The sequence below is a fragment of the Lutispora sp. QWL-02 genome (assembly GCF_058315355.1).
The window spans coordinates 2,594,768-2,652,438 of the sequence record NZ_CM177762.1 but is presented as its reverse complement, the minus strand read 5'-3'; the positions used below and the strand labels follow the sequence as shown (position 1 = coordinate 2,652,438).

Below are 57,671 nucleotides of genomic sequence, written 5' to 3'. Positions count from 1 at the left end.
AGTTATGAGAAATTGCAATGGTCCGTCTAAACTGCCGGATGGTGGTTCAACCTTGTTTATTATAGTTTCAAATAATGGCGTCAGATCCTTCCCCTCATCATCCATATTGTATTTAGCAAATCCGGCTTTTGCAGAAGCATAGATGATAGGAAAATCAAGCTGGTCATCATCGGCTCCTAAATCAATAAACAAATCTATTATTTCATCAATAACCTCAGGTATTCTTGAATCCGGCCTATCGATCTTATTTATTACAACAATGGGCTTTAGAGCTAAAGCCAATGCCTTTTTCAGCACAAACCTGGTTTGGGGCATCGGGCCTTCGGATGCATCTACTATCAGAAGAACGCTGTCAACCATCTTTAGAACCCTCTCGACTTCACCCCCGAAATCTGCGTGTCCAGGGGTATCTACCACATTTATTTTAATGCCCTTATAATTAATGGCAGTATTTTTTGCCAGTATGGTTATACCTCTCTCCCTCTCCAGATCATTTGAATCCATTACCCTCTCCGCAACATTTTCATTGCTTCTAAAGGTGCCGCTTTGCCGCAACAGTCCGTCAACCAAAGTTGTCTTTCCATGGTCAACATGGGCAATTATGGCTATATTCCTTATGTCCTCTCTTACAAAATTATTCATGGTACACTTCCTTTATATTACGAATTGTTTCAACAATAAAACATTATACATTTACAGCTTAATAATTACAATATTAGCATCATTCTTTGATATTTATTCATGCCCCGACAAGCACTTTTAATTTTTTAGGCAGAATGCGAAATTCTGCTTCTATTATTCCCGGCTGTTCACCGTCTATCTCAATCAATGCCTTATGCTTTGAATTTACTTTTATATGCTTCCCTTTGTAATGCCTTACTTTGGGATGGCTCAAGTGTGTGCCGTTATATATTTTTGAGAAATTATATAAAAGTTGAAATTTATTTAGATTGCCAAGAATTATGATGTCGAAAAGTCCATCTGTCATATCCGCCATTGGAGCAATCTTCATTCCTCCGCCAAAATATTTTCCGTTTGCTATTATTACACTGTTTAGCTTTTCTTTTATATTCATCTCATCGATAGATATTTCAAAGCATTTATTCTTATATACTATTATCGTAGTCAGCGCGCCTAACATAAAGGATAAAAAACCTTTTAGCGCTTTTGAATTTCTGTTTACCCTGAATGTAGTTTCTCCACCTATGCCTACATCTGATACATTGAGAAAATATCTTTGACTTTTCTTTCCGCCATACTCTATGAAATCCACCGTGCCTACATCATATGCTTCGCTTTTCATATCCTTCAGAACCGCTATTATTGAGTCCACATCATTTTTTATGCCTATGGTTCTTATTGCATCACAGCCTGTCCCTCTTGAGAATATAGCTAAGGCTGCATTTTCATTGATCAGCCTTCCGCTTTCAAAGAAGCCATTGATGACCTCATTCATAGTCCCGTCTCCGCCTACAGATACTATAATCTCGCAGCCCCCTTTCAGGGCGTTTCGCGTCAACTCTACGGCATGCATCGGATATTCCGTGAGCACATAATCCAGGTCTATTCCGGAAGCTTTTATGGTTTTCTCCAAATTTGGCCATTGCCTGCCTGTAGATCCGTTTGCAGATACAGGATTTACTATAGCAAATATTTTCTTCATCAGATTACCCCCACAATTCTATTATATCCGAACTAAGAATTCTGTTAATGATGCATTAAGAAAAGCCTTGATATTTCAAGGCTGTTATAACCCTCTAATTCTAAGGAATTTTTCCGATTGTAGGAAAATTTTCTTATATCAGGACGTTCGGCGAGGCAGCATATGTTGCCTCGTTATATTTCCATTATGATAGGAAGAATCATCGGATTTCTCTTGGTTTTTTGATATATATATTCTTTAAGATTATCTTTAATATAGGTCTTTATTGTTCCCCATTCTGTTATCTTCTTTTCTTCGCATGATACCAGCGCTTCTTTGATCACAGACCTGGCCTGCTCCATCAAATCCTCAGATTCTCTCACATATACAAAGCCTCTTGATATTATATCAGGCCCTGCAACTACCAAGCCGGATTCTTTGCTCAATGTCACTACAACCACTATAAGGCCGTCTTGAGACAGATGCTTTCTGTCGCGAAGAACTATATTCCCCACATCCCCTACACCAAGGCCGTCTACCAGTACTCTTCCAGCCATTACTGTGCCGGTAATTTTGCCTGTATCTTTAGTAAATTCCATCACTGTGCCGTTATCAGCTATAAATATGTTCTCTTTAGCAACTCCCATCTTTTCTGCTATCTGGGCATGCTGAATGAGATGTCTGTATTCCCCATGTACAGGTACAAAAAACTTAGGCTTTATAAGTGCTTGAAGCAGCTTCAATTCTTCTTGGTATGCGTGCCCTGATACATGGACATCTGCCAGGGCTTCATAAATAACATCTGCACCTTTTTTAAACAATTGATTGATTACTCGGGAAACCAATTTCTCATTGCCAGGAATAGGAGTTGCAGATATTATTACAGTGTCACCGGGAACAATGTCAACCTTTCTATGATCCGATGAAGCCATCCTTGTCAATGCAGACATAGCTTCACCCTGGCTTCCTGTAGTGATTATAGTTATTCTATTAGCCGGATACTTATCTATATGATCAATATCTAAAAGAACATTTTCAGGAATATCCAAGTATCCTAATTCTGTAGCAACATTTATTACATTTACCATGCTTCTGCCCGATATTGCAACCTTTCTGCCCGATTGAATGGATGCATTGACCACCTGCTGTATTCGATGTATATTGGATGCGAATGTTGCCACAAGTATCCTTTGCTTAGCATTGCTGAACAGTTCGGTAAAGTTATGACCCACAGTACTCTCTGACATGGAATAGCCTTCTCTTTCAACATTGGTGCTGTCGGCCAACATTACCAATACGCCTTTCTTGCCCAATTCTGCAAAGCGGTGAAGATCTATCAGTTCTCCGTCTACGGGCTGATAATCTATTTTGAAATCACCTGTATGAACTATAGTGCCTACAGGAGTGTGTACTGCCAGCCCGACCGAATCTGCTATGCTGTGGTTTGTCTTGATAAACTCAACTTCCAAATCCCCAAGCTTTACTACATCCCTTGGCTTTATTATATTCATACTCACATCAGATAAAGTAGTGTGCTCTTTAAGCTTGTTCTCAACAAGACCTAAAGTGAGCTTTGTGCCGTACAAAGGAACGTTTATCTGACGCAGTACATATGGCAATGCGCCTATGTGGTCTTCATGTCCGTGCGTGAGCATTATACCTTTCACTTTATCTTTATTCTTTAATAAATAGCTTATATCGGGGATCACCAAATCTATTCCGAGCATCCCCTCATCGGGAAACATAAGGCCGCAGTCTATAACTATTATTGTATTCTTGTACTCTACAACAAGCATATTTTTCCCAATTTCCTGCAAGCCGCCCAATGGTATTAATTTTAGTTTTGCTTTCGTGTTAGCCAAAAAACATACTTCCTTTCTTTTATTCGCATTAATATTATTTGCTTATTATACTTTTTTATAAGGCATAAGAAAGCATAGATCTCCTTAGTCTAACTTAACCTTAAATGTATTTTCAAAGACTTAGCCCTCTGCTAAAATCTTTATTAAAGCCTTTTTGACCATCAATGAAAAAAGTATTGCAATAACTTACAATACTCTAATCCCTGCATTCACGGCAGTATCCGAAAAACTTTAAGTTATGATTGATTATTGAAAAGTCGTACTTGCTTTCTACCTCATGCTCAAGCTGCTCGAGCAGGTCTTCTTCCACTTCCACAACTTTTCCGCAATTGATGCATATCAGATGATGATGCTGATGATCTTCGTCATGGTATAATTCATATCTGCTTCTTCCGTCATCAAAATTATGCTTATATACCATCCCTGCTTCATCTAATATCTGCATAGTTCTATATACTGTTGCAAGCCCTATGTCAGGGCAATTATTTTTTACCATCTCATATATCTCTTCAGCACTCAGGTGCTTGCCTTCATTAGCGATAATTACATCCAAAATAGATTTTCTTTGAGGGGTAAACTTAAAACCTTTTTCTTTTATCTTTTTCCTAAGCATTTCATATTCATAGCCCAAAACCAACATCTTCCTTCACATCATATAGTTTTATTCTATTATCAATTGAAAATATTGTCAATGGTTAATAAGCTCTTAGGCATCTAAATAATTTCTAATATAGTTTGATTTTTTAGAAAGTTATGCTATCATCTAATTGTATACTATCATGATTTAGGAGGGATTTTATTGTTGAATCTTTCAAAAAGAGCCGATTTGATGCCTGCGTCACCAATAAGAAAACTGGTGCCTTTCGCTCAAGAAGCAAAAAAAAGAGGGGTTAAAGTTTACCATCTCAATATTGGGCAGCCTGATATCAAAACCCCTGAATTATTCTTCCAGGCTATTAAAAATTTTGATGCACCTGTATTAGAATATGCTCTATCCCAGGGAAATCTTGATCTAATTGATTCATTCAGGAAATATTATAAAAAATGGAATATTGATTTTGCACAAGATGAAATTATAATCACTAACGGCGGCAGTGAAGCTATAATAATGTCAATGATGGCCATTGGAGATCCAGGGGATGAAGTATTGGTTCCGGAGCCATTCTATGCAAACTACAATGGATTTGCCTGCGAAGCAGGTATGGAGGTTAAACCCATTACGACCAAGGCAGAGGAGGGCTTCCATCTTCCAAGCAAAGCCTATATAAAGAGCCTTATCAAGCCTAATACGAGAGCTATAATGATCTCAAATCCGGGTAACCCCACAGGAGCCGTTTATACTAAAGAAGAATTGGTTATGCTTGGTGAAATCGCCTTAGAGCATGACATTTTCTTAATCGGTGATGAGGTCTACAGGGAATTTATCTATGATGGCCTAAAATTCACAAGCTTAATGGATATAGCAGGGATCGAAGACAGAGTGATAATCTGCGATAGCATATCCAAAAGGTATAGTGCTTGCGGTGCAAGAATCGGCTGCGTATGTTCAAAAAATAAGAACTTCATGAAAACCATAATGAAGTTTGCCCAAGCCAGATTATGTGCTCCGACCATTGAAATGATAGGCGCAACAGCTTTAGTTGATACAGCAAAGGAATATTTTGCAGAAGTTAATCTTGAATACCAGAAGAGAAGAAACATAGTTTACGATGCATTAAAAAACATACCAGGAGTTGTATGTGAAAAGCCTATGGGTGCTTTCTATGTGGTAGCTAAGCTTCCGATAGATAATGCAGAAGATTTTGCTAAATGGATGCTTACTGATTTTAATGTTAACAATGCTACTACAATGGTTGCTCCTGCTGAAGGCTTCTATGCCACCCCAGGACTCGGAAAAGATGAAGTGAGATTAGCATATATTTTAAAGGAAGAAGACTTAAAAGTTGCAATGGATATTCTGGCTAAGGGTATTGAAGCTTACAATAAGAGATAAAGTTTAAGAAGTCGGGATTTCCCGACTTCTTTTAGTTTGACTCGTCTTTTATAAGTTCTTCATATGCTTTTATTACTTCGTTTAATTCATCCTCATCTTCTATACCAACGAGAATATCCTCTCCGTTTTCATCTTGTTCCATTCTAAGCACATATACTTCGTCTACTTCATCGGATTCGGGGTCAATATCTGCGTCTGAAGGCAGTAAAATAGCATACTCATTTTCATCCAACTCCAATGTGGCAATTACTTCAAACTCAGTTTCGTTGCCATCCTCATCATAAAGAACAATGAAGTCCATATCATCGCTCATTGTGTCACCTTCTTTCATAAACTTATTGTTATTCTATACTACAGTCTATTCTATGTCAACAGGAACAAAATATTGTCTTTCAAACATTCATGAGTTTTTTTGAGCATCCATATAACCTTGCAGTATAAATATTGCAGCAATTTTATCTATAACCTTTTTTCTGTTTTTTCTGCTGACATCGGCTTCAAGCAGGGTTCTTTGAGCTGCTGCAGTAGTAAGTCTTTCATCCCATAGTATTATTTCAATTCCCGGGAAAAAATCTTTAATTATCTCACCAAACTCTATAGACTTTCTGCATCTTTCTCCCATAGTATTATTCATGTTTTTTGGCAATCCTATTATAATTTTGCCGACATTTTTTCCCTCTATTATATCTTTCAGCTGTTTCATATCCTCATTGAGAGATTTTCGACGGATTGTGCAAATGCCATGAGCCATCCATCCTAATTCATCGCTTACTGCTACGCCTATGGTAGCGTCGCCAACATCCAATCCCATGAGTCGCATATCTATCACCTCGAGCCTATATTATCTTTATGCAGAATTCTTTGCAATATCTGCTGCAATAGCCGCATAGAATGCATTTTTCCGGATTTACTACAGCCCGTTTTCCATTTAAGCTTAATGCGCCTTGTTTGCATGCAGATACGCAGGAACCACATCCCTCACACCAAAAATCTATCAGCAATTTTCTCTCTTTTTTGCCTATAGATGCTCTAATATAGCCTGGGATAGTTTTCCCCTCAAAAAGCATAGTATTAAATATCACTTCTTCAACGCTCTGCATCCCTACCGCTACTGAATGTATATTTGGATTTTCCAGCACAAAACCGATGGATTCTTCTACCATATTAAGCAAATTACCGCCGCCCAAAGGCTTCATTGAATATATCCCTTTGCCCATAGAATTAGCTTTTGCGATGGCATCTTTCATATCTGATATACTGCCGTCAATAATCCCAAGGCCGGCTTTATTATAGATGGGATGTATTATTTGTATATCATCATATTTTAATGCAGCCCTCACCCCTGCGACATGATGAGTTGATATGCCCAACGCTCTTATATAACCTTTTTCTTTTGCCCTTAGCAGATATTCTATAGCTTCACTATGACCTCTCAATGTATGTTCACTTTCCTGTTCGTGAAGGGAAAAAATATCGATGTAATCCGTGTCTAATTCTCTCAATGCTTTTTTCAGGCTTTTTTCTCCGCCCTCGTAAGAATAAGCATAGGATTTGGTTGAAATAATAAACTTATCTCTTTTGCCTTTTATTGCTTGCTTTATATAAGAGTAATTTTCATATAATTCCGCTGTATCCAAAAAATTGACTCCACGGTCATAGGCTTCTTCTATAACCCTTACTCCGTCCGTCAGACTGAGATTTGATTGAAGAGAGCTTATTGTTAAGCTTCCAAAACATAGTTTAGATACTATAATGTCCGTATTGCCTAAATTTACATATTCCATACTTTCTCCACCTATTTCATAATCCATCCATCAACAAAAAGACTGGAAGAAGTCACGATGCTGCTCCTCCAGCCCATATTGAATACCATTGATTATGCCTTATTTATCTTTAACGTATGCCTTTACCAGCTCTTCTAAAAGCTCATCTCTTTCCATTTTCCTTATAAGACTTCTAGCATTATTGTGACTCGTTATATACGTGGGGTCTCCGGAAAGTATATATCCAACAATCTGATTTATTGGATTGTACCCTTTTTCAAGCAAAGCTTTATAAACACTTATAAGTATTTCAGAAGGCACATATTCTTTCTCTTTGTCTACTTTAAATTTCATCGTTTCTTCAATGTTAGAGTACATTATGACACCACCTTCCGTAATTTACTATCTTAATGATAATATAGTAACGAGCACATTTCAATGTTTTTTATTGTATTTGCTTTGCAATTATTACAGGCAGTGCATCCTTTATTTCGCCAATCTTGCCGTTATCCTTTATACCGCCTTGAGCCATATCAGGTCTGCCGCCGCCGCTGCCATTTCCTATTTTAGTTACTTCCTTTATTATATTTCCTGCATGTATACCCTTTGATACCGCAGCTTTTGATGCCATAGCCAAAATAGTTGTTTTATCGGTGCTTTTTGAATAGAGAATTACCAGTCCATTATCCAGCTTTTCCTTAATCTTATCTCCAAGAGCCCTCATGTCTTCAAGGCTGGATAAATGCGCATCAATCACAACATATCTTACATTTTTAACTTCATTTGCTTGGGCTAAATACTCATCTAAATCCGCTTCTGCAATTTTGCTCTTTAATGACTGTATTTCTTTTTCCATGCTTTTCGCATCTTTAATCATATGTTCTATTTTTCTCAGCAGATCATCTTCATTTGTTTTTAATTTTGAACATGCATTGATTATAAGGTTTTCTTTATCTAAAAGATACTCATATAAGACTTCTCCTGTAATCGCTTCAATCCTTCTTACGCCGGCAGCGATTCCTCCTTCACTTACTATTTTAAACATTCCTATTTGGCTTGTATTGTTCATGTGGGTTCCTCCGCATAGCTCTATGCTGTAATCCCCCATTTTCACAACCCTTACAATATTGCCATACTTCTCTCCAAACAGAGCCATGGCACCCATATTCTTGGCTTCTTCTATCGTTGTCTCGGTTATGGTTATTTCCATCCCCTTCCATATGTTGACGTTTACTTCTCTTTCCACCTTTTTAATCTCATCTTCAGTCATGGCCTTAAAATGAGAGAAATCAAACCTTAACCTATCCTTCTCCACTAGGGAGCCCGCTTGCTCTACATGGGATCCCAGTATGTTTCTAAGGGCTTTATGAAGTAAGTGTGTCACTGAATGATTTCTTGCTGTAGCCAATCTTTGCTTCTTATCTACCACAGCGATGCATTTGTCACCTACAGAAACCTCGCCTTCTAAAACTATACAACTGTGCGCATATCTCCCTCCGACTACTTTTTTACAGTCTACAACTTGGAGTTTGAAGCTTTCTCCTTCAATAAAACCGGAATCTGCTAATTGGCCTCCGCTCTCTGCATAAAAAGGTGTCTCAGGCAATATAACGCTTATATTATCTCCTTTTTTACTTTTATTAACTATGATATTATCTGCAATAATTGCTTTAATAATACTGTGAACTGTCAATTTATCATATCCTACAAAATCCGTTTTTACATCATTATCCAATTTAGAATATATATCTTCTTTCCAGCCTTCTGCTTCATTATCGCCTCTGGCTGTCCTGGCCCTCTCTCTTTGAAGCTCCATTTCATTGGCAAAGGAACGTTCGTCAACCTTCAGTCCCTGTTCTTCCAAAATGTCCTTTGTTAAGTCCAAAGGAAATCCGTAGGTGTCATAAAGCTTGAATGCAGCTTCCCCTGAAAGTGTGTCGCTGTCGCCCATAAGATCGATGTATTCCTGTAATTTTTCCAGTCCTTGCTCCAAGGTTTCCTCAAATCTCTCTTCTTCTATGTCAATTATATTTTCAATATATTCTTCTTTTTCTTTTAGCTCAGGATATGCATTATGATACAGCTCAATCACTTTTTTTGAAACCTTGCTCAGAAAGGCTCCTTTAAGCCCCAAAAGCTTGCCATGTCTTGCACCTCTTCTGAGAAGCCGCCTTAAAACGTATCCTCTGCCTTCATTGCTCGGCAGCACTCCATCAGAAATCATGAAAGTAACGCTTCTGATATGATCAGTTATAACCCTTATAGATACATCAGTCTTTTCATCCATTCCGTATTCTACTCCAGCCAAGCTGCATATATATTCCAATGTATATTTTATTGTATCTACTTCAAAAATATTATCGACTTCTTGCATGATAGCAGACATTCTTTCTAAGCCCATGCCTGTATCAATATTGGGGTTAGCTAATCTGTTATAATTGCCTTCCTCATCTTTATCGAACTGGGTAAAGACCAGATTCCAGAACTCAATATATCTGTCACAATCGCATCCGAATTTGCAGGTAGGTTTGCCGCAGCTATATCTTTCTCCACGATCAAAATAAATCTCAGAACAGGGTCCGCAAGGTCCTAATCCAATTTCCCAGAAATTATCCTCCTTACCCATTCTTACAATCTTTTCAGGTGCTACCCCTATTTTTTTGTTCCAGATTTCAAAGGCTTCATTGTCATCCTGGTAAATAGTAACCCAAAGCCTATCTTCCGGCAGCTCCAGCCATTTTGTACAAAACTCCCATGCCCAAGCAATCGCGTCTTCTTTAAAATAATCGCCAAAAGAAAAATTCCCCAGCATTTCGAAGAAAGTTCCATGCCGAGCCGTTTTCCCTACCCTCTCAATGTCAGGAGTTCTTATGCATTTTTGGCAGGTCGTAACTCTTTTATTGGGAGGTGTTTCCTGACCGGTAAAAAAGGGTTTTAATGGTGCCATACCTGAATTTATCAATAGAAGACTCTTATCCTTTTCAGGAATCAGAGATGCGCTTTTAAGCCTTAGGTGGGCTTTCGTTTCAAAAAAACTAAGAAATTTCTCTCTTATTTCATTTAAGCCTAGTTTTTCCATAGTTATCCTCCTCTTAAAGTAAATGTAGGTAATAAGAAAGGCTTCCTTGGGAAGCATTTTAACTATAAGGGGAGCCTTTCCTTAAATTCATACTTTTCTATGAATTATAAAAATCTTCATCCCTAATGGGATGAAGCCAATTCCACGGGACTTCATTATATTCCTTTTCAGCATAATATATAATTATTAATACCAAAAATTATATATTACTGTACAAATTTTGTCAACTTCCTGGTATTATATGCAGTTTCTTAAATAATATTTTTCAAAAAATGCCGCATGCACAGCTTTATTACTGCAGCAACGGGCACGGCTATTATTAAGCCTGTAACGCCGAAAATTTTACCGCCTACAAGCAAAGCCATGATCACATATATAGGATGTATACCAACGCTTTCGCCTATTACTTTAGGTGTTATAATGCCGCTTTCAATTTGCTGTACCAACAGGTAAGCTCCTGCTGCATATAGTGCTTTTGTCGGTGAATCTAAAAAAGCAAATACTATAGTTGGTATCATACCTATTATTGGGCCAAAATATGGTATGATGTTAGAGATGCTTGCAAATATTCCCAGAGTCAAAGAGTACTTGACCCTGATTAAAACCAATGCTATGGTTGTCAGCACTCCTACAACTGATGAAATAAATATCTGTCCTCTTATATATTTGCCGAAAACATTATCAATATCTTTAAATAGCTGAAGAACTTTATTCCTCTTTGATTTCGGCAATATTAGTATGAGCTGATTCTTAAAGTATTCAGAGTCCTTAAGCATGTAAAAAGTAAGTACAGGCACTATAATGAAATTGAATGCTTTTGAAAAAAAATTTATTATTGAATCAGCAGCATTTTGTAAAAAAGATAGAATCATATTCTGAACAAGCAGCATATTATCATCAATTATATCTTTAAGTCCTTGAGGCAAATCACTATTGATATATCCGTCCTGAAACTTTTTATACAGATTTTTGAGCTGCTGTGCGTATATAGGTATGCTTTCCACCAAAACAGAAATATCTTTAAATAGCTTTGGGATTATAAATAAGCCGAAGAATATAACTAATGATAAAAATATGGTATATACTAAAATAACACTATTAAGCCTTTTGAGGCCTTTCTTCTGAAAAAAATGCACTATCGGATTAAGAAGATAGGCAAGCAGTGCCGATATAAGAAATGGGCTAAGAATATTGGATAAAAATGCCCTATATTTATAAGCAAGCAATAAAATAATAAATACAATCAAATATTTGATCAACTTATATAAAACTTTTTTATTGTTTATATGATTTATCATATATATCAACCCATTAAATTTATTAGATAAGCTTATTCATATTAAGCAAGCCTCTGCCTTGTTCCTGCACTATATCGTTATAGAAAAGAATTACTGCGTTTGAATCAATCTTATAGCCGGACCCTGCCGCAATGAGTTTTCTGCCTGTGAAAATATCGTCTATATAGCCTTCGGAAAATTCAAAGCATGTAAATGATCCTGTCTCCATATCCAACAATGCATCTCTGATAATACCTATAAGCTCATTATCTCTATTTAAGACTATTTTATTTGAAAAGCCATGTTTATATGATAAACCAAAATATAAACTATTATTATAATCAAAGTCATGAGGCACATAACTGCTTTTGACATATAATCCATCTTTGTTTACAGATAATAAATCATTATATAAAATTAAGGAGAATTCTTTCTTGAGAGTTTTTTTTCTCCAGACAAAACCTAGTATTTTATTGCTATCTTTTTTTAATATGACATCATACACTAAAGAAAACATTTCTTTAGATTTATTGTTAAAAATAGGCTTTTCTAATATTTCACTGCATCTGATCAATGATAAAACCCCCAAATATTTTGCTTATCATTATCATTTGTAGCCGATAAAAAAAAATGATTGAAATATAATGTAAGAAAGGCTTCCATTGGAAGCCTCAGACTGTATAACGGTCTTTATTAATTTTGCTCATATTTATTATACATTTCCCGTAAACTGCTCGCCTGCATCCCTTGCTCTTCGGCAAATTTTTTGAAAACATCCGCGACTTTTTCGTCTTCTATTCTCTTAGAATACATTTCAAAATCACGAACCAGCTCCATAGTATTCATCCAGGCTCTCTGCAAGCAATCTCTTGTGTTCATTTTATCATCAGACATGAATACACCTCCAAAAGCTTTTTAACGCTATAAATAATATTTGCTTATTAAGGTTATTTTATACTTTTGGAGTTATTATTTCAGTATTACTCCTCCGCCTATCAAATAATCATCCTGATAAAATACCACAGCTTGACCTGGTGTTATAGCTCTTTGAGCTTCGTCAAAAATCAATTTTATACGGTTTTCTGTAATAGGTATAGCCCAAGCATCGCTTTCTTTTGCGCTGTATCTTATTTTTGCTTTGACTCTCATTGGGTTTTGAAGTTGATCAAAAGGAATGAAATTTGTGTTTATTGCTATAAGTTCATTTTTAAAAACTTCATTTTCTTCGCCCAGTATCACTTGGTTCTTCTCGGCTATAATATCTACAACAAACATTGGTTTTCCAAGAGCTATACCAAGCCCCTTCCTCTGGCCAACAGTGTAATGCACTATTCCTTTATGTGTTCCTAATATATTGCCTTTTATATCTAAGAATTTGCCCGGTTTAATATGCTGCCCTCGTTTTTGTTCCAGAAACTTCCCATAGTCATTATCTTCTACAAAGCAAATCTCTTGGCTGTCAGGTTTATCGGCCACTTCTAAGTCCAGCTCTGCAGCAATCCTTCTCGTTTCTTCTTTTGTATAACCGCCTAAAGGCATAAGGATGTGTTCCAGCTGATTTTGAAGCAGGTTGTATAGTACATAAGTTTGATCTTTTGCAGCCGTTGCTGATTTTTTTATCAAACATCTGCCCAGATTCTCATCATGCGTGATTCTTGCATAATGGCCTGTTGCCACATATTTAGCTTCTAAGGCTTCAGCTTTTTTTAACAATGCATCAAATTTCACATATTTATTGCAGGCTATACATGGGTTGGGAGTTCTTCCTTTGAAATACTCATCAATAAAATAATTAACTACTTTTTGCTCAAATATCTCAGTGAAATTCATTACATAGAAAGGGATGCCAAGCTTGCTGCATACCCGCCTGGCATCGTCTACAGCGGAAAGAGAACAGCAGTTGTCTCTTCCGCTGTCCTTTTCAAAATCATCATTATTTCTAAGCTTCATCGTTACTCCAACAACATCATAACCCTGTTCTTTCAAAAGGTAAGCAGCCACAGAGCTATCAACGCCGCCGCTCATCCCGATAATTACCCTTTCCTTCATCTATTGCACCTACTATATTGTTTTCTATCGCTATTTATTATTTCTCTTTTTATAATCCTCTATAGCAGCTTTAACTGCTTCTTCTGCCAACACAGAGCAATGTATCTTCTGAGGCGGCAAACCGTCCAAAGCCTCAACCACAGCCTTATTAGTGAGTTGGAGCGCTTCATCTATGGTTTTGCCTTTTATCATTTCTGTGGCTATGCTGCTTGTAGCAATAGCCGCGCCGCATCCAAAGGTTTTAAATTTGACGTCTTCAATAACATCGTCCTCTATTTTCAGGTATATCTTCATTATATCCCCGCATTTTGCATTGCCTACTTCTCCTATGCCGTCAGCATTATCTATTTCACCTACGTTTCTAGGTGTAGTAAAATGATCCATTACTTTTTCACTGTACATTATTATTTTCCTCCCTTTACTTTTTCATACAACGGAGACATGCTTCTGAGCCTCTGTACTATCTCAGGCAAAACTTCCAAAACATAATCTATATCCTCTTCCGTATTATCATCGCCTAAAGTCAGTCTTAGAGATCCATGGGCTATTTCATGAGGCAAGCCTATAGCTAGGAGCACATGAGACGGATCCAATGAACCGGATGTGCATGCAGAACCGCTTGAGCCTGCAATCCCCTTCATATCAAGATTCAGAAGCAAAGATTCTCCCTCAATGTATTGAAAGCAGAAATTTGCATTGTTGGACAGCCTCTTTTCCGGATGACCATTCAATCTTGTATAAGGTATTTTTTTCATAACCCCATCTATGAGCTTTTTTCTCATCTTTAGCAGTTCCTCATTATGGCTGTCAATATTCTCTGTTGCTAATTCTATCGCTTTACCGAGCCCTACAATTCCCGGCACATTCTCTGTTCCTGCACGTCTACCTCTTTCCTGTCCTCCGCCTAAAATCAGGTTCAATATCTTGGTCCCTTTTCTAATATATAGTGCTCCTATACCTTTAGGGCCATAAAATTTGTGGCCGGAAAGGGACAGCATATCAATATTATGAGCTTTTACATCTATTTTAACATTTCCAACTGCTTGAACTGCATCAGTGTGAAAATATATTTTTCTCTCCTTTGCAATCTTTCCAATCTCCTCTATGGGTTGTACGGTGCCTATTTCATTATTAGCATACATTATTGATATGAGAATAGTCTCATCAGTTATTGACGCTTTTAAATCTTCAAGGCTTACCATTCCGTAACTGTCCACTGGAAGATAGGTTACTTTATATCCTTCTTTTTCTAATTGCTCACAGGTATGCAAAACTGCATGATGCTCTATGGCAGTTGTTATTATATGATTGCCTTTATTTTTGTTGGCATATGCGACACCTTTCAATGCCCAATTATCTGCTTCAGTACCTCCGGCAGTAAAAAATATCTCTTCAGGCAAGGCGCCTAAGGCCTTGGCAACTCTCATTCTAGCTTGATCAACAAGTTTTTTGGCATCTCTTCCAAAGCTGTGAACACTGGAGGGGTTACCATAATTGGTTGTAAATACAGGCAGCATTTCTTCCAAAACTTCTTGCTTGGTCCCTGTTGTTGCTGAATGATCAAGATATATTCTTTTATTCATCTTCATTTCTCCTCTTTATATTTGTATTGTTATTAAGCCTATGATAGTCATCGACCATATCCTGAAGATTTATCGAGTCAATAACGTTGTTGATGCCCTCTGTAATCTTCTCATATAATAGTCTTGTAGCACAGTAATCTGCTTTGCTGCATTCAGGTTCACCTTCCAATACACATTCCGCGGGGGCCAGTGAACCTTCCAGAATTCTTATAATTTCTCCTACTTTTATTCCTGACGGCTCCTTAGCTAATTCATAACCCCCTTGGGCTCCTCGGGTACTGGTAACAAGACCGCTTTTTCTTAGAGGTGATATCAATTGTTCAAGGTATGTATCCGAAAGTGATTGTTTATTCGCTATATCTTTCAGAGGCATTGCACCTTTTCCATAGTTTAATGCTAATTCAAGCATCATTTTTAGACCATATCTGCCTCTAGTTGACAGTATCAAAACATCAACCTCCTTTTTGAATTCCTACTAATAAACTAGGATTTCTTATTTAAATTTATCACTTTCTCTAAAAGCTGTCAATTATTTTTTTACATATTATTTGTAATTTCCAATAATATATTAAGGCGCAGCCTAAGACCTATAGCCTTTAGCTGCGCCAATCTATATTAAATTGCCGATACAAATGTGTATCAGCAATACTTGATGTATAATAATCAATAAAAGGTTAGAAAGTTCTAACCTTTTATTGATTTGTTTAATCTTATAAGCAGTTTATCAATATTTATTCTTCTCATTTGAGCAGCCTGCTCAATCGTTAACCTTGACAATCCCCCTCAGCCGCATCCAAGTCTATCAATTTGATAAAATCTGAAGACTTTTCGAGATTTGGGATATTGTTTTATTATATCGGCTATAACTGAGTTTTTTGTGATCATATCTCTATGCATGGTATTCTATTAATCGCAATAGGGGTTTTCATCATTTATTTGAGGAGGATTAAAGTTTGGAATATCTACAAGCTCAAAAGTATCACAGAATTCTTCTTCTGAGCACTCATCAGTGATTTCACAGGTTCCAAATACAGGTATGCATAATTGAACCTCAGCATCAAATTTAATAGCAACAAAAATTCCTATATTTGTTATGAGGCTACCACCTGTAAACTCATTGTTTTCTTCATCTATAATCGCTTCGCTTAAGCATTGCAGTTCAAAGGCCTCTTGATCGACAAAATGAAGCAATCTATTGAATATCTCCTCTGTTGCTCCCGGATATATTCTTCTTACGCTGAAGTTAAAGCACAATTCTCCGTTTGGTCCTTTTGATAATGCTGTTCCGGCCGGCACGCATTTTACCCTGAGCCTGATAATATTTCCTTTGAGATCCTTAGCAAATACTTGGCAGCAGCACTTTCCCGAAAACCTGAGCCTTTTCTCCGAATTTGTGGAAGCATTCTTGATTTGAGGATTTATAATCGTACAATTTCTTAGTATTAATGTGGGTTCAATGCTTCCTTTAAAGTTCTCATGGCATTCATCGACTTCAAACTCAATGCCTTCCACACATTCTCTTAAAACGAATTCATCAAATACCTTCTTAACTTTTACACATTCTCTGAATACCGTGGTTTCCCCCATGGTTATTGAACCAGTGCATTCTACCTGAGGCAATGGCATATATGAACACCTTCCTTACATGATTATATCTTTCATAGTACATAATATGTAAAGTTATCTTTTTTGTGTAAAGAATTTGGTTTTAATAAACAACATAAAACTATAACCAAAGCCATATAATTTTGTAGGCTATTAAAAAAGGTGGTAGTAGGATGTTCAACGCTTATGCTTATAGAGTTATTTTAGAAGCTAAAGGGAATAAATTTTTAATTTACTACGATAACTCAGCAATATATTGCAAAGCATTAGATTTTGATGGAAATACAAAAGAAACCATATTAATAGACAGCGTATATGATAGCTTTTTCTGCGCTAAATCTCAGGAGGATGATATATATTTGCTGTGTCAGGGGCGAAACAAGACTTTCTTGCTTTTAACCTTCGACGGTGAAGGATGGAATATGGAAGAGCTATCTCTCCGCAAAGACTTTGGGAGCATTATTCCTATGGGACTATTCGCATTGACTGACGGTATACATATCATATACGCAAAGAAATTACCACTTGATTTCTATTATGACTTGTTTCAATTAAGAAGGACAAAGGATGGCTGGGAAAAAAACTTCATATCTGAGATATACATCAAAGCAATGGAATTTTCAATAGATGTTAAATCAACAGGCTTTGATATGCTTCATCTGGTATCAACATTATGCGATGGCGAAATCTCATCCTTAAATTATTGCAACTATAATGCAAAAAGCGGAAAATGGATTAAAACTCCTATAATCAATCTAAACCGCAATAACATATATATAAAGATGCTGATCTATGAAAATAACCTGAATTTGTTTTGCTATAGCTTGGATAATAATATGCTTAACTTATTTTATTTCACTAAGCAGTTGAGAAGAGAACCTATCTTTTTGCTCGTTGATATTATTAAGCTAAATGTTGTATCAAAAGATTCATACATGGTCATGGAGCTTAATGAAGATATATTAAAAATTTGCTATGCTGATAGTGAATATTATTATGAAAACAACTATAATGTATTTTTAAAACAATGGGAAAAGTATGATCAAATACCTTTAAACCAGCTTCCTAACTTATATATTGTCAAAGAAATAAAGGATAATTTGGATTTTGGCATAGATTATAGAGAGGCAATATGTTCAATAGATGATAAGCTTGAAGTTTTATATCCTTGCAATGAATCCATGATTATAGAAGAATACAAATCAAATGATAATATAGTTTCCTCTGGCAAAGCTTCTATGATACTGGATCAAATGGATCTGCTGACAGAAAAGGTAGAAATCTTGAATAGAAAAATAAATAAATTAGAAGAAAAAAATATTTATAAAGAAGCAATGCCTAGAAAAGAAAGAATGAATGAAGCTTCCCATAAATACAACACCCCCACTCTCAAGCAAAGCAACTTCAGAGAAAATTTTATGAAATCAAGCCCCACATCAATAAAGCTTAATCACTCTCCTTTGCTATCTGGGGTTGAATCTGAAAAGCCAATAATTATAGAGGAAAGCAAAGAAAAAAATGAGGTATCCGGCGAAGAATACCCCAATAAACCAAAAGGTTTTATAAAAGCACTCACTGAATGGTTCAAATGATCCATTGAGTCTATTTATTTTTTAAATTTGCAAGATGCTTCTTAATATCCTTTTCATAGCCATTATCTGAAGGGGAGTAATATGTAATACCCAATAAATCGTCAGGCATATACTGCTGCTCCACATAATTTTGTTCGAAATTATGCGGATATTTATATCCTATGCCATATCCATGCTTTTCTGCATCTTTAAAAGCAGCATTCCTTAGATGATATGGGACAAGCCCTGTATTCTTACTTTCAACATCTTCTAAAGCTCTATCAATGGCCAAATAGGATGCGTTGCTCTTTGGTGCGGTCGCTACATAAATTGCAGCTTGAGCCAATATTATCCTTCCCTCCGGCATGCCTATCATCTTTACTGCCTCTGCTGCATTCATTGCAACAGTAATTGCCATCGGGTCAGCATTTCCCACATCTTCTGATGCACAGATAATAATTCTCCTGGCAATAAACATGGGATCTTCGCCGGCATATATCATTTTAGCCAGGTAATGTATTGCCGCATCAGGATCGGAACCCCTCATGCTTTTAATAAAAGCAGATATGGTATCGTAATGATTATCGCCCGTTTTATCATAATTCAATGCTTTTTTTTGAATACATTCAGAAATTATATCCTTGTCAAGGACTATCTCATCCTGAGAATTTTTCTCAGTAGAAATTACGGCCAATTCTAAAGCATTTAGAGCCTGGCGGGCATCTCCGTTTGATAAAGCAGCCAGAAGCTTCAAAGCCTCATCGGTTATTGACGCATTAAAGGCTCCCAATCCTTTTTCCTTGTCCTTTAGACATCTAATGATGATTTTTCCTATCTCTTCTTCCGACAATGGATTAAGCTTAAAAACAATAGACCGCGATATTAAAGCATTATTTACTTCAAAATACGGATTTTCTGTAGTTGCACCTATTAATATCAAAGTCCCATCTTCAACGAAGGGCAAAAGGGCATCCTGCTGAGCTTTGTTAAAACGATGTATCTCATCAATAAATACTATTGTTTTTTGCCCGTTCAAGGCTCTTCGGCTTTTAGCTTCATCCACAGCTCTTTTTATCTCTTGAATCCCCGAAGACACAGCATTTATTTGCTCAAAATATGCTTTTGTAGTATTTGAAATTATCCTTGCCAGAGTAGTTTTGCCGCTTCCTGTCGGGCCCCATAATATTATTGAAGTGAGCTTATCTGCTTCTATTGCTCTATATAAAAGTTTTCCGGGGGATATTATATCTCGTTGCCCTACAAATTCATCCAAGGATTCAGGCCGCATTCGCACAGCCAAAGGACCTTCTTTCTTTAGGTCTTCCTTAAACTTGATATCGAACATACTTATTTGATCTTTTTTCATTAGAAATACCAACCTTTCGGACACGCAATAATAAGGGTCAATTACTGTTCTGCCTAAAACTTGACCTGTACATTATGTCTTTCAGTTTCATCTGCCTGAAAATAGGGTTCATCCTTAAAATTGAAGATATTTGCAATCAAGCTATTGGGAAATATTTGCTTAAAATTATTATATAGCATCGCAGTATCATTATAAAACTGTCTTGCATATCCTATTTTATCCTCTACATTGGCCAATTCAGCCTGGAGGTGAACAAAATTCTGGTTTGCCTTCAGGTCTGGATAGCTTTCAGCAAGTGCAAACAGCTTGCTCAAGGCGCCTCCTATCTGGTTGTTTGCATTCATGGCATCTTCCGGAGTTTGAGCATTGACATATGTATTCCTTGCCTTTATGACATTTTCTAAGGTTTCTTTTTCGTGGGAAGCGTAGCCCTTTACCGTTTCTACAAGATTTGGTATCAGATCAAATCTCCTCTTAAGCTGAACATCGATTTGAGACCAGGAATTTTTTACCCTGTTTCTTCTTGTTATAAGCCCATTATAGACAGACATGACTCCACCCAATATAACTGCTAAAATTATGAGTACAATCCATTTCATATTTATTCCTCCTTAAATATCTTTTAAAAGGCGCCTGTTCCGCCACCGCCGCCTCCGCCTCCACCACCTCCGGAGAACCCTCCGCCACCGCCGCCGGATGATGAGATCTGTGAGACAGCTTGCTTATATGTAGATTCCGTTGCTCTCGTAACCGTGCTTGTTACAGTATTCAGAGCGTCAAAATGATTGAATCCGCGGCCATAATATCCATAATACATATAGGTAAGTCCCTTGTTATCGAAATCTTCTTCTTTGAATATAACCTTTAGCTGTTTTATTACTTCCTTTGCCACTCCTAAAGATATTGCATAAACTAAATAGTGCTCCCAAAGTATTACCGATGGCAGCTCAGCTTTATCCAGCATGCTGAAATGGGTGAGAAACCTCTTGAACGCTTTCCACATTTGAAACTGAAGCACACCGTATTTGGATCTTCTTTTTACAGTTATTGAGTATATCATAAGCGTCAAAGAAGTTAATAATAAAGCCGCAAAGCCCGGTATATTTTTATGAGCTATTATCGTATATATTGCCAGAGCAAAGCCCAATAATGAAGCAATTATCCCCAGCGCCATACCTTGAACTGATGTTTTATCAAAGAAATTAAAAGCCTCTGCTTCTTGTTTGATATGCTCAAACCAAGCATCATAATCAGATTTGAAATTCTGGGCTCCGGTTTCACTCTTTGCATAGTTCTCGATATCAGCTAAGGATACCCTATTGCTGCTTCCTATATTATGGAATATCCAATCGATAAAAAAGGCCTCATGCTTTGAAAGTCCGGATGCATCTGTGCTTTCATTTAATATAAAAGCATAATTTATATCATCTGATTTGCTCAATATGCCCTTTTTCTTTGTTGCTTCCATGCTCAGGCTTATATATTTTCTTCTCACTAAATCCATGAGTGTAGCGGTTATATCTCGAGGATTTATTCTCCCAAAATTCCATAATACAGACATTACCGCGGGAGAATAATCAGCGGGCAGCTCCCTGTAATAAGTGCCTTCAAATGCAGTTTTATACTCTTTATCATACTTATAATATATATAAGCTATGAGCAAGATTTCAATAGCCGCATATAAAAATGTAAAGGAAATAAGCGCCCTGGCTATTTTCCTTTTTGAATTTGCTTCATCCGCCCATCTTTTTTCTTGGCTCATGATCTCATTCAATGCATTTTTATCTATAACATTGTGTGAGGCTTCTATCAATGATACCGGGAACAATATTCTTGCTTCAACAAAATTGTGAGGCATCAGCTCACCTAATGACAAGACTACATTTCGGCCACCTTTAATTTCAATGTTTCCGGACAAGGGCCCATGGGCAAATGCTTTTATATCTCTGCTGCTTGCGCCTTCAGGCAAGCTTAAATTTATCTTAAAGTCACTGATATATACCTCTGTATCTTCACCCGTGAACTTCCAATATAACTCTGCGGTATCGTTGTATTTCACCGCAACATTCAGTACCCTATATTTTATGATGAATTTTTTTATCTCGTCCTTTGATTTTGAATAAATCTTTATCCTTAAACCGTCAGATTCCTCTAAAATTTCATATGTATTGTTATTTTTTGTGTGCTTTTCTGTTATAGGGATCTGACCGTCATATCCGATCATTATTTCAATATTATCTATTCCGCTTGAACCTGATGTTACCAATTTCCTATAGACTCCATTAAACTCGCCTTTAAAGTCATATGTTATGGTCTCTTGAACATCCATTGATCCATCTGAATTAAGATGTGCTTCTGTATGAAATGCATCTATTGAATAACTCCTGTCGGCTTCCGCTATTGACGTGCCAAAACTTAGAACTAATACCACAATTAAAAACGAAACCAGTTTCTTCAAAATTTCACCCCCTTTAGCTTACATATCTATAATATATAACTATATCCATATTATTATCAATAGTTTTAAAAAAAATGGAGCGTATTTCATACACGCCCCATCAATCAATAAATTATTTTATTACTTTTTCCACGTATTCAGAGGTTGATGTCAGGAGCAGAGCTCCATAATCCAATGTGAATTCGACAATGTCGCCTATGGAATAGTCCCTGCAGCTGTCGGTTACGTCTATTATCATATGATCACTGCTGGCTCCTAAAATGATTATTGCATCATCTTTAGGACTAAGACCGTCAGGTCTTACATCCTGCCTGCCTGCAGCCAGTATGGCTCTTTTTCTTATTCCTCTGTCCACATAGGTAGGTTTATTTCCGAATGCATCCACACCTATTTCTCCTATAGGCACTGATTGCTTTTCCTTGAGCTCAATTATCTCAGCACAAAAAGTAAAGCAATCATAGAAGGTTCCTTTTATACTGTTTCCATGAGCTGTCTCATTGCCTAAAACAATGGATTCTCCGAGCCTCAGATTGTTAATCCTTTTAGGCATTGCCCCTTCTTCCAAAAGGTATAAACTGCTTGAGTTGCCCCCGGATATAATGGAAAGCTTTATGCCAAACCTTTGCTCTATGCGGTCAGCTATATCTGTCAGCTTTGATAAATTATCAGCCTTAGGGATTACAGCACCATAACAAGTCAGATTAGTTCCTATTCCGATAAGCCTTATGCCATTAAATTCCAAAATTCTGCCTGCATATTCCACAGCCCCATCTGCCCAGACTCCTTCTCTTAGATCACCAAGATCTACCATGAGTATGATATCATGAGTCTTTCCTTTCTTTATCGCAGCATTTGATAAAGCACTTATAACCTCATGCTCAGAGTTAAGGCTGATATCAGCATAATCTATTACCTCATCCACTTGGGACAGCATAGGTATTCTGAGCAGCATTTTAGGCAGATTGATATTTCTCATTTTCATTAAATTTTCTATTCTTGAATCCGCTAAATATGCTGCACCGCCTCTGGCCATTGCTTCAGCAGCTTCCGGGATTCCGCAAAAAACTTTTGTAACCGCCGAAACGCCGATTCCATAATGCGCGCATTTTTCAACCAAGAATCTCGTGTTGTTCTCTAATTTTGCTAAATCAATCTTTAAAGCAGGATAACGCATTTTTATCCTCCCTATTATATTATTTTATATTAAGACTATTTTTCATCAGCTTCAAAGCATCTTCAGGATATTTCTTAGACAATACTCCCAATGAAGCAAAAATATAGTGGTTGTCAATAAGTACCTGCGTATCACTGCCAGGATAAAGTTCAAGACCTCTGCCGTCATCTGCAGCAGATTTTAATATTTCTACTCTATTAGGCAGCCGGGTCAAAGCTCCGCCCGTTCCTATAATATATTTTATATTTGTCAAGTCTTTGCCTTCTGCAATGGTCTTTTTGCCTGTAGGTCCGTATATATATCTAAGAGTTCCTGCATGCCTTTCCAAGGCTGTCAATACTGCCTCTTTTGTAAGCCTTTCGATAAACCTTTTCTCTTCTTCTGTTTCAGGTATAGGTTTTGCATTTTCAATGAGCTCTTCTAGATTTGAAAATTCATCTTTTAATTCTTCCAAGCCTATTTTTTCTACTATATGATTAATATTTACAAATACTCCCAAATCCCCTTCCACAGTTCTCTTTGCATAGGGTTCGGGACTTATGAGCATTTTATTGATTTCTTCAGAGCCTTCCGTAACAGAATGAACATCAGTAGTGGCTCCGCCTACGTCAAATATTACCAGATCTCCCAACTCGTCTTTCAACAGCTTGGCTGCTTCCATAACAGCTCCCGGAGTTGGAATAATAGGCCCGGTAACCATTTCTCGTACAGTACTCATACCCGGAGCATGAATTATATGCTCTTCAAACACATCCTGGATCACTTTTCTCGTAGGCTCAACATTCAATATATCAACCTTGGGATATACATTATCTACCAAATATAGCTTAACCCCCGCATCCTCGCATATCTCCGCAGCTTCTTCCTGGTTTTCTACATTGCCTGCATATATGATCGGTATATCCAAGCCCAAAGAAACTAGTTGCTCCATATTGTACAAAGCTGTCTCTCTTTCTCCGTAATCAACGCCACCGGCTATAAGTATTATATTGGGGTTTATATCCTTTACTTTTTTGAGATCCGTTCTTCTCAGTTTGCCTGAAGTGACCATTTTGATAATGCCTCCGGCTCCCAGAGCAGCTTCCTTTGCAGCTCTGACAGTCATGTCATAGACGAGCCCATGCACAGTCATCCTTAAGCCGCCTGCAGCACTGCTGGTTGCAAGCATTTCATCATAGATTATATCATGTGCCTTCAAATTATATTTCAAATCATCTATGGCGCCTTTTAATCCGACGGTAACATCCCCTGCCAGTACAGAGGTAGGGGCTTGCCCCTGCCCTAAAAACTCAGGACAGGGGGATCCTATGCCTCTAAAGGCGTTTATTACAGTTGTAGTACTTCCAATTTCAGCAACTAAAACATCGATTTCCATCCTGTTACTTCATTTCCCTTCTCTTTTTTACGAGGAAACTTGCTACATCGATGCCATGGCACCCTCGTCCAAAGCCTGCATCCATGCCGGCTTCAACTGCAATTTCATTAGTTACCTGAGTACCGCCGCATGCGAGTATCACTTTATCTCTTATACCCTTTTCTATACATAATTCATGAATCTTTCGCATATTCTTTATGTGCACATCATCGTGAGTTATTATAGTGCTGGCCAAAATCGCATCCGCATTTGTTTCTATAGCCGCATCCACCAGCTTTTCAACGGGACAGGATGTGCCCAGATAAAGATACTTTATACCGAATCCTTCGATACCGCCATGCTTTATGTCAAGAGTCTCCTTTAATCCAACTGAGTGTTCGTCCTCGCCTACAGTAGCAGCTACAACGAACATAGGATTCTTCTGTATTTCTTCTCTTATTTCTGCTTCGGATAATACAGGAATCTTTTCAGGAATAACTAATTCATCAATATTTATATCAAATTTTACTTTACCCTTAATCTCTACCAGAGTTCCTTCTGATGGATGCATAACGTTTTTATGGATCACAGTAACATCTTCAAGGCCCATTTTTTCTCCGCATTTAATAGCTGCAAATTCAGCAGTTCTCTCATCCAAGGGAAGGAATATGGTCACTGCAACAACGCCATCGGCTCTCCATTCAACTTCCGGTTTAACAATCTTTGCATCATAGTATCTTTCAAGTTCTTCCAATCTAACGTTTACATTATCAAATTCATCCAATTCATCAACATAAACAATCTTGGAAGGATCTTCAAAGGTGTCGCCGCCTATTGCATCAGAAGCTTTTTTAAAGCCTTCAGGAATCGCATTATATCCATAATGGACGGATACAGGAGCAAAATAGTCCTTATCTCTTTCAAAAATCGCACCTACGCCTATACCGCCGTCGATTTGTCTTGGTATCCCATCGCCGTTTCTCTCAGGATAATATCCGCTGTCTATGAAGAAGCCGTCTTCAACTGATTGGAAGTATCCTCCTACTTCCAATATCTCCTCCATGAATAATACGGCTCTTTCTTTTAGCTCCCTTACATCTTTACCCAGTATCCCATCCCTATCGATTTTAACCATTTCTTTCAGCCCGTCCATGCCGTCTAATGCTTGCTTTGCCGTACTTATAGCTGCAATGTTATTATAATGCCACGGCACGTTTCTCCCTTCATCAGGAGTTATAGTGGACTGAATATCTGCACCGGTCAATCTGGAAATCATCAGGTTCAGCGTATGGGTCACAGTTGCTTCCCTCGCATCGGATTCCATATATTTTGTATTTTGCTGGGCTCTCATCTTGTATTCGGCGAAGAAATCCCTTAGAGCAACAGCATAGGGTAAGTCAAGCCTCATACAAGGTGCCGGAGGCGCAGTAGGAGGTACTGTTGATAATGCAATATTCTCAGGCTTTATTCCTACTTTTCGTGAAAAAGCAGAGTTAATAGCATGCTGAACCATAAGCTCAGGCATTACCTTCCAGGCCTTCATAGCTGTAGCGTTGGCATTATGAGCGCCATCGATCTGCAGCATATCTGCCCAGGCCATAATTTTTTTAGCTTCACAAGCATCGACGAAACTTCTTACCATGTTTACATTTCTATAAAGCACGTTATATTGAGGATCCTGGTGGGCACCGTTTATTCCTTCTTCTGCAAACATTACTGCTATGTCGGGGCCTGCAACACCGGAAACATAAGAGTGAAAGTTTATAGGTCTGCCCACTTCATCTTCAATCATATCCAATGCTTTTCTGCTGGCTCTCACCTGCTTCCTGGTTACCATTATGCCGCCGATGCCTTGGTTTGTCCCTTCAAGCAAGGAATCGATGTGGGATTGTCCTGCCGTCCTTATGACCATTATATGATCTGCACCGTGCCAAGCGGCCATCCTCATCCTTCTTATATCATCCTCAAATCTGCCCGAAGCAATCTCTGTTGTAATAACGCAATCGGGCTGAGGGTCTATATAGCCGAAGCCTCTGCTGCCCGGGAGAGGAACATAATTCTTTAGGCCTTCCGAAGATTCTAGATATTCAAAATCACCGATCTGCCTCTTCTGATCCCTTCCATCACGCCAATGCCAACCTCTCCTTCTGGGCCTATAGCTTTCTAGATCTTGTAAAAGTTCTTTTATATCTATCTTTTTATTAGGATCAAGCTTCATCAGTTTTTCCCTCCTTCAAAAAGAGCATCAACTTCGTCCCAATACTTGCCCTCAGCTAAAGCTAAGCCCGCTTCCCGTACGGAAATCCCCAGCTTCTTGGAAAGCCTCCATACGACATTGCCGGCGCCTTTGCCCATCAAGCCTTTTTTTGTCACACCATCTACTATGGGTTTTACCTCAATGCTGGAAAACCCCATTCTTAAAAGGATGCTTCTTTCTATTGAAGGAGTAGTGTATTTGTATCCCATATCAAGCATAGGCTCAACTATTTTATTGGCCAGCTCCCAAAATCTGTCTTTCAATTGTTCATCTGTTAAAGCCTTCAAATGTTCTCTTCTCTTTTCATAATCATCCGGTCTTTTCACTTGGCACCCCTCCATTATTAATTAACTACCCGTTGAATGAGACTTCATTCAGAGGGGGATTCAAACCCCACTGAATGTTAGTCGAGTCCATACTGGACTTAGCCGCTCTTGATACCCGCCGCCTACAGAGGCGGAAGCCTTAGAGCAGGTTAGTTCAGCGTTGAACCATTAGGATATCTTTACCCCAAGCTCAGTCAATACAGACAGTGCAAATTCCTCATCGCTCTTCGCATCTTTTATGAGGAAATCAAAATCATTCCTGCTTATTTCAGTTTTCCCATAATTGTTTATTGCATTTTTAATATAAGAAGCTTTCGCTTTGTTTAGATCAAAATCTCTTATCTTAATTTTTGACGGTTCATCTGGGAAAACAATATTTTTGCCCGGAATCTCTTCATCAGGGTCACCAAATAGCACTTCAATGCCGTTTTGCTTGGCGAAGCTTATTTGCGGCATAGGATGCTTTCCGGCGCCGGTATACTCAGTTTCCTGAACTACTATCGTTTGATCCTCATCCATTTCCTGAGCAAGGGCAAATGCGGCTGTCAAAGAAGTGTTTCCAGCGGGTCCTCTCTCTATGCCCTCCAACACGGATAATGCTTCTGTAACAAAGAAAACCTCGCCTTGCTTTACTATCAAATATCTATCCAGATATCTTAAAGGTCTTGCGGCATTTCTTGGAACATCAGCTCTATCAGGCCATGTAGCGAACGGAATTCCAAAACCTGTATGGCCGGTTGTAAAGGATTTTCTATTAAAATCCTTATCCGAGGCCATATGTAGGCCTGAAAGATCAACACTCGCTCCAACAACTTCTACCTTATATGCTCCCGCTTTTATTATGCCTCTTGCAGTTCCTGTTACATTACCGCCGCCTGCATGGGTTATCAATACTTTATCAGGATCCTTCCCCAATTTTTCTCTAAATTGCATAACCAGCTCATATCCTAAAGTCTCCACTCCGGCAATACCAAAAGGAGTATACAAAGAGGCATTGAAATAACCTGTTTCCTCAAGCAAGCGCAAGAAGGTATAGAAAAGCTCGGGCCCCACCGAAAGTTGAACGACTTCTGCTCCATAGGCTTCGCAAACCCTCTGCTTTTCAAGTATTTCCGGCTGGCCTACCATTTTACTGTCATAGCATTCCTGTACTATTATGCATTTCAATCCTGCCATAGCAGCCTGTGAAGCGACAGCCGCACCATAGTTGCCGCTGGTAGCAGCAATTACGCCTTTATAGCCTAATTTTTTAGCATGATACACTGCATTAGCGGCTCTTCTAGCCTTAAAGCTTCCGGACGGGTTGGCAGCTTCATCCTTTATGAATATTCTGGCCCCTTTACCTTTGGGAGCACATTTTCTTGCTAAAGCTGTAATATTTCTTAGTTCCAAAATGGGTGTATTGCCTACACCTGTGCTGGATTGTATTCTTTGAATTTCCTCAAGGCTATATCCCGCTTCTCTCATCATCCTTTCATAATCAAAGGATATACCGCCGGATTCAAATAGACTGTAATCTATGCCTATAGCCTTTTTCATTATTTCATTTTTTCTGTTCATCACTGCAGAATAAGACATATCTCTATTCATCTTTTCCACCTCCGAAAGCTATTTCCTTTAGCTGCATATCTATCTTGGTCAACTCCGGAACATAGTCTCCAAAGTCATGGATGTACCTGGGATTTACTTTTAGAAGCTCACCCTTTACTTTTCTTCCTGTAACCGTCTCAATCTCAATCTCGTCACCTATTTTTCCGTCTTCAAGTGCAAAACCTTTTACCCATAACTCCAAAGGAACTTTTTTCGTATCTTCAGGAAGATGCACTGCTCTTTCTTCAGGTTTTAGCACTATTTGGTGAATCTGCACCCAGTCACCTTTTCTCACCATATCCATTGAAATAATCCCCTCCTACTTTTAAATATCCCCGTGCAAATTTTTTTGCGCTTTATTATTCCTCTATAAGCTCCCTCATGTCACCCATTATCGCTCTCGGAACCGGCAAATCAATCATAGTCTTTAGGCCCGGTTTAGCATTTATTACATGGGGTATCATATTGACACACATAGCGATTGTCCCTATCCCTCCGGGAACCTCAGGCTTATTAGCCATATTAATATTTGGTGTTCCTTTTATTATTACATAATCTCCGGTATTTGTACCTTCCGTCTCAGGTTCAATCTGCTGCGGATGATCCATCTCTATTTTCAGTTCTCCATCTACATATCCATAGCCTTTCATCGCGCAGCCTGCAACATAGCCGGGCTGTACTTCGGCATAGGGAGCTTTTCTATGGACATTGGTAACTATAGGTTCCATAGTTTGTTCTACCTTACCGCTTAACTTCCAGCCTAATGCATCAGAAATCATTCTTATTGATTCATTAAACCCTACATGGCCTGCTATCTTTCCGGTTGCTGCTCCTTCTTTGAATTCTTCCACTGTCGTTCCTATTCCTTGCTCATGCATAACAGCAGGACCGAAAGGAGATAAGCTGTTGACTCTTCTTGCAGTGACGTGGTCCACATCTATACATGCTCCTGTCAAGCATACTACAAGCAGGTCCATTATAAGTCCGGGGTTGATTCCTGTACCGAGAACCGTTACGCCGTTCTCCTTGGCAATCCTGTCCATCTCTGCAGCCAGTTCTGGCTCCTGGGCTTGCGGATACGCCATTTCTTCGGCACTTGAAACCACATTTATTTTTTTCTCCAAACAATATTTAATTTTATCAAAAGCATTCCTTGTAAAGGAGTCTGTGCACAAAAGCACAACATCTGCTGCCTTTTCTGTGATTACATTTTCATAAGTATCAATTATTACATCAGGCCGGTCTCCTCTTTCGGTTTGAATGAATTCATACATGCTTTTTCCTATCTTGGCTCCCCTGCCAACAACACCGACGATATCAACGCCTTTCTTTTTGAGAAGCATATCTGCCATACCACCGCCCATAGCACCTAAACCCCATATAATTACCCTTACGTTTTCTTTTTTCATACTTATCCTCCCTATTATAAAATATTATTTTGTCCATAAAATTATTAAGCAATTTTTATGCCAAATAATAGCTAATAATTATTAGCTTGAGCAATCCCTGCGTGCTTTGATTTGCCTTAAGAAATTCAATACATATAAATTTTAGTAAACATTTTTTCTTCTAAATTTTCAAATAAATCAATTTTCATGCAATAATATTTGCACATATGCAAATATTATTGCATGAAAATTTGATTAAAAAGATTTGACCTTTGATAACAATAATCATAAAATATAGCTGTTAACTAATCTGTTAAAATGAACTGCGAAGGAGAATAAAAGTGTACGATTTACATCTTCATTCAACATATTCAACCGACTCATATACATGGGCTACTATGAAAAGCATGTGTGATACGGCAATTTTGAAAGGCTTAAAAGGGATATGTTTTACAGATCACATAGATATAGATTACCCTGATTGCACTGAGGTTCTGGATTTTGAAAAGTACAGCCGGGAGCTGGATCAGTTGATCTGCGAGTTCGATAAAAGGCTGGAGGTTTATAAGGGCATGGAGCTTGGCCTGCAGCCTCATCTGTTTGAAGAAAATATGGCCTTTTCATCTAATCCCGGCATGGATTTTATATTAGGCTCCATTCATGTAGTAGGAAAAAAGGAGCTATATGGGGGTGATTTCCTGCAGGGAATCACCGATGCAGCCGGGATACTGGCATATTTTGATGATTTAAAAAAATGTATTTCTTCTTTTAATGACTTCGACGCTCTAGGCCATATTGATGTAATCAGAAGGTATTTAAGCAATGGAGAAACAGCTTTTCAATACAATCTTTATAAAGATTGTATTGCAGAAGTATTAAGCGACTTGATCCAAAGCGGCAAAGGCATCGAAGTAAATACCTCTGGCAAAAGATACGGCTTGTCCTCATTTCACCCATTGACAGAAATACTAAGTCTGTACAAGGACCTTGGAGGAGAAATAATTACTATCGGTTCTGATGCTCATAGACCTGAAGATATAGGTTATGGCTTTGATGAAGTGTCGGATTTGTTAAAATCATTAAACTATAAATATTATTGCATTTTCAGAAAAAGAAAGGCGGTATTCATTAGTATAGAATAGCTTCAGCTATTCTATACTAATATTATATCTCTTTATCTTGTGCTGAAGATTTTGCCTTTTGATTCCCAGTTTTTTTGCACTCTTTGTTATATTATAGGAGCATTCCTTTAATGCATTGTTGATCAGCTCTTTCTCAATGATTTCCAATGTCTCAACCAAGCTTTTTCCGTCATTGCTCAATAATTTATAATTTACTCCTGTTTTCCCTCCTTCAAAGAGAGGTTTCATGTTGTTGGAAAAATGATGAGCCTTTATTATATGATCCTTAGTCACCATATTCATAGCACTTTCTATCAGGTTTTCCAGCTCTCTGACATTACCCGGCCAATCATAATGCAAAAAGGCATTCTTTACTTCATTGGAAATGTCCCATACATCCTTATTTAAAACCGTATTGAACTTTTTTATAAAATGCTCAGAAAGAAGAGGTATATCCATCTTTCTTTCCCTCAATGGAGGAATTCTTAAATATATTACATTTAACCTATAATACAAATCCCTCCTAAAAGCACCCGATGCTACTGCCTTCTCCGGCTCTTCATTGGTTGTGGCAATTATTCTTACATCGCAGGGTATATCATTCAAACCGCCCACTCTGCGTATATATCCTTCTTGAAGCACTCTCAACAGTTTTGCCTGAAGCTGCAGGCCCATTGAGTTAATCTCATCCAATAGCAAGGTACCTCCGTGAGCCTGCTCGAATAAGCCGGGCCTGTTTATGGCCCCGGTATAGCTGCCTTTGACTGTCCCAAAGAGTATGCCTTCCAATAGAGATTCCGGCAGAGCTGCACAATTCTGAGCTATAAATGGCTTATTGCTTCTGGTGCTGTCATAGTGAATGCTTTGCGCGAAGAGTTCTTTGCCCGTGCCTGTTTCTCCATAAATCAATACGGTAGAAGAAGATTTTGAAGCTGTTTTGGCAAAAGATATGATATTCAGAAAATCATCATCTTCTCCTATAATAGATTTAAAAGTATATCCTTTAATATTTTCTTTCTCAGGGTCTTTTCTGGCTAATACCTGCTGCAAAATTTGAACCTTCTCGGACAACTCTTTAACCTGTGTGATATCCTTTGCAATTTCAACCGCTCCGTATTTTTCAGGCGAGATCTTAAAGGGTATAGTGCTGTTTATTGTATTGATCTGCTTGCCGTAATTATTGAGATAGGATTGGCTCTTATTATATATAGGTCTTTTAGATTTCATAACAGTTAATAAAGTACTGGTATCTTCGCATAGACTAGGAAATATCTCCAGTATATTTTTCCCCATAACCTCATCTATATCCAAACCTTCAAGCTCGCCCATTATTTTATTATAAAAAATAGTTTTCCCCTCACTGTTAACAACATGAATGCCTGCATCTATATTTTCAATTATGGTTTCTAATATAGATTTATACAGCATATTTAAAGCCATTTACAACACCCCATAATAATAGAAGTAGGATTATCTCCTACTTCTATTATAGCAATATTTGCGAAGTGTACAAATGATTAATACAATGGATACTTATCAGTTAATGTCTTTACTCTGACCGATGTCTCTTCTATATCCTGTGAATTACTGATTATATGGGATATGATGCTCCCTACTTCCTTCATATCCTCTTCTCTAAAGCCTCTGGAAGTAACAGCCGGAGTACCGATTCTTATACCACTGGTTACAAACGGACTTTGAGGATCAAAGGGAACAGTATTCTTGTTCACTGTAATTCCTATCTGATCCAATAAGTGCTCGGCATCTTTACCGGTTATATTTTTATTTCTTAAATCCAGCAGCATGAGATGATTGTCAGTACCTTTTGAAACGAGATTGAATCCCTCATTAATCAATGCCTGGGATAACGCCTGAGCATTCTTCACTATTTGCTTCTGATACTCTCTAAACTCTTCCGTCATAGCTTCCTTGAAGCATACTGCCTTAGCCGCAATTATATGCATCAGAGGCCCTCCTTGAGTTCCCGGGAAAATTGCTTTATCAATCGCTTTTGCATACTTTTCTTTGCATATGATAGCCCCGCCCCTCGGACCCCGCAGAGTTTTGTGGGTAGTGGTGGTTACAAAGTCTGCATAATCAACAGGATTTGGATGAAGCTTTGCTGCGACTAAGCCGGCTATATGTGCCATATCCACCATAAGCATAGCCCCTGCCTCATCAGCAATTTCTCTGAATCGTTTGAAGTCTATAATCCTCGGATAAGCACTTGCTCCGGCAACTATCAGCTTCGGCTTGTTTTTTATAGCTATATCTCTAACTTTATCATAGTCTATCATCTCAGTCTTTTCGTCTACGCCATAAGGAATAAATTTAAAAAATTTGCCTGATATATTGACAGGACTTCCATGTGTCAAGTGGCCTCCATGGGATAGGTTCATTCCTAATACTGTGTCACCAGGCTCCAAAACAGAAAAATATACTCCCATATTTGCATTCGCACCGGAGTGTGGCTGTACATTAGCATGCTCACCGTTGAAAAGCTTTTTCAGCCTTTCTCTGGCAAGATTTTCTGCCACGTCAACTTCTTCGCAGCCCCCATAGTATCTATGACCCGGGTAGCCTTCAGCATATTTATTTGTCAGTATTGTCCCCATCGCTGCCATTACTGCAGAGCTTACAAAATTCTCAGAAGCTATAAGCTCTATATTTCTTTTTTGTCTACTAAGCTCTTTTTCAATAACCTCCGCTATTTCCGGGTCAACCTTTCGGATTAATTCAAGTTCCATCATATACCTCCTTTTGTGTTTCTGCTATAATTATATAATTTTATCCATAAAAAGCCCAGCAAAAAACATAAAATTTATTAATTGTATGTTTACAGCAAACAAAAAAATGGCATTAAGCCATTTTATACATGTTTATTTATCATTGATTCAAACATTTGTTTTGGTCTTGCTCCAATCAATCCATCAACTTTTTTTCCGTCTTTGAACAGAAATACTGATGGAATGCTCATTATATCGTATTGAGAAGCAAGCTCTGTATTTTCATCAACATTTACCTTAACAACCTTAACTTTTTCTGCATATTCCCCGGCCAGTTGATCAATAATAGGAGAAACCATCCTGCAAGGACCGCACCACGCAGCCCAAAAATCAACCAATACCGGTTTATCTGAGCTCAATACCTCTTGGCTAAATGTGCTTTCATTTACGGCATATACTTTATCACTCATAATTATTCTCCCTTCTATATAAAGAAACTATATCAATCATTTATGATTCTTACTACAACAGGTTTAAATTTACTCATAGATCTTATTTTAGATTCTTTTAATTTTATTCCTAAATAGCTCAAAGCCAACAGAGCCAGGCCCGCTACAGCAGCTAAAACCTGAGCCGGGTTTTCATCATAACCTACGGCTTTCGCTCCATAGTAGGCGCCTGATAATCCAATGATAAGCCCTAAAAGCGGAATTCCATACATAATAAAGCTTGCAAAAAGAAAATTTTCTGTTTTTAGTTCAATTTCTACCCTATCTCCCGGTTTCCCTTTGACAGTATTTTCTGCTGAAAGTATCATATTAAGATTCTCTCTGCCTACCTGGCATGCGCCACAATCACCGCAGGCAGTATGCCTTGTTATAAGAATCTTTGCCATTTCATCATTTATTTCCAGAATTTTTCCTATCTCTTTCATGTATATACCTTCATTTCACGTATTTAACAATCGTATCAATCAACTCATCAAGATTTTTCTCTGATTGATCGTTTTTGTAAGAAGCAGGTATGCATTCTTTAATGTATCCATCAAGCATAAGCCCGCCAATTTTGTTTATTGCGGATCTGACTGCAGAAATTTGCACCATAATATCTCCGCAGCATTTTCCTTCGTCAACCATTTTTTGTATGCCTTTAACCTGACCCTCAACCTTTTTTAACCTGCTTAAAATCTGAAGCTTTCGTTCTTCTTTTTGTTCTATCAAATCCTTACCTCCCATACCCCATACCGGTACCTAATGTTATTATACTACCTGCAAAATATATGTCAATAGTTATTTTTAAATATACTTTTAGAATATACAACTTTCAGCTTTTTACACAGTATTTTTCGAACTCAATCTTGGAAATTTATGCCATATGGCCTTCGCCATTGATGGTTTCATATAGAATCATACGGTCAAAGGTTTCAATATAACTGTCCTCAAAGGCCTGAAATGCACGTTGAGGCGGAAGCATTATTGTGAAATTTGATGAAGGGATATATAATAGAAAACAATAAATGTTTATTGATGGCTTTGTTTATGATCATGTGTGCAACTTATGTCAGGTAATCATCCGCATTGATCGATATACTGGGAAGAGGAGTGAAGCAAATGTCTGTTCAAACAATAGAAACAATGGCCAAATGGGTAGAGAATAACATAACTGAGAACCCAACTTTGAAAGGCATGTCATCATATGTTGGTTACTCACCGTTTTACTGCTCTGCAAAGTTTCGAGAGCACATGGGCATGACATATAAACAATTTCTCGCCCAATGCAGATTAAGAGCTGCTGCTTATGATCTTTGCAGCACCGATGACAAAATCACCGATATTGCTTTACGTTACGGGTACTCGTCATCTGAATCGCTAGCAAGGGCGTTTGCTGCAACATTTAAATGCTCCCCCCGCCAATATCGGAAAGCTTCAAATGCTTCTCCTGTCCAATCTGGCCTATAGGGTATTGCTTCCTCCGAATTTGTGAATGTAAGGAGTAAAGTATGTCTGGCAAACTTGGAAGAAACGATGCCTGCTGGTGTGGCAGCGGACTCAAATATAAAAAATGCCATGCCTCCATTGAGGAGCAAATGGCAAGCTACCATTCACAAGGGTACGAGGTACCTCACCGCAAATTGCTTAAAACCCAAAAACAAATTGAAGGTATCCGGGAAAGCAGTAAACTTAACATAGCCTTGCTGGATTTTATCGGCGATTATGTTGTTGATGGAATAGCCACTGAGGAGCTTGACCGGCTAATTTACGAAAAAACCAAGGAGTTGGGAGGCACGCCAGCAACTCTTCATTATAAGGGATATCCCAAGAGCGTTTGCATCTCAATCAATGAGGTCGTATGCCATGGCATCCCTTCTGACCGTGTGGTCCTGAAAAACGGAGATATTGCAAATATTGATGTATCTACGATTTACAACGGCTTTTTTTCAGACTCTTCCCGCATGTTTTGTGTCGGTGAGGTCTCCAGCGAAAAGCAAAAACTTGTTCATGTTGCGAAAGAATGTATGGAGTTGGGCATTGAGCAGGTAAAATCCTGGGGTTTGCTCGGAGATGTGGGGCAAGCAGTCAATGAACATGCTAAGAAAAATGGTTATTCTGTTGTTCGGGAAATAGGCGGCCATGGTATTGGCCTACAATTTCAAGAAGACCCTTGGGTCAGTTATGTGTCCAAACAAGGGACAGGTATGCTTTTGGTTCCAGGCCTCATTTTTACTGTAGAGCCTATGATAAATATGGGGAAAGCCAAAATATCAATGAATGAAGCCGATAACTGGACAGTTTATACTGCCGATGGAAAGCCTTCTGCACAATGGGAAAAAACGGTGCTCGTAACAGAAACGGGTTATGAAATACTTGCGTATTGACAGCATATGCTTAATTTTGATGAGCATTTCTTTTCACATTATGCACCCTGCCCATTAGGACAGGGTGCATTTCATTCCAATATTTTTTTACCTTATGGTTCACAGCAACGGCTTCTATGACTCAAATCTGGATAAATCACTATCTGTGCTGATCTTCAACTCCGCTAATTGACCTTCATCAGCGAAGGACGGTGCGTCTGTCATCAGGCAACTTGCGCTTTGAGTTTTGGGAAATGCAACTACATCTCTTATATTATCAGTTCCGGTAAGCAGCATTATTAACCTATCAACACCAATGGCCAATCCCCCGTGAGGCGGCGTGCCGTATTTAAATGCTTCAAGGAGAAAACCGAACTTTCTCCAAGCCTCTTCTTTAGAGAAACCTAAAAGTTTAAACATCTTTTCCTGTAGTTCACTGTCGTGTATCCTGATGCTCCCGCCTCCAAGCTCATAGCCGTTCAATACAATATCATAGGCTTTTGCTCTAACCTTTAGAGGATCACTGTCCAACAATTCTATATCTTCATCCATTGGACTGGTAAATGGATGGTGCATGGCAACATATCTTTTTTCTTCTTCATCATAATCCAGTAACGGGAACTCGGTAACCCAAAGTAAACCAATTTTATTTTTATCAATTAAATTAAACCTTCTGCCCAGTTCAAGCCTTAGTTGACCTAATGAATCATGCACCACTTTTTTGCTGTCAGCTACTATAAATATTATATCTCCTGTCTTAGCATTCATTCTTTCAGTAATTGATTTCATTTCTTCTTCCTTCAAAAATTTAGCTATAGGAGATTTTATACCATCTTCGGTAAAGTTTATCCAGGCAAGGCCTTTTGCCCTATAAGTTTTCACAAATTCTCCCAGGCTGTCAATTTCTTTTCTGCTAAGCTTAAAACCACAGCCTTCAGCATTTATCGCCTTTACACTTCCCCCGCCTTTTATTGCATCGGAGAACACTTTAAATTCAGAATCAGATAAAATATCATTTAAATCTCTTAATTCCAATCCAAATCTTACATCCGGTTTATCTGAGCCATATCTTTCCATAGCTTCATTATAGGATAACCTAGGCAGTGGTGTAGATATCTCCATGTTTTTTATATCTTTAAATATCTTCTTAATCAAACCTTCAATAATCAACATAACATCGTCTGATTCAACAAAAGACATTTCCATATCCAATTGAGTGAACTCGGGTTGCCTGTCAGCTCTCAAATCCTCATCTCTGAAGCATTTAACAATCTGAAAATATCTATCAAAGCCCGATACCATTAATATCTGTTTAAAAAGCTGGGGAGATTGAGGCAAAGCATAGAATTTTCCTGGCTGCACCCTGCTGGGGACAAGATAATCCCGAGCCCCTTCGGGAGTGGTCTTCGTTAACACTGGCGTTTCTACTTCGATAAAGCCCTTCTCATCAAAGTAATTCCTTATAATTTTATTTACATTGTGTCTTGTAAAGAAAATATTCTGCATTGAGGGTCTTCTCAAATCAAGATATCTATATTTGAGCTTTAGATTTTCTGAAACATTTAAATCATCTTCTATATAAATTGGGGGTGTTTCTGCTTTGCTGATTATATTTATATCGGATGCCAATATTTCAATATAACCAGTCTTCATCCTTTTATTTATTGCCTTTTCATCTCTCTGCCCAACGATACCCGATACGTAGATAACGTATTCTCCTCTTACTTTTTGAGCCTTTTCAAATAATCCTAAATCTTTATCTTTATCAAAAACCACTTGAAGGATACCTGTTCTGTCTCTCAAATCTATAAACAACAGGCCCCCAAGGTCCCTGCTCTTTTGAACCCACCCTGTCAGGAATACCTTTTCGCCTAAATTGCTTATGGATAACTCTCCACACATATGAGTTCTTTTATATTTTGCCATTATTCCATCCCCTTATCTCTTTGATTATTTCTGAAATGCCGCTCAAAGATGCATTTACTTCTTCACCGCTCCTCATATTCTTTATGCTTATAGTATCCTTTTCAATCTCTTCATCGCCAATAACAATAGCTGTTTTGGCATTGATCCTATTTGCATACTTCATCTGAGCTTTTAAACTTCTTCCCAAGTAATCCTTTTCAGCTTTTATTGAAGCTGCTCTCAATTTAAAAAGTACTTCCATTGCTTTATCATCAGCTCTTTCGCCCACAGCAGCTATAAAAACATCTAAGCTTTCTTGCTCAGGTATTAGTATTCCTTGATTTTCTATAGTAAGCAGTAGTCTTTCCAACCCTAAGCCGAATCCAACTCCCGGTGTGCTTGGCCCCCCGCACATTTCGATTAAGCCGTCATATCTTCCGCCGCCGCATACGGTGCCCTGTGAACCAATATCATTGGACACTATCTCAAAAGCCGTTTTGGTATAATAGTCTAAGCCCCTTACTATTTTAGGATCAACTATATAATTCAGTCCTATAATATCCAATCCTTTTTTTAGCCCTTCAAAATGAGCCCGGCAGTCATCACATAGATTGTCAAGCATAAAAGGAACATTGACCAATCTTTCCTTGCACTTTTCTTCTTTGCAGTCCAGTATTCTTAAAGGATTTGTGTCATACCTGCCCTGGCAGAATTTGCATAAGTGCTGAAGCTCAGGGTCAAGAAATGCCTTCAGCTTAGCGTTATAATCTTTCCTGCATTTGGGGCAACCCACGCTGTTTATTCTTAGTTCCAGATTCTTCACTCCCAGGTTTTGAAATAGCATCATGCCCACATTTATTACTTCTGCATCAACATATGGGCTTTGTGTGCCAAATACTTCAACGCCAAATTGATGAAACTCCCTGAGCCTCCCTGCTTGAGGCCTCTCATATCTGTAACAGGGAGTTATATAATACATCTTGGTTGGTTGGAGCTCGTTAAAAAGATTATTTTCGATGAAGGCTCTTACGGCCGGTGCTGTTCCCTCTGGTTTTAATGTGATGCTTCTTCCACCCTTGTCCTTAAAGGTGTACATTTCCTTTTGGACAATATCCGTGGTTTCACCGACACCTCTTTCAAATAATTCGGTATGTTCGAAAACCGGTGTTCTTATTTCATAATAGCCGTTTATGGAACACAAATCTCTTATCTTTCCTTCAATATAATGCCATTTATAGGCTTGGGAAGGCAATACATCCTTTGTGCCTTTTGGCCCTTGTATTATCATATATATTCCTCCGTTTCATATTAAAATAATAGCCCCCATCTCTGACATATATGTCAGGGACGAGAGCTCATCTCGCGGTGCCACCCTGCTTGGATAATATCCATCTTCATTCCTTAACGCAGAAATACGTCCAAATCTAATAATATTCAACTTGGAAGCTCATGGGTGTCTTTCAATATTGCCTGCTTTAAGGGGCTCTCAATCAGCGGCTCCCCTCCCTGTCAAGTGACAAAATATCTACTATCCCATTCATTGCTTATATAATGTTTATTATTATATAATTGCATGATAAATATGTCAATATATATTCATCATTTGTCTTCCCATTTCTTAGAAAAGCTTGCTTAAAAGCTCCAGCTTTTTATCAATCTGATCTTCAATATTTCTTATATAAAGCTTTAAGTCCTTGATATCATGCTGTCTCTCCAACCTGTCTTCTTCTTGAAAAAAGACTTTGCTGACCGAATCCGCTCCAAAAGCGATGATGCTCTGCTTTTCTTCCATAATTTGTATATTGTATATGCATTCTTTGTCTTTCTTGCAAAAACCTATATTTTCTAAATTTTGAGCCATGTATTTCTGGCGATATAGATAATACGGGTGATAACCATGTTCCTCAAGCGCTTCTCTCGTCAGCTCCATCGTCTCATAAACCATATCATCACAATGTTTTCCCATATCCGGGCTTATTTCATTATATATTGAAGCCCTTTTTATAGCCAGGGTATGCACAGTAACATTTTCAGGATTCAATCGAGCCATCCAATTCAATGTATTTTTTACTTCCTCCAGACCCTCGCCGGGCAGTCCTAAAATCATGTCCATATTAATATTATCGAATCCCAAGGTTCTTGCCAAATGAAAACTTTCAATGATTTGTGCATGATCATGCTTTCTGCCTATTCTTATCAATGTTTCATCATCCATTGTCTGAGGATTTATGCTAAGCCGCGTTATTCCCTGGCTTTTCAGTGCTTTTAGCTTATCAGCCGTAATAGTATCAGGTCTGCCTGCTTCGCAGGTGAACTCTTCACTGCTATGCCAAAACTCATTTATACATCCTAGCAGTTTCCTCAAATCTTCAGCACTTATTGAGGTAGGCGTACCACCTCCTATATAGACAGACTGCGCTTTAACCCCCTTATTTCTTAGATATTGAGAAACTTGGCTTATTTCCGTCATCAGTGCATCAAGATAAGGCTGGACAAGATCTTTACTTTTATCAATGGGGTTTGAAGTAAAGGAGCAATAGTTGCATCTAGTTGGACAAAAAGGTATGCCAATATATATGCTTATTTGATTTTTATCTGGTTTTCTTATATATTTTTCTTCAGCTAAAGCTACTTTTATAGATAATAAAGCCCTGTCATCACTGACATAATATTCGTCTTTCAAGTAGTGAACTATCTCATCTTTTTGCATATTTTTTCCCAAAAGCTGATGCACTATTTTTATAGGTCTGATACCCGTAAGAATCCCCCATGGCAATTTTTTATCGGTTATTTTTGACAAAAGCTTATACATGGATACTTTTAGAGCCTTCTTCACTTCCTTGGAATTTAGCAGACCGCCTTCTTTAACAAGAGTATAATCATATGTCTTATCGCCGGTAAAGCAACAGTATGAAGATTTATAGAATGTTTTATTTTCAGCTGTGATAATCTCGCTTTCAATTAAAACATACTCACCATTCATATCATCATTTTCCGAATTACCATATAGCCTTATCACTTCTTTCCCAAAGAAAAGCTTGATAATATCCGATATTTCATTCATATATTCATGTCCAATAAGCTTTAGTAATATCATCTTTTCCTCTATCCACCAACCTCAATTTTTTAAAAAAGGATTGCTCCTTTTTTCTATAGCTATGGTCGTCGAAGGCCCATGACCCGGATATATCTCAGTATTGTCCGAAAGGGTAAGCAATTTATTAGTGATAGAATTGATTATATCCTCAAAAGAGCCTCCGTTTAGGTCTGTTCTTCCTATGGAGCCTGCAAACAGTGTATCGCCTGAAAAAACTGTATTTTCACATTTGATGCAAATGCTTCCTTTTGTATGACCGGGTGTGTGAAGGATGTATAAATCTATTGATCCAAGGTTGATAATATCTCCATCATTTAATTCTTTATCTGCTTCTATTTCTATTTTTTCATATCCAAGTTTGCTTGAGTAATTCTTTTCATTATTTTTTAACATATCACAGTCATCTTTATGAATCAAAATTTCCGCTTTAAAATAGTCCCGTGCTTCTGCTACAGCGCCTATATGATCTCCATGCCCATGAGTGAGAATAATATATTCGACGGAGAGCTTATTACTTTCAACAAACTCTTTCAGTTCTTCGAAATCTCCGCCTGGGTCAATTACTGCGGATTTACTCGTATCTTCATCCCACAAAATATAGCAATTAGCTTGATATATGCCTAAAGGCAGTCTTTTAAATCTCAACGTATTTGCCTCCAACTAAATTATTTTTTCACTATCTACTATTAATGTAACTGGTCCGTCGTTTTCAATGTAAACAGTCATATCGGCCTGAAAAACTCCCGATTGTACTTTAACATTGAGATCTTCAGCCTTCTTAATAAACAGATCATATAATTGCTGAGCTTTTTCAGGTCTTGCAGCCTTTATAAAACTCGGCCTTCTTCCTTTTCTGCAGTCTCCGTACAACGTAAATTGAGATACGACAAGGAGTTCCCCTTTTACATCCAATAAAGATAAATTCATTTTATTTTCATCATCTTCAAAAATCCTTAGATTAGTGATTTTATCCACCATGTAATCTATATCTTCAGTCTTATCATCTTCGCTTATACCGAGAAGAATCATCAGGCCCTTGCCTATCTGGCCTGTGATCTTACCGTCCACCTCGACATGACTTATTTTTACTCTCTGAACTACAGCTCTCATGAACTTGCCTCCTACTGTTTTGCTCTAAATACATCTACTACCCCTTCAATCCTTCTAAATTTTCTTATGAGCTTATTTAACTGCTCTATATCATTTATTTCTAAAATAAAGTTGATATTTGCAGTCTTGTCTTTAGAAGTTCTTGAGTAGAAAGAAACAATATTGATCTTGCTTTCATTAATTATTGAAGTTATTTCCGCCAGCAAGCCTTGCCTATCGTTAGCTTTTACCTGAATATCAGCATTGTATGAAACCAGGCTTTGGGTATTCCATTCAACCTCCACCAACCTTTCCGGCTCTGAAATTAAATCCTTTGCATTAGGACAATCCTTTCTGTGTATGGATACCCCTCTCCCCTTTGTTATATAGCCTAAAATCTCATCACCAGGAACTGGATTGCAGCATTTTGAAAACCTTACAAGAATGTTTTCCACACCTTTTACCCGTATGCCTGTATTTGTGCTTTTCTTTTTATTCTGAACGGATTTGATTTGCTTTTCTAATTGTTCTTCTTCTTTTACTTCAATTTTTTGATTTTTTCTTATCTCTTCTTTAAGCTTCATCATTATTTGATTCAAGGTAAGTCCGCCATAACCTAAAGATGCATACAAATCTTCCAATGAGTGAAGGCCGAACCTTTTATAAACGGATTCCATCCATTCATTTTTTATTGGAATTGATAAGCTATTGCCTAATTTTTTTACTTCCTTATCAAGGATATCCTTCCCCTTCTGGATATTATCGTCCCTTTTTTCTTTTTTAAACCATTGGCGTATCTTGTTTTTTGCCTGTGAACTCTTAACTATTTTAAGCCAATCCCGGCTGGGTCCATTGGAGTTTGCAGAAGTGATTATTTCCACTATATCTCCATTTTGAAGCTTATAATCAAGAGGAACAATTTTTCCGTTAATTTTTCCTCCCACGCATTTATTACCGATAGCGCTATGAATTTTATAAGCAAAGTCGATTGGTGTAGAATCAACAGGCAAATCAATTACATCGCCTTTTGGAGTAAATACATATACTTCATCTATCACCAAATCGATTTTCAGGGTTTCCATGAATTCCTTGGTATCCCTTACTTCATTCTGCCATTCCAGCATCTGCCTCAGCCATTTAAGCTTTTCATCAAACTCATTCTGGGAGGACTTGCCCTCCTTATACTTCCAATGAGCTGCTATTCCATATTCTGATGTTTTATGCATTTCCCAGGTTCTTATTTGTACTTCGAAGGGCTCTCCATCCGGTCCGATCACAGTGGTATGCAAGGATTGATACATATTGGGCTTGGGCATAGCTATATAATCCTTGAATCTGCCGGGAATGGGCTTCCATAAAGTATGAACTATACCCAAGACTCCATAGCAATCCTTTACAGTATCAACTATAACCCTTACTGCGGTAAGATCAAATATTTGTTCAAAAGCCTTATTTTGATGATACATTTTTTTGTATATACTATAAAAATTTTTAGGACGCCCTTCTATTTGGGCCACTATACCCATTTCCTCGTTTTTATCCTGTAATGTTTTTATAACACTGTTTATATATTCTTCTCTTTCTTTTCGTTTTTTTGCAACCTTTTCAACCAGTTCATAATAGTGTTCCGAATCAATATATCTAAGGGCTAAATCTTCCATTTCCCATTTAATTTTATATATACCGAGCCGGTGAGCTATAGGCGCATATATTTCAATTGTTTCCTTTGCTTTTTCATATTGTTTTTCTTTAGCCATGTATTTTAGGGTTCTAAGGTTATGAAGCCTATCTGCCAGTTTGATCAATATCACTCTTATATCTTTAGCCATGGCAATAAACATTTTTCTCAGATTTTCGGCTTGCTGTTCTTCTTTTGTTCTATATTCCAATTTCCCAAGCTTTGTAACACCATCCACCAGCATAGCAACTTCTTCGCCAAATAGATCTTTTATATCATTATAGCTATATTTTGTATCCTCAACTACATCATGAAGCATACCCGCAGCTATGGTTGCATTATCCATATTCAAATCAGCAAGTATTTCTGCCACTGCTGTTGGATGAATTATATAGTCTTCGCCGGAGATCCTTTTTTGACCTTGATGAGCATTTAAAGCAAAATCATAGGCTTTGTTTATTATTGTAAAGTCTCCTGTAGGATTATATTTTTTAATTTTATCAATTAATTCCTGGAGCATATTAACACCATCTTCTAAAATTATAGATATATCAATTCCATATAGTAGATAAAAAAATCTCCTGAACAACAAAGACTCAATTCAATGGGTTTGATACCCATGAACGCCTGTTGGTTATCCAGGAGCTTTATAGTTCTAATACTTAATTATTGAACTTATATTATACTCAGATAGGGATTTTCTCCCCATCAATTCTTCTAATTCAATTAAAAATCCGATATGGACAACTATTCCTCCAAGACTCTCTATGAGCTTGACTGCAGATAATATAGTTCCTCCGGTTGCCAATAAATCATCTATGACTGCTATTCTATCCCCGGGCTTTATAGCATCCTTGTGAATTTCCAAGCTATCACTGCCATATTCCAGGTGGTATTCATACTTCATAGTTTCACCCGGAAGCTTTCCCGGTTTTCTTACAGGAACGAAGCCGACTCCAAGCTCATATGCTATAGGAGCACCAAATAGAAACCCTCTGGCTTCAGGGCCTACAACCAAATCGATCTTTTGGTTTCTTATTTTGTCTGCCATGTGCTTTACGGCATACCTAAAGGCTTCGCCATCCTTCAATAGTGTAGTAACATCTTTAAAGCTGATACCCTTAACAGGGAAATCTTCTATCACCCTTATATATTTTTCTAAATCCACTCGTCCTGCCTCCAAATCTAACTTTATTTGGTCTTTTTTAAGTCTTTGATATTAAGCTGAACACTCTCTATGCCATTCCATTCATTTTTTTCTACACTACATATTATATCAATCTTTTGGTTAACTTCAATAGAATTAATCATAAATCCTATATTGAATCCAATACCTTTGATTGAATTGCTTCCATCATTTAAATATATCGACAGATGTTTGCCGTTTCCTACCAACTTTATATCCTTTACCAACAACCTCCGGAATACGAATAAAGGCATCGGATTTCCTTCTCCAAAAGGCTGCAATGCGTTCATTTGCTCTATAAGCTCCGGAAGTGAATCAATATCGTCAATTTTATAGTCCACATATATTTCTTGAATGAGTTCTCTGCCTTCAAGCATTTCTACAGCTGCTTGGTTGATCAGTTCTCTGAAACGTTTTATATTTTCCTTTTTTATTGTCAGTCCTGCCGCCATTTCATGGCCGCCAAACTTTTCAAAAAGGGAACTGCATTTATTCATGGCTTCGTATAGATTAAAACCAGCGACACTCCTTGCAGATCCTCTGCCTATAGAACCATCCATAGAAATTAGCACCACAGGCAAACCAAATTTTTCTACCAACCTTGAAGCAACTATTCCAATAACCCCGATATGCCAGTTTTCTCCGCTTATAACCATCACTTTTCCATGCTTTATATCATTTTGTTTTTCTGCTTCTTCAGATGCAAAGGCCAATATGTCATTTTCTATGGCTTGTCTAAGCGAGTTCAGATTATTTAACTCTTCGGCAATTTTATAGGCATGTTCCTCATCCGTCGCGGTCAAGAGCTTCACCCCTATGGCAGGGTCGCCAAGCCTGCCCGCAGCATTAAGCCTGGGTGCCAGCAAATAGCCTAAATGATAAGTATTAATATTGTTTACATCTATGCCGCAAACATCAATAAGAGCCTTTATTCCAATGTTAGGCAAGGTTTTTATCTTTTCCAGTCCATTTTTTACTATTATCCTGTTCTCGCCCAGTAATGAAACCACATCCGCTACTGTACCGAGAGCAGCCAGATCAATAATATCTTCGTGCAGCTCATTTATCTGAAATCCATGAGCTAATGCACAAGAAAGCTTAAAGGCAATCCCGGCTCCCGCAAGGCATTTAAAAGGATAGCTGCAGTTTTTTTGGTTAGGGTTTATTACTGAATAAGCATCAGGTATAATTTCACCGCACTCATGATGATCGGTGATTATTATGTCTCTTCCTGCGCTATTTACAAATTCTACTTCATCTATTGAGCGAATACCGCAATCTACAGTGATTATTAATTGGATTTCTTGTCCAATCATTTGTTCTATTGCCTGACGATTCAATCCATAACCTTCATCCAATCTGTTGGGTATGTAATAGCTTACATTTCCGCCTATCCTTTTTAAAACCGTATATAACATTGAAACACTTGTTATGCCATCTACATCATAATCACCATATATGCATATCTTTTCCCCGCAAATTATAGCATTTTTTATTCTTTCTACAGCTAAATCCATGCCTTTCATAAGGCATGGATCTTCAAGCTCATCCAAACATGGGTTTAAGAAAATTTCTGCATCCTCTACCGTCTCTATATTTCTGTTTATAAGTACTCTCGCCAGGACTTCCGAAATATTTAATTCTTCTATCAGTTCATCAACTATAGAATAATCTTTTTTATATGCCAGCCACCTCTTTATCAAAATATCACCTACATAATTTATTCCTGTTTTGCATTGATTTCATCTTCAGGTTGTAATTCTGCAACAGGTTTATTTGTGCTTTCCTTAACCTTAAGCATGTTTAATTCTTCATTAAGCCTTTTTATTTTGTTGTTCAAATCATTGATCTTTATGCCATGCTTAATCCTTCTTGCTATATCAAAAGGAAGCATAATAAGAATCCCAAATAAAGCTGAAGCCAGTATTATTACGGCCTGCGACATATTAAACTTGTACCACAATATATTAATAGTAATGATTGTCGCATTCTGAATAGCAAAAAGCGCAATAAACAAAGCGAAGAACATCGAAATAACAATAATGAATTGCATGCACAGTCCCACCTTTACAATATGTTACTTATAAATAGCATAATCTATTTATTGTAAAATATAAAGAAGTTTTTACTGCAATAACTTTTAGCAGCATCTGTTGCGTTGGCTGATAACGATTGCATCCGAATCAGGAGTCATTTAAAAAAGGTAACGGGAAATGATCCGTTACCTTTAAATTTAATGAGCTGTTCTTGTCTTTGGCTTTGAATTTCCCTTTAAAATTATCCATAAAGGACCTGATATAAAAATTGAAGAATAGGTTCCGGCTAATATGCCTGCTATCAAAGGTAAAGCGAAATCTTTGATTGCCGGCACTCCAAGAATATACAGCGCCAATACCGTCAGCAATGTAGTAAGTGAAGTATTGACACTCCTGGACAAAGTCTGGCTTATACTTTCGTTAACCAGCTGAACATCATCGATCTTCTTAACATTTTTTAAATTCTCTCTCACTCTGTCAAAGATAACAATTGTATTATTTATAGAATATCCGACTATAGTCAATATGGCTGCAATAAATGAACTGTTTACCGGGATCCTGGTGACACCATACAAAACGATCATCATAATGACATCATGTATTAATGCAATTACAGCCGCCAGCCCAAATTTCCATTCAAATCTGAAAGAAATATATATCAATATGCCGATGTTAGCTAAAACTAAAGCCCATAATGCTTGTTTTTTAAGCTCATTACCTATAGCAGGGCCTATGGTTTCAAAATTGATATTGCCGGTTGTTATGCCATACTTTTCAATGAATGAATCCAAAATTGCCTTACGATTTGCATCATCCAATGCCAGTTTTGTTCTGATGACGACTTCATCTCTTGCCTCACCGGCATATGTTACCGTTGCTTCTTTGTCATACTTATCCATTATCGCTCTTATTTCAGATACTTCAAAGGTCTTCCCGATCTTTGCCTGAATAGTTGCTCCTCCGGTAAAATCAATTCCAAAATTCAAACCGCCATTGATGAAAGTGAAGATCAAGCCTATTGCAATTATTATGATGGATATGGAGAACCATATTTTTTTGTTTTCAACAAATTTAAAATTTTTCATAAGCTTTACCCCCTATGCCCCATATAACTTTTTATTAGATAAAGCACTGATGCTGGATACCAGCTTCATCAATTGCTTAGTTACAACGATTGCAGTAAACATGCTGGCTAAGATACCGATGGATAAGGTAACCGCAAAGCCCTTTATGGGACCAGTGCCAAAGTAGAAGAGTACAACTGCTGCAATCAAAGTCGTGATGTTTGAGTCAAATATAGTCAGGAAGGCTCTTCTGAACCCGGAATCAATTGCTGCTCTCAGACTTTTGCCCAGTTTAAGTTCTTCTTTCAATCTCTCAAAGATGATCACATTGGCATCTACCGCCATACCTATAGATAATACTATACCAGCTATGCCCGGCAGCGTTAAAGTAGCTTGCAATGCAGCTAAAGCAAACAGTACTATGCAGATATACAATACCAAAGTTATATCAGCTACTAGACCAGGCAATCTATAATATAAAATCATAAATACCAATACTAGCAAAATGCCTATCCCGCCTGCGGCCAAGCTTTTATCAAAAGAGTTGGCTCCAAGTTCAGGGCCTATGCTGGTAACCTGCAATGTTTTAAGCTCTACAGGCAGAGCACCTGCTCTTATAAGCATTGCTAAGTCTGCTGCCTCTTCCATAGTCATCCTGCCGGAGATCTGGCATTTGCCATCTGTTATGGCTTCATTAACCTGGGGAGCAGAAATTACACTTTCATCAAGGTAAATAGCGATTATTTTGCCTACATTATTAGAAGTTGCTAAGGCAAATTTCTTTGCTCCTTCAGAAGTCAATTCCAATGATACTACAGGTTCTTGTATGCCTGTCTGACTTTGTGATGCATAAACTGCTTTGGCTTCCTTAATATCATTGCCCGTTAATACTGTATTACCAGCTTCATCTACAAATTTCAGCTGAGCTGTTTTTCCAATCACTTCAAGGGCTCTCTGTGTATCCTGTATTTCTGGCAAACCTATTCGTATTCTTTTTGCCCCTTGTCTTGTTATAGTAGGCTCAGTTACTCCCAGGGAGTCGATACGCTCTCTTATAGTAGCAATAGCCCTTTCTATTTTTTCATCGGTTACAGGATCGTTGGGGTTATCCTGAGCTTCAAGTACTACCTCGGCGCCCCCCCTCAAATCTAATCCCAGCTTAATAAGATTCTTTACCGGTATAACTTCATATTTCCCCAATTGAAGTCCATATGCTGCAACATAGCTTAATATACCGATCAATGCGACTATCGCCAAAAATTTTACTATGTTTTTCGAATTCATCTGTACTCCCCCTTTTAAAAGTTCACAATGGTTATTATATTACTTTTAGCTTTTGGAGTCAATGACAAAGGGAATATCAAAATAGTACAATATTTGCTTCATATAATTTTAAAGCAGTAACATAGATATCATTGTTACTGCTTTATGTAACATATTAGCTTAGCTATTTTCAACTGAGGAATTTTTCCCGATTCGTGAATTCAGCAAGTTTTCACATTTTTGATTTGCAACCGTGCATGAAGTTTTGCATGCTGATTGACATGAATTCTGGCATTCTCCGCAGCCGCCGTTTATGGCCCTTTCACCATGAGTTGTTTTGCTTATAGTCTTTATGTATTTCATATTTGGTGCCTCCTAATAGTTTTTTCCCATAAATTATAACACAATCCGCAATTTTATTAAAGTATTTAAGACATATTTACACCGACAATTCCCCCGATAAAGCCTACCAGTGAAGCCATCAAGACTTTTGCAATAAAGTACTTATCAAAAGCAGGAATCTGGCCCCATATCATGCTTATGGGAATGATGATCAATACAAATATGATGCCTATTATTATACCATACAGCCATCCTTTGCTTTTGATTTTTTTGCTGCAGTACATAGCTGCTGCTACAATGCTTATCATGGTTATAACTTGTGTAATTATAGACATTGTGTTATCTGACACGGGTGTAATTGATAATACCACAGCATATATTATTATGCATACTAATGAGATAATCAATGCAAGAAATATTGATTTTACCAATATCAATATTTTATTTTCACTTTCTTTATCATACGATTTAATAGCTTTCTTTTTAAAGCGTTGCATAGCCGCACCCCCAATAATATTTATTTTCAGTAAACATTATTCCATTTGAGGTGTTTTTATTCATAAATAAGAAAGTAACTTGAGGTATTTCAAGTTACTTTCTGTATTAAGCTTCTACTTTTTTACCGATAGCCCATCTAGCAATCTTCAGCTTGGTCTTATCTGCTCCGACTTCTATGGTAACTGCATCGTCCTTAACATTAAGAACTTTACCATAGATGCCTCCGATAGTTAATATTTCATCTCCTTCTTTGATATTACTTCTCATCTCCTGGATTTGTTTATCCTTTTTTCTTTGAGGTCTGATGAGTAGAAGATAAAATATTCCCAAGATTGCAACATACATTAAAATTGTTGAAACCCATGCTGGCATTATGCATCCCTCCTCCGCATTGTATATTCAATAAAAATGTGAAAAATCCTTCTTTTCATTTATTTTTTGTAGCCATAACTTTCAAAAAATTCTTCTCTAAAGCTTAAAAGCCTATCTTCATTTATGGCACTTCTGATATCCTTCATTAGATTCTGTAAAAATCTAAGATTATGTATGGTCGTCAAACGACCTCCTAATATCTCCCCAGCTTTGATCAAATGCCTTATATAAGCCCTTGAAAAATTCCTGCAAGTGTAGCAATCGCATTTTTCATCCAGTGGCTTTGAATCCCTGGAGTACTCAGCATTTCTAACAACAAGCTTTCCTTCCGAAGTCATAACGGTGCCATTCCTAGCTATTCTGGTCGGCAGCACACAATCAAACATGTCAATGCCCCTTATCGCACCATCTATCAAGGAGTCAGGGCTTCCTACGCCCATAAGATACCTTGGCTTATCTTTTGGCAATACCGGAACCGTATACTCCAATACTTCATTCATTTCTTCTTTAGGTTCGCCTACACTTAACCCTCCGATTGCATATCCCGGGAGATCAACATCAATGGTCATTTTGGCGCTTTCTATTCTTAGATCCTTAAAGATGCCGCCTTGTACAATTCCAAACAAGGCTTGTGTACCGGTTTTAGTATGTGCTTTTTCACATCGCTTCAGCCACCTAACAGTTCTTTCCATGGATTTTTTCGCATAGTCTTTATCGCAGGGATATGGCATACATTCATCAAATGCCATGATGATATCGGCTCCAAGTGACTCTTCGATTTCCATTACATATTCAGGCGAAAAAAAATGCTTTGAACCATCCAAATGAGATTTGAACTCGACACCCTCTTCGCTTATTTTTCGCAGCTCATTCAAGCTGAATACCTGAAAGCCTCCGCTATCTGTTAATATAGGTCTATCCCAATTCATAAAGCCATGAAGGCCTCCGAAATCCTCTATAAGCTTGTGCCCAGGTCTAATATATAAATGATATGTATTGCCAAGTATAATTTGGGCTCCAATGTCTTTTAATTCATCCGGACTCATAGCTTTAACGGTAGCTTGAGTACCGACAGGCATAAATGCTGGTGTATCAATAACACCATGGAGTGTATGAACTCTTCCCAGTCTGGCATATGTATCCTTGCTTTCTTTTATTAGCTCGTATTTTACTGCCACTAATTATTTCCCTCGCTATTCATCTATATTATCAATGAGTACTTTTTCTATTAACCCGTCTTTTATTGAAAGCACCTTGAGTTTTGCATTTCCTACTCTGTAATCTATCCCCTCATATACAGGTCTATGAGTATCTTCTGCCATCTTTGTTATTACTCCACCTATAGTATTGCCTAAATTTTCAGGTATATTTAAACCGGTAATGGTATTCGCATCATATACAGATATGGCAGCAGAAAAAACATGCCCATTTCCTTCTATTTTTATTTCCTTTGTAAAGAGATATTTTCTAATAGCAAAAACTATCGCTATAGCGACAACACCTAACGCAATGTCAAGGGTCGTATCGCTATAAATAAGCATCTTTCTCGCGATAGCATAGAGTACAACCTCAAGAACACTGGAAGTAGAATGGGACATGAGCATTATTACAAGTTCCACACCCACTACTAGCAGCAATATATGCCCTAAAAACTTCTGAAACACCAAATATGTATCGATTGGATTTGTTTTAAAAATGATATATATATACTTTGCTAAATCAACCGCACTAACAATAATTGCAGCAATAATAAATAAGGCCAATATAATTTCAAGATAATATGTATATTTAATAAGCTTATTCTTAAAAAACCCCAGGTTTTTACTCACGTAATACATTCCCCCTAAAAATTATATTATTAACATCGCATCTCCAAAGCTAAAAAATCTATACTCTAGATTTACTGCTTCTTTATATGCATTCATTATTTTATCTTTCCCTGCCAACGCGCTTACAAGCATCATAAGTGTTGATTCAGGAAGGTGAAAGTTGGTTATTAATGCATCAGTACATTTAAATTTATAACCCGGATAGATAAAAATATCTGTCCAACCTTTTTTTTCACTTATAATGCCATCAGCATCGGCTGCGGACTCTATTGTCCTAGTCGATGTCGTTCCAACACAGATTATTCTTTTCCCTTTCTCTTTTGAAGAATTGATCATATCAGCACTCTCACGGCTTATATCATAGTATTCCGAATGCATTTTGTGTTCTTCTATGTTAGTTACTTTAACAGGTCTGAATGTGCCTAATCCAACATGAAGTGTTATATAAGCTAATTTCACCCCCTTTTTTTCGATTTCCTCCAGCAAGTCATCTGTAAAATGCAATCCCGCGGTAGGGGCCGCAGCGGATCCTTCATGTTTTGAATAAACTGTCTGATATCGCTCTTTATCTTTCAGCTCTTTCTTAATATACGGAGGCAAAGGCATATTGCCTAATCTATCCAGTATATTTTCAAACACACCTTCATAGCTAAATTTTACAAGCCGGTTGCCGCCTTCGACTATTTCCATAACCTCGGCAACCAATTCACCTCCTCCGAATATAAATCTGGATCCCGGTTTTGCCTTTTTCCCTGGTCTGAGCATTACTTCCCAAATATCATTGGGTTTTCTGGTCAGCAGCAAGAACTCTATACTGCTCTGTGTTCCTTCTTTTATGCCGTACAGCCTGGCAGGGATCACTTTTGTATTATTAAGCACCAGGCAATCTCCCGGGTTTAAATAATTCAAAATATCTCTAAAGGTTTTGTGCTCTATATTGCCGGTTTCCTTGTGTAATACCAACAGTCTTGACATATCTCTAGGATAAATAGGATCCTGAGCTATCAACTCCTGGGGCAAATCATAATAAAAGTCCGATGTATTCATGCTATTCTCCCTACTTCACTTTTGTTCCAGTATAATAATGCTCTAATATTTCTATAAAGCTGTATCCGCTGTCAGCCATACCCTTTGCACCGTACTGGCTCATACCTACTCCATGGCCCCAGCCCTTGCCGTTTAAAATATAGGTTTGCGGCATTATATTATATTGTTGAACATCAAACAATCCTTTTATACTAATTTTTTTACTTGACGGTTCTATAGTGGCCTGTCCAGACGCAGATATTATATGCAATCCCTGTGGTCTTTTTACTCTTATGCTATTACTATTTGTATCATAAATATTCACATCGGAATCTGTCTTGATTTCATACCATATACTTTTTATATTTGATGTGCCAAAAATAGTCCTAATTTTCTCTTTCTCCAATATAACAGCACTTTTTGAGCCGGTAATTTCAACCTTTTTTGCTCTTCCAAACTCACTTGTTTCAATAATATTTACGTCAATTATATCTCCGATATCCATATTATTTTCTACCAATTTCTGCTGCATTGCTTTTCTGTCCAATGCATGGGTCCATGAGTCATTGGGGCTCCCAATGGAAAATGGATCGTCAACACCTCTTAAATAGGGTATTTCTTCGCTCCATATATTTTCTGAGCTCTCAGTATGGCCTCCGCTGCTCGAATGATAGAAAGTAGTTGCCACTTCATCACCGTAAAACACCAATTTATTCTTCGTTTGAGCTACTGCTCTATTTGTGCTTTCATGCTCTTTACTGTAACCCTTATAAGCCTGGCAATGGGTGGTGCTGCATAAATCATAACCATCTTTGTTATGTTTCCCTAAATTGATAACAGCATAATTTCTGGCTGCAACCGCTTGAGCTTTTAATGCCTCAATAGGCCAGGCAGGATTTGCTTCGCTTCCTACTACGCTATACAAGTATTCATCAAAGGCAACATCATTAATAGCGAAGATGCTGCCGTCATCTTGGGTTTTTAGCAATATATTTCCTCTATATTTAACTCCATTGATCTCTAACGGATTTGTATTCTTCATACTTTCTGAAGATTTTATCTCTACCTGCTGGGTCTTATATATGAGCATCACATCATTATTATTCACATCTGCTATTTGTATTCTTCTTTGATCAGGCTCCACCGGTTTATATGTGTAAGAATTGTTTTCGTCTTTATAAATATTTATTTGATCCACGCATTGTTTCTCGTCCAAAAATAAACCAGTCCATACACTCCATACTCCATCGTAAGCCAAAAATGAATTCGGCAGCTTTGTCTTTATATTTTTCAATAATTTTTCTGCAGTATCATAATCAGCGAAAGCTTCGCCAATTTGTATATGATAAGGCCCAATAATGTCTCCCTGGTATTTGACCGCCTTTATATATTGAATTTTTTTTATTTCTCTATCAATGATATTGTAATAGCCATCTGTTCTGAAAGACAGCTTTAAAGGCTTTGAAACATTTAATAAAGCAGATCTGTCTTCACCATTCAAAGAGTTAACAACAGCAGGAGAATTGCAGCTTATGACCATCTCACTGCTTGCAGAATTATAATTCAAGCCTACTTTAACCCTTTCGGGAATAATGGGTGATGCATTTACCGGTGATATAAACGTTAATGTTAAAACTAAAGCTATATAAACTATGTATAAACTCTTATAATGTCTCTGCATATTATATACCTTCCTAAATTTTTTACTTAATTATAGTTCTACAAAAGCTAAACATATCCTTCAAAAATTTTAATAACCCATATCAATTTTTTTGTTTTCGGTTATGGCTTTATAGCCTAAGATTTTTTACTCTGCAATATTAAAATGCTTATATACTAAATGAGTTACCATTCTGCCTCTGGGTGTCCTATTAAGGAAACCGATTTGCAGCAAATATGGCTCGTAAACATCCTCAATAGTATTTGACTCCTCACCTATAGAAGCCGCTAAAGTATCTAACCCTACCGGACCTCCGCCAAATTTATTAATTATGGTAAGAAGCATCTTGCGATCAATATTGTCTAAACCTATATGATCGACTTCAAGAAGCTTGAGTGCCTCATCCGCTACATCTCTTGTTATTCTGCCGTCAGCTTTCACCTGAGCAAAGTCCCTCACACGCCTTAGCAGCCTGTTTGCTATTCTTGGTGTACCTCTCGATCTTCTTGCAATTTCTTCCGCTCCATCCTCTTCAATGTGTATCCTAAGAAGATTCGCCGATCTATATACGATTTCATATAATTCTTTATTATTATAATAATCAAGCCTGCATATAACCCCAAATCTGTCTCTCAGCGGAGCAGAAAGCATGCCAGCCCTGGTTGTAGCCCCTATCAAAGTAAAGCTGGGTATATCAAGTCTTATGGACCTTGCACTGGGACCTTTGCCGATTATAATATCGATAGCATAATCCTCCATTGCAGGATATAATATTTCCTCCACACTTCTGTTTAACCTGTGAATTTCATCAATAAAAAGCACATCGTTATTGTTGAGATTGGTCAATATGGCTGCCAAATCCCCAGGCTTTTCTATGGCAGGTCCAGAAGTAACCCGAATATTGGAGCCCAATTCATTAGCTATGATATTGGCCAGAGTAGTCTTTCCTAGCCCTGGCGGGCCATACAGCAGAACATGATCTAAGGATTCATTCCGTTTTCTTGCCGCTTCAATAAAAATACTCATCTTTTCTTTAACTGCTGTCTGTCCTATGTATTCATCCAAAAATTTAGGTCTCAGATTCATTTCATTTTCATTATCTTCATTCATTATATTAGCAGTTATTAATCTTTCTTCCATCTTTACCCCCGTTTAAACTCTTGAGAGTTGTTTTAATGCCTCTTTGATCAGATTATCTATAGGCTTTTCCTTGTCCTCTATTTTGGAGAATGCCAATGATGCCTCATTATAGCTGTAGCCTAAGGACATCAATGCATCTATTACCTCCGGCATATTATTACCCTTCTCATCATTTACATTCATTAGAATTTCTGAATCAATATTTATTTTATCCCTGAGCTCCAGCAATATCCTCTCTGCAGTCTTCTTGCCAATGCCCGGAGCTTGAGTCAGAGCTTTAATATTTTGAGTGCCTAAGGCTAAAACCAACTCATTAGGCTTTAGGCAGGACAATAATGATAGCGCAGCCTTAGGTCCTATTCCCGATACAGATATAAGAAGCTTGAATATATCCAGTTCATTTCTGCTGGAAAAACCGTATAGTATCAAATCATCTTCTTTGACATGC

At 37.7% G+C, this 57,671-nt stretch carries 57 protein-coding genes and 1 other annotated feature (2 of these 58 running past the window's edge); of the genes, 5 read left to right on the top strand and 52 right to left on the bottom strand.

Annotation, left to right across the window (positions count from 1 at the left end):
- The 4 genes from typA to AC4HCY_RS12375 all read right to left on the bottom strand — a co-directional run.
- On the bottom strand, nt 1-642 hold the 5' end (the start) of the coding sequence (gene typA / locus AC4HCY_RS12390) for a translational GTPase TypA (RefSeq protein ID WP_491094354.1). The gene continues 1,179 nt to the left of window position 1, outside the view; 642 of the gene's 1,821 nt are visible here — the first part of the coding sequence; its start codon is at nt 640-642; the stop codon falls past the left edge of the window.
- A 97-nt stretch (nt 643-739) separates the two neighbouring features.
- Nucleotides 740-1,663: a diacylglycerol/lipid kinase family protein gene (locus AC4HCY_RS12385; RefSeq protein WP_491094353.1), complete on the bottom strand. Its 924-nt coding sequence runs from the start codon at nt 1,661-1,663 to the stop codon at nt 740-742.
- 173 nt (nt 1,664-1,836) lie between these two features.
- Nucleotides 1,837-3,504 (bottom strand): ribonuclease J, encoded by a 1,668-nt coding sequence (locus AC4HCY_RS12380; protein ID WP_323431751.1) that lies wholly within the window; start codon nt 3,502-3,504, stop codon nt 1,837-1,839.
- 196 nt (nt 3,505-3,700) lie between these two features.
- Nucleotides 3,701-4,144 (bottom strand): Fur family transcriptional regulator, encoded by a 444-nt coding sequence (locus tag AC4HCY_RS12375; protein ID WP_323431750.1) that lies wholly within the window; start codon nt 4,142-4,144, stop codon nt 3,701-3,703.
- Nucleotides 4,145-4,306: 162 nt separating this feature from the next.
- Between AC4HCY_RS12375 and AC4HCY_RS12370 the strand changes: the two genes are divergently transcribed.
- Complete coding sequence (locus AC4HCY_RS12370; RefSeq protein ID WP_323431766.1) at nt 4,307-5,497, top strand: pyridoxal phosphate-dependent aminotransferase; 1,191 nt, start codon at nt 4,307-4,309, stop codon at nt 5,495-5,497.
- Nucleotides 5,498-5,528: 31 nt separating this feature from the next.
- Here the strand turns inward: AC4HCY_RS12370 and AC4HCY_RS12365 are convergent, their stop codons facing one another.
- The 13 genes from AC4HCY_RS12365 to AC4HCY_RS12305 form a co-directional block, all read right to left on the bottom strand.
- Nucleotides 5,529-5,810 (bottom strand): DUF1292 domain-containing protein, encoded by a 282-nt coding sequence (locus tag AC4HCY_RS12365; RefSeq protein WP_255227304.1) that lies wholly within the window; start codon nt 5,808-5,810, stop codon nt 5,529-5,531.
- Between the two features lie 87 nt (nt 5,811-5,897).
- A complete protein-coding gene (ruvX, locus tag AC4HCY_RS12360) occupies nt 5,898-6,326 on the bottom strand; it encodes a Holliday junction resolvase RuvX (protein WP_442916672.1) in 429 nt (142 codons plus the stop codon).
- Nucleotides 6,327-6,333: 7 nt separating this feature from the next.
- Complete coding sequence (locus AC4HCY_RS12355) at nt 6,334-7,281, bottom strand: aldo/keto reductase (RefSeq protein WP_491094352.1); 948 nt, start codon at nt 7,279-7,281, stop codon at nt 6,334-6,336.
- 99 nt (nt 7,282-7,380) lie between these two features.
- Nucleotides 7,381-7,638 (bottom strand): IreB family regulatory phosphoprotein, encoded by a 258-nt coding sequence (locus tag AC4HCY_RS12350; RefSeq protein WP_323431747.1) that lies wholly within the window; start codon nt 7,636-7,638, stop codon nt 7,381-7,383.
- Nucleotides 7,639-7,705: 67 nt separating this feature from the next.
- On the bottom strand, nt 7,706-10,339 hold the full coding sequence (alaS, locus tag AC4HCY_RS12345) for an alanine--tRNA ligase (protein ID WP_491094351.1): 2,634 nt from the start codon (nt 10,337-10,339) through the stop codon (nt 7,706-7,708).
- Nucleotides 10,340-10,590: 251 nt separating this feature from the next.
- Complete coding sequence (locus tag AC4HCY_RS12340) at nt 10,591-11,637, bottom strand: AI-2E family transporter (protein WP_323431745.1); 1,047 nt, start codon at nt 11,635-11,637, stop codon at nt 10,591-10,593.
- A gap of 22 nt (nt 11,638-11,659) precedes the next feature.
- Nucleotides 11,660-12,190, bottom strand: coding sequence for a PRC-barrel domain-containing protein (locus AC4HCY_RS12335; RefSeq protein ID WP_323431744.1), 531 nt, complete (start codon nt 12,188-12,190; stop codon nt 11,660-11,662).
- 119 nt (nt 12,191-12,309) lie between these two features.
- Nucleotides 12,310-12,510 carry a rubrerythrin gene (locus tag AC4HCY_RS12330; RefSeq protein WP_323431743.1) on the bottom strand — a complete coding sequence of 67 codons (201 nt, stop codon included), beginning with the start codon at nt 12,508-12,510 and terminating at the stop codon, nt 12,310-12,312.
- A 75-nt stretch (nt 12,511-12,585) separates the two neighbouring features.
- Nucleotides 12,586-13,665 carry a tRNA 2-thiouridine(34) synthase MnmA gene (mnmA, locus tag AC4HCY_RS12325; protein ID WP_323431742.1) on the bottom strand — a complete coding sequence of 360 codons (1,080 nt, stop codon included), beginning with the start codon at nt 13,663-13,665 and terminating at the stop codon, nt 12,586-12,588.
- 30 nt (nt 13,666-13,695) lie between these two features.
- Nucleotides 13,696-14,067 carry a Fe-S cluster assembly scaffold protein NifU gene (nifU, locus tag AC4HCY_RS12320; RefSeq protein ID WP_491094350.1) on the bottom strand — a complete coding sequence of 124 codons (372 nt, stop codon included), beginning with the start codon at nt 14,065-14,067 and terminating at the stop codon, nt 13,696-13,698.
- A 2-nt stretch (nt 14,068-14,069) separates the two neighbouring features.
- Nucleotides 14,070-15,254 carry a cysteine desulfurase NifS gene (gene nifS, locus AC4HCY_RS12315; protein ID WP_323433460.1) on the bottom strand — a complete coding sequence of 395 codons (1,185 nt, stop codon included), beginning with the start codon at nt 15,252-15,254 and terminating at the stop codon, nt 14,070-14,072.
- Nucleotides 15,241-15,696, bottom strand: coding sequence for an RrF2 family transcriptional regulator (locus tag AC4HCY_RS12310; protein WP_323433461.1), 456 nt, complete (start codon nt 15,694-15,696; stop codon nt 15,241-15,243). The genes nifS and AC4HCY_RS12310 overlap by 14 nt, the downstream gene beginning before the upstream one ends.
- 458 nt (nt 15,697-16,154) lie before the next feature.
- A complete protein-coding gene (locus AC4HCY_RS12305) occupies nt 16,155-16,874 on the bottom strand; it encodes a hypothetical protein (protein WP_323433462.1) in 720 nt (239 codons plus the stop codon).
- A gap of 152 nt (nt 16,875-17,026) precedes the next feature.
- Between AC4HCY_RS12305 and AC4HCY_RS12300 the strand changes: the two genes are divergently transcribed.
- Nucleotides 17,027-18,445 (top strand): hypothetical protein, encoded by a 1,419-nt coding sequence (locus AC4HCY_RS12300; RefSeq protein ID WP_491094349.1) that lies wholly within the window; start codon nt 17,027-17,029, stop codon nt 18,443-18,445.
- Nucleotides 18,446-18,455: 10 nt separating this feature from the next.
- On the opposite strand, the gene AC4HCY_RS12295 is transcribed toward AC4HCY_RS12300, so the two are convergent.
- From AC4HCY_RS12295 to ord, 10 genes are all read right to left on the bottom strand, one after another.
- Nucleotides 18,456-19,775 (bottom strand): replication-associated recombination protein A, encoded by a 1,320-nt coding sequence (locus AC4HCY_RS12295; RefSeq protein WP_442916746.1) that lies wholly within the window; start codon nt 19,773-19,775, stop codon nt 18,456-18,458.
- 68 nt (nt 19,776-19,843) lie between these two features.
- Complete coding sequence (locus AC4HCY_RS12290) at nt 19,844-20,389, bottom strand: LemA family protein (protein ID WP_323433465.1); 546 nt, start codon at nt 20,387-20,389, stop codon at nt 19,844-19,846.
- A gap of 23 nt (nt 20,390-20,412) precedes the next feature.
- Nucleotides 20,413-22,248, bottom strand: a complete 1,836-nt coding sequence (locus AC4HCY_RS12285; protein ID WP_323433466.1) for a DUF2207 domain-containing protein — start codon at nt 22,246-22,248, stop codon at nt 20,413-20,415.
- A gap of 112 nt (nt 22,249-22,360) precedes the next feature.
- Complete coding sequence (orr, locus tag AC4HCY_RS12280; protein WP_323433467.1) at nt 22,361-23,422, bottom strand: ornithine racemase Orr; 1,062 nt, start codon at nt 23,420-23,422, stop codon at nt 22,361-22,363.
- A gap of 19 nt (nt 23,423-23,441) precedes the next feature.
- A complete protein-coding gene (locus AC4HCY_RS12275; protein ID WP_491094348.1) occupies nt 23,442-24,797 on the bottom strand; it encodes a GlmL-related ornithine degradation protein in 1,356 nt (451 codons plus the stop codon).
- A 4-nt stretch (nt 24,798-24,801) separates the two neighbouring features.
- Nucleotides 24,802-26,994 (bottom strand): D-ornithine 4,5-aminomutase subunit OraE, encoded by a 2,193-nt coding sequence (gene oraE / locus AC4HCY_RS12270; protein WP_323433469.1) that lies wholly within the window; start codon nt 26,992-26,994, stop codon nt 24,802-24,804.
- Nucleotides 26,994-27,359: an ornithine aminomutase subunit alpha gene (locus AC4HCY_RS12265; RefSeq protein WP_323433470.1), complete on the bottom strand. Its 366-nt coding sequence runs from the start codon at nt 27,357-27,359 to the stop codon at nt 26,994-26,996. The genes oraE and AC4HCY_RS12265 overlap by 1 nt, the downstream gene beginning before the upstream one ends.
- Before the next feature lie 168 nt (nt 27,360-27,527).
- On the bottom strand, nt 27,528-28,949 hold the full coding sequence (gene ortB, locus AC4HCY_RS12260; protein WP_323433471.1) for a 2-amino-4-oxopentanoate thiolase subunit OrtB: 1,422 nt from the start codon (nt 28,947-28,949) through the stop codon (nt 27,528-27,530).
- Nucleotides 28,942-29,247 (bottom strand): 2-amino-4-oxopentanoate thiolase subunit OrtA, encoded by a 306-nt coding sequence (gene ortA, locus AC4HCY_RS12255; protein WP_491096114.1) that lies wholly within the window; start codon nt 29,245-29,247, stop codon nt 28,942-28,944. Before ortA ends, ortB begins: the two co-directional genes overlap by 8 nt.
- Before the next feature lie 61 nt (nt 29,248-29,308).
- Nucleotides 29,309-30,358: a 2,4-diaminopentanoate dehydrogenase gene (gene ord / locus AC4HCY_RS12250; protein ID WP_323433473.1), complete on the bottom strand. Its 1,050-nt coding sequence runs from the start codon at nt 30,356-30,358 to the stop codon at nt 29,309-29,311.
- 320 nt (nt 30,359-30,678) lie between these two features.
- Here ord and AC4HCY_RS12245 point away from each other — a divergent pair, with 320 nt between their 5' ends.
- Nucleotides 30,679-31,479 (top strand): histidinol-phosphatase HisJ family protein, encoded by an 801-nt coding sequence (locus tag AC4HCY_RS12245; RefSeq protein WP_491094347.1) that lies wholly within the window; start codon nt 30,679-30,681, stop codon nt 31,477-31,479.
- A gap of 6 nt (nt 31,480-31,485) precedes the next feature.
- Here the strand turns inward: AC4HCY_RS12245 and AC4HCY_RS12240 are convergent, their stop codons facing one another.
- From AC4HCY_RS12240 to AC4HCY_RS12220, 5 genes are all read right to left on the bottom strand, one after another.
- Nucleotides 31,486-32,898 carry a sigma-54 interaction domain-containing protein gene (locus tag AC4HCY_RS12240; protein WP_323433475.1) on the bottom strand — a complete coding sequence of 471 codons (1,413 nt, stop codon included), beginning with the start codon at nt 32,896-32,898 and terminating at the stop codon, nt 31,486-31,488.
- A gap of 77 nt (nt 32,899-32,975) precedes the next feature.
- Nucleotides 32,976-34,205, bottom strand: coding sequence for a serine hydroxymethyltransferase (glyA, locus tag AC4HCY_RS12235; RefSeq protein WP_323433476.1), 1,230 nt, complete (start codon nt 34,203-34,205; stop codon nt 32,976-32,978).
- Nucleotides 34,206-34,327: 122 nt separating this feature from the next.
- Nucleotides 34,328-34,654 (bottom strand): thioredoxin, encoded by a 327-nt coding sequence (gene trxA, locus AC4HCY_RS12230; protein ID WP_323433477.1) that lies wholly within the window; start codon nt 34,652-34,654, stop codon nt 34,328-34,330.
- Between the two features lie 32 nt (nt 34,655-34,686).
- Nucleotides 34,687-35,118: a SoxR reducing system RseC family protein gene (locus AC4HCY_RS12225; RefSeq protein WP_491094346.1), complete on the bottom strand. Its 432-nt coding sequence runs from the start codon at nt 35,116-35,118 to the stop codon at nt 34,687-34,689.
- 10 nt (nt 35,119-35,128) lie between these two features.
- Complete coding sequence (locus AC4HCY_RS12220; RefSeq protein WP_255227277.1) at nt 35,129-35,404, bottom strand: metal-sensitive transcriptional regulator; 276 nt, start codon at nt 35,402-35,404, stop codon at nt 35,129-35,131.
- A 390-nt stretch (nt 35,405-35,794) separates the two neighbouring features.
- On the opposite strand from AC4HCY_RS12220, the gene AC4HCY_RS12215 reads away from it, so the two are divergent.
- Both AC4HCY_RS12215 and AC4HCY_RS12210 read left to right on the top strand, forming a co-directional pair.
- Entirely contained in the window at nt 35,795-36,142 is a 348-nt protein-coding gene (locus AC4HCY_RS12215; protein WP_323433479.1) for a helix-turn-helix transcriptional regulator, read from the top strand.
- 41 nt (nt 36,143-36,183) lie between these two features.
- Nucleotides 36,184-37,059 carry a methionyl aminopeptidase gene (locus AC4HCY_RS12210; protein ID WP_491094345.1) on the top strand — a complete coding sequence of 292 codons (876 nt, stop codon included), beginning with the start codon at nt 36,184-36,186 and terminating at the stop codon, nt 37,057-37,059.
- Between the two features lie 114 nt (nt 37,060-37,173).
- On the opposite strand, the gene aspS is transcribed toward AC4HCY_RS12210, so the two are convergent.
- The 20 genes from aspS to ruvA form a co-directional block, all read right to left on the bottom strand.
- Entirely contained in the window at nt 37,174-38,964 is a 1,791-nt protein-coding gene (gene aspS / locus AC4HCY_RS12205) for an aspartate--tRNA ligase (RefSeq protein WP_491094344.1), read from the bottom strand.
- Nucleotides 38,951-40,231, bottom strand: a complete 1,281-nt coding sequence (hisS, locus tag AC4HCY_RS12200; protein WP_323433482.1) for a histidine--tRNA ligase — start codon at nt 40,229-40,231, stop codon at nt 38,951-38,953. Before hisS ends, aspS begins: the two co-directional genes overlap by 14 nt.
- A gap of 52 nt (nt 40,232-40,283) precedes the next feature.
- Nucleotides 40,284-40,493: a binding site (T-box leader), on the bottom strand.
- A gap of 68 nt (nt 40,494-40,561) precedes the next feature.
- A complete protein-coding gene (hemZ, locus tag AC4HCY_RS12195) occupies nt 40,562-42,040 on the bottom strand; it encodes a coproporphyrinogen dehydrogenase HemZ (protein ID WP_491094343.1) in 1,479 nt (492 codons plus the stop codon).
- 21 nt (nt 42,041-42,061) lie between these two features.
- Nucleotides 42,062-42,685 carry an MBL fold metallo-hydrolase gene (locus AC4HCY_RS12190; protein WP_323433484.1) on the bottom strand — a complete coding sequence of 208 codons (624 nt, stop codon included), beginning with the start codon at nt 42,683-42,685 and terminating at the stop codon, nt 42,062-42,064.
- Nucleotides 42,686-42,700: 15 nt separating this feature from the next.
- Entirely contained in the window at nt 42,701-43,150 is a 450-nt protein-coding gene (dtd, locus tag AC4HCY_RS12185; protein WP_323433485.1) for a D-aminoacyl-tRNA deacylase, read from the bottom strand.
- A gap of 11 nt (nt 43,151-43,161) precedes the next feature.
- Nucleotides 43,162-45,327: a RelA/SpoT family protein gene (locus AC4HCY_RS12180; RefSeq protein ID WP_323433486.1), complete on the bottom strand. Its 2,166-nt coding sequence runs from the start codon at nt 45,325-45,327 to the stop codon at nt 43,162-43,164.
- Between the two features lie 135 nt (nt 45,328-45,462).
- On the bottom strand, nt 45,463-45,975 hold the full coding sequence (locus AC4HCY_RS12175; RefSeq protein ID WP_323433487.1) for an adenine phosphoribosyltransferase: 513 nt from the start codon (nt 45,973-45,975) through the stop codon (nt 45,463-45,465).
- Nucleotides 45,976-45,998: 23 nt separating this feature from the next.
- The gene (gene recJ, locus AC4HCY_RS12170) at nt 45,999-47,696 is read right to left on the bottom strand and encodes a single-stranded-DNA-specific exonuclease RecJ (RefSeq protein WP_491094342.1); all 1,698 of its coding nucleotides are present in this window, start codon (nt 47,694-47,696) and stop codon (nt 45,999-46,001) included.
- Nucleotides 47,697-47,713: 17 nt separating this feature from the next.
- A complete protein-coding gene (locus AC4HCY_RS12165; RefSeq protein WP_323433489.1) occupies nt 47,714-48,046 on the bottom strand; it encodes a LapA family protein in 333 nt (110 codons plus the stop codon).
- Nucleotides 48,047-48,226: 180 nt separating this feature from the next.
- Nucleotides 48,227-49,114, bottom strand: a complete 888-nt coding sequence (secF, locus tag AC4HCY_RS12160; RefSeq protein ID WP_323433490.1) for a protein translocase subunit SecF — start codon at nt 49,112-49,114, stop codon at nt 48,227-48,229.
- A gap of 12 nt (nt 49,115-49,126) precedes the next feature.
- Nucleotides 49,127-50,377 (bottom strand): protein translocase subunit SecD, encoded by a 1,251-nt coding sequence (secD, locus tag AC4HCY_RS12155; RefSeq protein WP_323433491.1) that lies wholly within the window; start codon nt 50,375-50,377, stop codon nt 49,127-49,129.
- A 159-nt stretch (nt 50,378-50,536) separates the two neighbouring features.
- A complete protein-coding gene (scfA, locus tag AC4HCY_RS12150; protein WP_323433492.1) occupies nt 50,537-50,719 on the bottom strand; it encodes a six-cysteine ranthipeptide SCIFF in 183 nt (60 codons plus the stop codon).
- Nucleotides 50,720-50,784: 65 nt separating this feature from the next.
- A complete protein-coding gene (locus AC4HCY_RS12145; protein ID WP_323433493.1) occupies nt 50,785-51,195 on the bottom strand; it encodes a TIGR04086 family membrane protein in 411 nt (136 codons plus the stop codon).
- A gap of 106 nt (nt 51,196-51,301) precedes the next feature.
- A complete protein-coding gene (yajC, locus tag AC4HCY_RS12140) occupies nt 51,302-51,568 on the bottom strand; it encodes a preprotein translocase subunit YajC (RefSeq protein WP_255227261.1) in 267 nt (88 codons plus the stop codon).
- A 59-nt stretch (nt 51,569-51,627) separates the two neighbouring features.
- Entirely contained in the window at nt 51,628-52,746 is a 1,119-nt protein-coding gene (gene tgt / locus AC4HCY_RS12135) for a tRNA guanosine(34) transglycosylase Tgt (protein ID WP_323433494.1), read from the bottom strand.
- A gap of 15 nt (nt 52,747-52,761) precedes the next feature.
- A complete protein-coding gene (locus AC4HCY_RS12130; RefSeq protein ID WP_323433495.1) occupies nt 52,762-53,397 on the bottom strand; it encodes a transporter associated domain-containing protein in 636 nt (211 codons plus the stop codon).
- Nucleotides 53,398-53,418: 21 nt separating this feature from the next.
- Nucleotides 53,419-54,444, bottom strand: a complete 1,026-nt coding sequence (gene queA / locus AC4HCY_RS12125) for a tRNA preQ1(34) S-adenosylmethionine ribosyltransferase-isomerase QueA (protein WP_323433496.1) — start codon at nt 54,442-54,444, stop codon at nt 53,419-53,421.
- A 10-nt stretch (nt 54,445-54,454) separates the two neighbouring features.
- Nucleotides 54,455-56,104, bottom strand: coding sequence for a SpoIID/LytB domain-containing protein (locus AC4HCY_RS12120; RefSeq protein ID WP_491094341.1), 1,650 nt, complete (start codon nt 56,102-56,104; stop codon nt 54,455-54,457).
- A gap of 126 nt (nt 56,105-56,230) precedes the next feature.
- The gene (ruvB, locus tag AC4HCY_RS12115) at nt 56,231-57,223 is read right to left on the bottom strand and encodes a Holliday junction branch migration DNA helicase RuvB (protein ID WP_323433498.1); all 993 of its coding nucleotides are present in this window, start codon (nt 57,221-57,223) and stop codon (nt 56,231-56,233) included.
- Between the two features lie 12 nt (nt 57,224-57,235).
- On the bottom strand, nt 57,236-57,671 hold the 3' portion of the coding sequence (ruvA, locus tag AC4HCY_RS12110) for a Holliday junction branch migration protein RuvA (RefSeq protein WP_323433499.1). The gene runs 149 nt beyond the window's last position; only the last 436 of its 585 coding nucleotides appear in the window; its start codon lies beyond the right edge, outside the window — the gene reads right to left on this strand; its stop codon occupies nt 57,236-57,238.

Excerpts from the sequence above, each read along its gene's own strand:
- secD (WP_323433491.1), bottom strand. The coding sequence starts at position 50,377 with ATGAATTCGAAAAACATAGTAAAATTTTTGGCGATAGTCGCATTGATC.
- ord (WP_323433473.1), bottom strand. The coding sequence starts at position 30,358 with ATGAAAAAAGAAAACGTAAGGGTAATTATATGGGGTTTAGGTGCTATG.
- AC4HCY_RS12375 (WP_323431750.1), bottom strand. The coding sequence starts at position 4,144 with ATGTTGGTTTTGGGCTATGAATATGAAATGCTTAGGAAAAAGATAAAA.
- AC4HCY_RS12145 (WP_323433493.1), bottom strand. The coding sequence starts at position 51,195 with ATGCAACGCTTTAAAAAGAAAGCTATTAAATCGTATGATAAAGAAAGT.
- AC4HCY_RS12240 (WP_323433475.1), bottom strand. The coding sequence starts at position 32,898 with ATGGCTTTAAATATGCTGTATAAATCTATATTAGAAACCATAATTGAA.
- AC4HCY_RS12300 (WP_491094349.1), top strand. The coding sequence starts at position 17,027 with ATGTTCAACGCTTATGCTTATAGAGTTATTTTAGAAGCTAAAGGGAAT.
- nifU (WP_491094350.1), bottom strand. The coding sequence starts at position 14,067 with ATGTACAGTGAAAAAGTAATGGATCATTTTACTACACCTAGAAACGTA.
- AC4HCY_RS12355 (WP_491094352.1), bottom strand. The coding sequence starts at position 7,281 with ATGGAATATGTAAATTTAGGCAATACGGACATTATAGTATCTAAACTA.
- queA (WP_323433496.1), bottom strand. The coding sequence starts at position 54,444 with ATGAATACATCGGACTTTTATTATGATTTGCCCCAGGAGTTGATAGCT.
- aspS (WP_491094344.1), bottom strand. The coding sequence starts at position 38,964 with ATGGCAAAATATAAAAGAACTCATATGTGTGGAGAGTTATCCATAAGC.
- scfA (WP_323433492.1), bottom strand. The coding sequence starts at position 50,719 with ATGAAATACATAAAGACTATAAGCAAAACAACTCATGGTGAAAGGGCC.
- AC4HCY_RS12290 (WP_323433465.1), bottom strand. The coding sequence starts at position 20,389 with ATGAAATGGATTGTACTCATAATTTTAGCAGTTATATTGGGTGGAGTC.
- hisS (WP_323433482.1), bottom strand. The coding sequence starts at position 40,231 with ATGATAATACAAGGGCCAAAAGGCACAAAGGATGTATTGCCTTCCCAA.
- AC4HCY_RS12120 (WP_491094341.1), bottom strand. The coding sequence starts at position 56,104 with ATGCAGAGACATTATAAGAGTTTATACATAGTTTATATAGCTTTAGTT.
- AC4HCY_RS12385 (WP_491094353.1), bottom strand. The coding sequence starts at position 1,663 with ATGAAGAAAATATTTGCTATAGTAAATCCTGTATCTGCAAACGGATCT.
- oraE (WP_323433469.1), bottom strand. The coding sequence starts at position 26,994 with ATGAAGCTTGATCCTAATAAAAAGATAGATATAAAAGAACTTTTACAA.
- AC4HCY_RS12305 (WP_323433462.1), bottom strand. The coding sequence starts at position 16,874 with ATGCCATTGCCTCAGGTAGAATGCACTGGTTCAATAACCATGGGGGAA.
- AC4HCY_RS12330 (WP_323431743.1), bottom strand. The coding sequence starts at position 12,510 with ATGTCTGATGATAAAATGAACACAAGAGATTGCTTGCAGAGAGCCTGG.
- AC4HCY_RS12215 (WP_323433479.1), top strand. The coding sequence starts at position 35,795 with ATGTCTGTTCAAACAATAGAAACAATGGCCAAATGGGTAGAGAATAAC.
- dtd (WP_323433485.1), bottom strand. The coding sequence starts at position 43,150 with ATGAGAGCTGTAGTTCAGAGAGTAAAAATAAGTCATGTCGAGGTGGAC.
- AC4HCY_RS12350 (WP_323431747.1), bottom strand. The coding sequence starts at position 7,638 with ATGTACTCTAACATTGAAGAAACGATGAAATTTAAAGTAGACAAAGAG.
- ortA (WP_491096114.1), bottom strand. The coding sequence starts at position 29,247 with ATGGTGAGAAAAGGTGACTGGGTGCAGATTCACCAAATAGTGCTAAAA.
- AC4HCY_RS12165 (WP_323433489.1), bottom strand. The coding sequence starts at position 48,046 with ATGCAATTCATTATTGTTATTTCGATGTTCTTCGCTTTGTTTATTGCG.
- glyA (WP_323433476.1), bottom strand. The coding sequence starts at position 34,205 with ATGGAACTTGAATTAATCCGAAAGGTTGACCCGGAAATAGCGGAGGTT.
- mnmA (WP_323431742.1), bottom strand. The coding sequence starts at position 13,665 with ATGAAGGAAAGGGTAATTATCGGGATGAGCGGCGGCGTTGATAGCTCT.
- AC4HCY_RS12210 (WP_491094345.1), top strand. The coding sequence starts at position 36,184 with ATGTCTGGCAAACTTGGAAGAAACGATGCCTGCTGGTGTGGCAGCGGA.
- ortB (WP_323433471.1), bottom strand. The coding sequence starts at position 28,949 with ATGAATAGAGATATGTCTTATTCTGCAGTGATGAACAGAAAAAATGAA.
- ruvB (WP_323433498.1), bottom strand. The coding sequence starts at position 57,223 with ATGGAAGAAAGATTAATAACTGCTAATATAATGAATGAAGATAATGAA.
- trxA (WP_323433477.1), bottom strand. The coding sequence starts at position 34,654 with ATGAGTGATAAAGTATATGCCGTAAATGAAAGCACATTTAGCCAAGAG.
- yajC (WP_255227261.1), bottom strand. The coding sequence starts at position 51,568 with ATGCCAGCATGGGTTTCAACAATTTTAATGTATGTTGCAATCTTGGGA.
- AC4HCY_RS12365 (WP_255227304.1), bottom strand. The coding sequence starts at position 5,810 with ATGAGCGATGATATGGACTTCATTGTTCTTTATGATGAGGATGGCAAC.
- AC4HCY_RS12275 (WP_491094348.1), bottom strand. The coding sequence starts at position 24,797 with ATGGAAATCGATGTTTTAGTTGCTGAAATTGGAAGTACTACAACTGTA.
- hemZ (WP_491094343.1), bottom strand. The coding sequence starts at position 42,040 with ATGATATTACTAAAGCTTATTGGACATGAATATATGAATGAAATATCG.
- AC4HCY_RS12225 (WP_491094346.1), bottom strand. The coding sequence starts at position 35,118 with ATGAAAGAGATAGGAAAAATTCTGGAAATAAATGATGAAATGGCAAAG.
- AC4HCY_RS12340 (WP_323431745.1), bottom strand. The coding sequence starts at position 11,637 with ATGATAAATCATATAAACAATAAAAAAGTTTTATATAAGTTGATCAAA.
- secF (WP_323433490.1), bottom strand. The coding sequence starts at position 49,114 with ATGAAAAATTTTAAATTTGTTGAAAACAAAAAAATATGGTTCTCCATA.
- alaS (WP_491094351.1), bottom strand. The coding sequence starts at position 10,339 with ATGGAAAAACTAGGCTTAAATGAAATAAGAGAGAAATTTCTTAGTTTT.
- orr (WP_323433467.1), bottom strand. The coding sequence starts at position 23,422 with ATGCGTTATCCTGCTTTAAAGATTGATTTAGCAAAATTAGAGAACAAC.
- AC4HCY_RS12180 (WP_323433486.1), bottom strand. The coding sequence starts at position 45,327 with ATGCTCCAGGAATTAATTGATAAAATTAAAAAATATAATCCTACAGGA.
- nifS (WP_323433460.1), bottom strand. The coding sequence starts at position 15,254 with ATGAAGATGAATAAAAGAATATATCTTGATCATTCAGCAACAACAGGG.